The organism is Streptomyces sp. NPDC001750 (genome assembly GCF_042892615.1).
GTDB lineage: Bacteria > Actinomycetota > Actinomycetes > Streptomycetales > Streptomycetaceae > Streptomyces.
The window spans coordinates 1-56,187 of the sequence record NZ_JBIAUE010000034.1 but is presented as its reverse complement, the minus strand read 5'-3'; the positions used below and the strand labels follow the sequence as shown (position 1 = coordinate 56,187).

At 69.3% G+C, this 56,187-nt stretch carries 50 protein-coding genes and 7 pseudogenes; 32 read left to right on the top strand and 25 right to left on the bottom strand.

Annotated features, from left to right (window positions below; all coding sequences use genetic code 11):
* Positions 1–25: 25 nt before the first annotated feature.
* Positions 26–850: an alpha/beta hydrolase gene (locus ACFYY6_RS33440; protein WP_351635803.1), complete on the top strand. Its 825-nt coding sequence runs from the start codon at positions 26–28 to the stop codon at positions 848–850.
* A gap of 354 nt (positions 851–1,204) precedes the next feature.
* Here ACFYY6_RS33440 and ACFYY6_RS33435 read toward each other — a convergent pair whose 3' ends face one another.
* Positions 1,205–1,807, bottom strand: a complete 603-nt coding sequence (locus tag ACFYY6_RS33435; RefSeq protein WP_351635785.1) for a TetR/AcrR family transcriptional regulator — start codon at positions 1,805–1,807, stop codon at positions 1,205–1,207.
* 86 nt (positions 1,808–1,893) lie between these two features.
* Between ACFYY6_RS33435 and ACFYY6_RS33430 the strand changes: the two genes are divergently transcribed.
* The gene (locus ACFYY6_RS33430; protein ID WP_386610449.1) at positions 1,894–3,381 is read left to right on the top strand and encodes a carboxylesterase/lipase family protein; all 1,488 of its coding nucleotides are present in this window, start codon (positions 1,894–1,896) and stop codon (positions 3,379–3,381) included.
* A gap of 797 nt (positions 3,382–4,178) precedes the next feature.
* Here the strand turns inward: ACFYY6_RS33430 and ACFYY6_RS33425 are convergent.
* Positions 4,179–4,808, bottom strand: coding sequence for a TetR/AcrR family transcriptional regulator C-terminal domain-containing protein (locus tag ACFYY6_RS33425; protein WP_351525121.1), 630 nt, complete (start codon positions 4,806–4,808; stop codon positions 4,179–4,181).
* A gap of 67 nt (positions 4,809–4,875) precedes the next feature.
* On the opposite strand from ACFYY6_RS33425, the gene ACFYY6_RS33420 reads away from it, so the two are divergent.
* The gene (locus tag ACFYY6_RS33420) at positions 4,876–6,138 is read left to right on the top strand and encodes a beta-ketoacyl-[acyl-carrier-protein] synthase family protein (protein WP_351525128.1); all 1,263 of its coding nucleotides are present in this window, start codon (positions 4,876–4,878) and stop codon (positions 6,136–6,138) included.
* 164 nt (positions 6,139–6,302) lie between these two features.
* On the opposite strand, the gene ACFYY6_RS33415 is transcribed toward ACFYY6_RS33420, so the two are convergent.
* A complete protein-coding gene (locus ACFYY6_RS33415; protein ID WP_351525122.1) occupies positions 6,303–7,145 on the bottom strand; it encodes a hypothetical protein in 843 nt (280 codons plus the stop codon).
* Between the two features lie 229 nt (positions 7,146–7,374).
* On the opposite strand from ACFYY6_RS33415, the gene ACFYY6_RS33410 reads away from it, so the two are divergent.
* Together ACFYY6_RS33410 and ACFYY6_RS33405 are read left to right on the top strand one after the other, a co-directional pair.
* A complete protein-coding gene (locus tag ACFYY6_RS33410) occupies positions 7,375–7,875 on the top strand; it encodes a DUF6207 family protein (protein ID WP_389197093.1) in 501 nt (166 codons plus the stop codon).
* A gap of 84 nt (positions 7,876–7,959) precedes the next feature.
* Positions 7,960–9,151: pseudogene (locus ACFYY6_RS33405) on the top strand (IS110 family transposase).
* Between the two features lie 8 nt (positions 9,152–9,159).
* Here the strand turns inward: ACFYY6_RS33405 and ACFYY6_RS33400 are convergent.
* Both ACFYY6_RS33400 and ACFYY6_RS33395 read right to left on the bottom strand, forming a co-directional pair.
* Positions 9,160–10,341 carry a PP2C family protein-serine/threonine phosphatase gene (locus ACFYY6_RS33400; protein ID WP_389197091.1) on the bottom strand — a complete coding sequence of 394 codons (1,182 nt, stop codon included), beginning with the start codon at positions 10,339–10,341 and terminating at the stop codon, positions 9,160–9,162.
* A 329-nt stretch (positions 10,342–10,670) separates the two neighbouring features.
* Positions 10,671–11,228 carry a DUF3291 domain-containing protein gene (locus tag ACFYY6_RS33395; RefSeq protein WP_351633156.1) on the bottom strand — a complete coding sequence of 186 codons (558 nt, stop codon included), beginning with the start codon at positions 11,226–11,228 and terminating at the stop codon, positions 10,671–10,673.
* Positions 11,229–11,514: 286 nt separating this feature from the next.
* Here ACFYY6_RS33395 and ACFYY6_RS33390 point away from each other — a divergent pair.
* The 3 genes and pseudogenes from ACFYY6_RS33390 to ACFYY6_RS33380 form a co-directional block, all read left to right on the top strand.
* Positions 11,515–11,783 (top strand): annotated as a pseudogene (locus ACFYY6_RS33390) (phosphotyrosine protein phosphatase); the annotation flags it as partial.
* A gap of 483 nt (positions 11,784–12,266) precedes the next feature.
* Positions 12,267–13,157 (top strand): DUF6424 family protein, encoded by an 891-nt coding sequence (locus ACFYY6_RS33385; protein WP_351525118.1) that lies wholly within the window; start codon positions 12,267–12,269, stop codon positions 13,155–13,157.
* 199 nt (positions 13,158–13,356) lie between these two features.
* A complete protein-coding gene (locus ACFYY6_RS33380; protein ID WP_389197089.1) occupies positions 13,357–14,490 on the top strand; it encodes a DUF2235 domain-containing protein in 1,134 nt (377 codons plus the stop codon).
* Between the two features lie 101 nt (positions 14,491–14,591).
* On the opposite strand, the pseudogene ACFYY6_RS33375 reads toward ACFYY6_RS33380, so the two are convergent.
* The 5 genes and pseudogenes from ACFYY6_RS33375 to ACFYY6_RS33355 all read right to left on the bottom strand — a co-directional run.
* Positions 14,592–14,876: pseudogene (locus ACFYY6_RS33375) on the bottom strand (M23 family metallopeptidase); the annotation flags it as partial.
* Between the two features lie 108 nt (positions 14,877–14,984).
* A pseudogene (locus tag ACFYY6_RS33370) lies at positions 14,985–15,311 on the bottom strand (peptidoglycan-binding protein); the annotation flags it as partial.
* Positions 15,254–15,946, bottom strand: coding sequence for a transglycosylase SLT domain-containing protein (locus ACFYY6_RS33365; protein ID WP_389197087.1), 693 nt, complete (start codon positions 15,944–15,946; stop codon positions 15,254–15,256). The pseudogene ACFYY6_RS33370 and the gene ACFYY6_RS33365, both read right to left, overlap by 58 nt.
* A 1,533-nt stretch (positions 15,947–17,479) precedes the next feature.
* A pseudogene (locus ACFYY6_RS33360) lies at positions 17,480–18,370 on the bottom strand (NADP-dependent oxidoreductase); the annotation flags it as partial.
* Positions 18,367–18,837 (bottom strand): MarR family winged helix-turn-helix transcriptional regulator, encoded by a 471-nt coding sequence (locus ACFYY6_RS33355; RefSeq protein WP_389197085.1) that lies wholly within the window; start codon positions 18,835–18,837, stop codon positions 18,367–18,369. The pseudogene ACFYY6_RS33360 and the gene ACFYY6_RS33355, both read right to left, overlap by 4 nt.
* 151 nt (positions 18,838–18,988) lie before the next feature.
* On the opposite strand from ACFYY6_RS33355, the gene ACFYY6_RS33350 reads away from it, so the two are divergent.
* The 4 genes from ACFYY6_RS33350 to ACFYY6_RS33335 all read left to right on the top strand — a co-directional run bounded on the left by ACFYY6_RS33350 (position 18,989) and on the right by ACFYY6_RS33335 (position 21,898).
* Positions 18,989–20,200 (top strand): MFS transporter, encoded by a 1,212-nt coding sequence (locus tag ACFYY6_RS33350; RefSeq protein ID WP_389197083.1) that lies wholly within the window; start codon positions 18,989–18,991, stop codon positions 20,198–20,200.
* Positions 20,201–20,276: 76 nt separating this feature from the next.
* The gene (locus tag ACFYY6_RS33345) at positions 20,277–20,699 is read left to right on the top strand and encodes a heme-binding protein (RefSeq protein ID WP_351525113.1); all 423 of its coding nucleotides are present in this window, start codon (positions 20,277–20,279) and stop codon (positions 20,697–20,699) included.
* Positions 20,696–21,052 carry a nuclear transport factor 2 family protein gene (locus tag ACFYY6_RS33340; RefSeq protein WP_351633174.1) on the top strand — a complete coding sequence of 119 codons (357 nt, stop codon included), beginning with the start codon at positions 20,696–20,698 and terminating at the stop codon, positions 21,050–21,052. Before ACFYY6_RS33345 ends, ACFYY6_RS33340 begins: the two co-directional genes overlap by 4 nt.
* A gap of 15 nt (positions 21,053–21,067) precedes the next feature.
* A complete protein-coding gene (locus tag ACFYY6_RS33335) occupies positions 21,068–21,898 on the top strand; it encodes an aldo/keto reductase (RefSeq protein WP_388651268.1) in 831 nt (276 codons plus the stop codon).
* A 169-nt stretch (positions 21,899–22,067) separates the two neighbouring features.
* Here ACFYY6_RS33335 and ACFYY6_RS33330 read toward each other — a convergent pair whose 3' ends face one another.
* The gene (locus ACFYY6_RS33330; protein ID WP_388651270.1) at positions 22,068–22,682 is read right to left on the bottom strand and encodes a DUF6192 family protein; all 615 of its coding nucleotides are present in this window, start codon (positions 22,680–22,682) and stop codon (positions 22,068–22,070) included.
* A gap of 30 nt (positions 22,683–22,712) precedes the next feature.
* Positions 22,713–22,964 carry a hypothetical protein gene (locus ACFYY6_RS33325; RefSeq protein WP_388651271.1) on the bottom strand — a complete coding sequence of 84 codons (252 nt, stop codon included), beginning with the start codon at positions 22,962–22,964 and terminating at the stop codon, positions 22,713–22,715.
* Between the two features lie 1,039 nt (positions 22,965–24,003).
* Here ACFYY6_RS33325 and ACFYY6_RS33320 point away from each other — a divergent pair.
* From ACFYY6_RS33320 to ACFYY6_RS33310, 3 genes are all read left to right on the top strand, one after another.
* Positions 24,004–25,014 (top strand): aldo/keto reductase, encoded by a 1,011-nt coding sequence (locus ACFYY6_RS33320; RefSeq protein WP_388651273.1) that lies wholly within the window; start codon positions 24,004–24,006, stop codon positions 25,012–25,014.
* A gap of 38 nt (positions 25,015–25,052) precedes the next feature.
* The gene (locus tag ACFYY6_RS33315; RefSeq protein ID WP_389197081.1) at positions 25,053–25,472 is read left to right on the top strand and encodes an SRPBCC family protein; all 420 of its coding nucleotides are present in this window, start codon (positions 25,053–25,055) and stop codon (positions 25,470–25,472) included.
* 345 nt (positions 25,473–25,817) lie between these two features.
* Positions 25,818–26,291 carry a MarR family transcriptional regulator gene (locus tag ACFYY6_RS33310; RefSeq protein ID WP_351522716.1) on the top strand — a complete coding sequence of 158 codons (474 nt, stop codon included), beginning with the start codon at positions 25,818–25,820 and terminating at the stop codon, positions 26,289–26,291.
* A gap of 431 nt (positions 26,292–26,722) precedes the next feature.
* On the opposite strand, the gene ACFYY6_RS33305 is transcribed toward ACFYY6_RS33310, so the two are convergent.
* Entirely contained in the window at positions 26,723–27,154 is a 432-nt protein-coding gene (locus ACFYY6_RS33305) for a hypothetical protein (protein WP_386610092.1), read from the bottom strand.
* 284 nt (positions 27,155–27,438) lie between these two features.
* Between ACFYY6_RS33305 and ACFYY6_RS33300 the strand changes: the two genes are divergently transcribed.
* Positions 27,439–27,699, top strand: coding sequence for a hypothetical protein (locus ACFYY6_RS33300; RefSeq protein WP_351522720.1), 261 nt, complete (start codon positions 27,439–27,441; stop codon positions 27,697–27,699).
* 994 nt (positions 27,700–28,693) lie between these two features.
* On the opposite strand, the pseudogene ACFYY6_RS33295 reads toward ACFYY6_RS33300, so the two are convergent.
* Together ACFYY6_RS33295 and ACFYY6_RS33290 are read right to left on the bottom strand one after the other, a co-directional pair.
* Positions 28,694–29,378 (bottom strand): annotated as a pseudogene (locus ACFYY6_RS33295) (alpha/beta hydrolase).
* 319 nt (positions 29,379–29,697) lie between these two features.
* On the bottom strand, positions 29,698–30,096 hold the full coding sequence (locus tag ACFYY6_RS33290; protein ID WP_351522721.1) for a hypothetical protein: 399 nt from the start codon (positions 30,094–30,096) through the stop codon (positions 29,698–29,700).
* A gap of 192 nt (positions 30,097–30,288) precedes the next feature.
* On the opposite strand from ACFYY6_RS33290, the gene ACFYY6_RS33285 reads away from it, so the two are divergent.
* From ACFYY6_RS33285 to ACFYY6_RS33260, 6 genes are all read left to right on the top strand, one after another.
* Positions 30,289–30,627 carry a hypothetical protein gene (locus tag ACFYY6_RS33285; protein WP_388651276.1) on the top strand — a complete coding sequence of 113 codons (339 nt, stop codon included), beginning with the start codon at positions 30,289–30,291 and terminating at the stop codon, positions 30,625–30,627.
* An 85-nt stretch (positions 30,628–30,712) separates the two neighbouring features.
* Entirely contained in the window at positions 30,713–31,189 is a 477-nt protein-coding gene (locus tag ACFYY6_RS33280; protein ID WP_389197078.1) for a hypothetical protein, read from the top strand.
* A 154-nt stretch (positions 31,190–31,343) separates the two neighbouring features.
* On the top strand, positions 31,344–31,586 hold the full coding sequence (locus ACFYY6_RS33275) for a hypothetical protein (protein ID WP_351522725.1): 243 nt from the start codon (positions 31,344–31,346) through the stop codon (positions 31,584–31,586).
* Positions 31,587–32,372: 786 nt separating this feature from the next.
* Positions 32,373–33,938: a serine protease gene (locus ACFYY6_RS33270; protein WP_389197075.1), complete on the top strand. Its 1,566-nt coding sequence runs from the start codon at positions 32,373–32,375 to the stop codon at positions 33,936–33,938.
* 613 nt (positions 33,939–34,551) lie between these two features.
* Positions 34,552–35,052, top strand: coding sequence for a hypothetical protein (locus ACFYY6_RS33265; protein WP_389197073.1), 501 nt, complete (start codon positions 34,552–34,554; stop codon positions 35,050–35,052).
* A gap of 234 nt (positions 35,053–35,286) precedes the next feature.
* A complete protein-coding gene (locus ACFYY6_RS33260) occupies positions 35,287–36,306 on the top strand; it encodes a hypothetical protein (RefSeq protein ID WP_389197071.1) in 1,020 nt (339 codons plus the stop codon).
* Here ACFYY6_RS33260 and ACFYY6_RS33255 read toward each other — a convergent pair.
* The gene (locus ACFYY6_RS33255; RefSeq protein ID WP_351522732.1) at positions 36,288–36,710 is read right to left on the bottom strand and encodes an HIT domain-containing protein; all 423 of its coding nucleotides are present in this window, start codon (positions 36,708–36,710) and stop codon (positions 36,288–36,290) included. The genes ACFYY6_RS33260 and ACFYY6_RS33255 overlap by 19 nt on opposite strands.
* Before the next feature lie 218 nt (positions 36,711–36,928).
* On the opposite strand from ACFYY6_RS33255, the gene ACFYY6_RS33250 reads away from it, so the two are divergent.
* The gene (locus ACFYY6_RS33250; protein WP_351633203.1) at positions 36,929–38,995 is read left to right on the top strand and encodes a discoidin domain-containing protein; all 2,067 of its coding nucleotides are present in this window, start codon (positions 36,929–36,931) and stop codon (positions 38,993–38,995) included.
* Positions 38,996–39,170: 175 nt separating this feature from the next.
* Positions 39,171–40,291 (top strand): annotated as a pseudogene (locus ACFYY6_RS33245) (glycoside hydrolase family 36 protein).
* 211 nt (positions 40,292–40,502) lie between these two features.
* Here the strand turns inward: ACFYY6_RS33245 and ACFYY6_RS33240 are convergent.
* Complete coding sequence (locus ACFYY6_RS33240) at positions 40,503–41,138, bottom strand: TetR/AcrR family transcriptional regulator (RefSeq protein WP_351522736.1); 636 nt, start codon at positions 41,136–41,138, stop codon at positions 40,503–40,505.
* 61 nt (positions 41,139–41,199) lie between these two features.
* Here ACFYY6_RS33240 and ACFYY6_RS33235 point away from each other — a divergent pair, with 61 nt between their 5' ends.
* Positions 41,200–42,534, top strand: a complete 1,335-nt coding sequence (locus tag ACFYY6_RS33235) for a GH1 family beta-glucosidase (protein WP_389197069.1) — start codon at positions 41,200–41,202, stop codon at positions 42,532–42,534.
* On the opposite strand, the gene ACFYY6_RS33230 is transcribed toward ACFYY6_RS33235, so the two are convergent.
* Positions 42,512–42,685, bottom strand: a complete 174-nt coding sequence (locus ACFYY6_RS33230; protein WP_351522740.1) for a hypothetical protein — start codon at positions 42,683–42,685, stop codon at positions 42,512–42,514. The genes ACFYY6_RS33235 and ACFYY6_RS33230 overlap by 23 nt on opposite strands.
* Positions 42,686–43,397: 712 nt before the next feature.
* Here ACFYY6_RS33230 and ACFYY6_RS33225 point away from each other — a divergent pair.
* Positions 43,398–43,853, top strand: coding sequence for a hypothetical protein (locus tag ACFYY6_RS33225; protein ID WP_351522741.1), 456 nt, complete (start codon positions 43,398–43,400; stop codon positions 43,851–43,853).
* A gap of 147 nt (positions 43,854–44,000) precedes the next feature.
* On the opposite strand, the gene ACFYY6_RS33220 is transcribed toward ACFYY6_RS33225, so the two are convergent.
* From ACFYY6_RS33220 to ACFYY6_RS33205, 4 genes are all read right to left on the bottom strand, one after another.
* Positions 44,001–44,606 (bottom strand): kinase, encoded by a 606-nt coding sequence (locus ACFYY6_RS33220; protein WP_389197067.1) that lies wholly within the window; start codon positions 44,604–44,606, stop codon positions 44,001–44,003.
* A gap of 323 nt (positions 44,607–44,929) precedes the next feature.
* Positions 44,930–46,057 carry an MFS transporter gene (locus ACFYY6_RS33215; RefSeq protein WP_389197065.1) on the bottom strand — a complete coding sequence of 376 codons (1,128 nt, stop codon included), beginning with the start codon at positions 46,055–46,057 and terminating at the stop codon, positions 44,930–44,932.
* A 91-nt stretch (positions 46,058–46,148) separates the two neighbouring features.
* Positions 46,149–46,508: a thioredoxin gene (gene trxA, locus ACFYY6_RS33210; RefSeq protein WP_351633211.1), complete on the bottom strand. Its 360-nt coding sequence runs from the start codon at positions 46,506–46,508 to the stop codon at positions 46,149–46,151.
* Between the two features lie 58 nt (positions 46,509–46,566).
* On the bottom strand, positions 46,567–47,547 hold the full coding sequence (locus ACFYY6_RS33205) for an NAD(P)/FAD-dependent oxidoreductase (protein WP_351633214.1): 981 nt from the start codon (positions 47,545–47,547) through the stop codon (positions 46,567–46,569).
* Between the two features lie 91 nt (positions 47,548–47,638).
* Here ACFYY6_RS33205 and ACFYY6_RS33200 point away from each other — a divergent pair, with 91 nt between their 5' ends.
* Positions 47,639–48,247 carry an XRE family transcriptional regulator gene (locus ACFYY6_RS33200; protein ID WP_351522749.1) on the top strand — a complete coding sequence of 203 codons (609 nt, stop codon included), beginning with the start codon at positions 47,639–47,641 and terminating at the stop codon, positions 48,245–48,247.
* 807 nt (positions 48,248–49,054) lie between these two features.
* Here ACFYY6_RS33200 and ACFYY6_RS33195 read toward each other — a convergent pair.
* A complete protein-coding gene (locus ACFYY6_RS33195; protein ID WP_389197062.1) occupies positions 49,055–49,927 on the bottom strand; it encodes a class I SAM-dependent methyltransferase in 873 nt (290 codons plus the stop codon).
* A gap of 233 nt (positions 49,928–50,160) precedes the next feature.
* Complete coding sequence (locus ACFYY6_RS33190; protein WP_362033175.1) at positions 50,161–50,502, bottom strand: thioredoxin domain-containing protein; 342 nt, start codon at positions 50,500–50,502, stop codon at positions 50,161–50,163.
* Positions 50,503–50,529: 27 nt separating this feature from the next.
* Between ACFYY6_RS33190 and ACFYY6_RS33185 the strand changes: the two genes are divergently transcribed.
* Positions 50,530–50,661, top strand: coding sequence for a hypothetical protein (locus tag ACFYY6_RS33185; RefSeq protein WP_389197059.1), 132 nt, complete (start codon positions 50,530–50,532; stop codon positions 50,659–50,661).
* Positions 50,662–50,668: 7 nt separating this feature from the next.
* Here ACFYY6_RS33185 and ACFYY6_RS33180 read toward each other — a convergent pair whose 3' ends face one another.
* Positions 50,669–51,631 (bottom strand): NAD(P)/FAD-dependent oxidoreductase, encoded by a 963-nt coding sequence (locus ACFYY6_RS33180; RefSeq protein ID WP_389197100.1) that lies wholly within the window; start codon positions 51,629–51,631, stop codon positions 50,669–50,671.
* Between the two features lie 253 nt (positions 51,632–51,884).
* Between ACFYY6_RS33180 and ACFYY6_RS33175 the strand changes: the two genes are divergently transcribed.
* The 4 genes from ACFYY6_RS33175 to ACFYY6_RS33160 all read left to right on the top strand — a co-directional run bounded on the left by ACFYY6_RS33175 (position 51,885) and on the right by ACFYY6_RS33160 (position 55,752).
* On the top strand, positions 51,885–52,424 hold the full coding sequence (locus ACFYY6_RS33175; RefSeq protein ID WP_388651285.1) for a hypothetical protein: 540 nt from the start codon (positions 51,885–51,887) through the stop codon (positions 52,422–52,424).
* Complete coding sequence (locus ACFYY6_RS33170) at positions 52,421–52,666, top strand: hypothetical protein (protein ID WP_351633230.1); 246 nt, start codon at positions 52,421–52,423, stop codon at positions 52,664–52,666. Before ACFYY6_RS33175 ends, ACFYY6_RS33170 begins: the two co-directional genes overlap by 4 nt.
* A 170-nt stretch (positions 52,667–52,836) precedes the next feature.
* Positions 52,837–53,829, top strand: a complete 993-nt coding sequence (locus tag ACFYY6_RS33165; RefSeq protein ID WP_389197057.1) for an LLM class flavin-dependent oxidoreductase — start codon at positions 52,837–52,839, stop codon at positions 53,827–53,829.
* 591 nt (positions 53,830–54,420) lie between these two features.
* On the top strand, positions 54,421–55,752 hold the full coding sequence (locus tag ACFYY6_RS33160; RefSeq protein WP_351522763.1) for a GAF domain-containing SpoIIE family protein phosphatase: 1,332 nt from the start codon (positions 54,421–54,423) through the stop codon (positions 55,750–55,752).
* Positions 55,753–56,187 lie beyond the last annotated feature (435 nt).

Genomic DNA, 56,187 nt, shown 5'->3' with positions numbered 1-56,187 from the left:
TATGGACGATTTGGTGAACAACCCGATGGGCGGCTCAGGGGCCGACTTAGCGAAGGCCTCAGCGGGCGACGGCATACATGTGACCGTTTGGGACGAGACCGGGGGCCAAGGTCCGCGGGCAGTGTTCGCGCACGGGATCCTGACCTGGGGTGACGACGCGCACTACGGCTTCGCGGCGCAGCGCCCGCTCGCCGACCGCCACCGCCTGCTGTTGATGGACCGCCGCGGATACGGGCGCAGCCCCGATATCGCGCACAGCGACTACGAGACCGATGCCGACGACCTCATCCGGCTGCTGGGCGACGGCGGCCATCTGGTCGGACATGCGTACGGCGGGGTGAGCGCGCTGGTTGCCGCCGCGCGCCGGCCCGATCTGGTGCGGTCACTCACCCTGATCCAGCCCGGCGCCCTGCGGCCCGCGGCCGGCCACCCAGTTGTCGCGGCCGCCTTGGAACGGGCCCGCGCAGGAATGGCGGAACTGCCCGCCGAATTCTCACCCGAGGAATTTCTGCGGGCCTCCACCGAGGCGCTGGGGATGGCCGCGCCGGAACCGACCCCGCAGCGGCTGCGCGCCGCTGCCGCCTCGATGACCGAACGACCCTGCTGGGACGCCGAGATCGCGCTGGAGCCACTGGCGGCCGCGCCCTGGCCGAAGCTACTGATCTCGGGGGACTGGGCGGGCGCACCCGCACTGTACAAGGAGTACGCGGGCGAACCGCTGATCGCCTGCGCAGAGTTCCTCGCCGATAGGCTGGGCGCCGACCATCTCGTCGTGCCCGGGTACTACCCGCATACGCAACAGCCGGAGGCGGTCAACGCGGCGCTGCGAGAGCTGTGGACGCGGAGGTAAGCGCCTGGGGACGAACTCGTTCTGCAGCCCGCGGCCGACGTCGATCAACGCCCCCCTCAAGCGACCGCGCCCTGCGGCACCGTCCTGCAACCATCACTGCCCCTGGCGGGCACCGACACGAGAAGGAGCAGTCGACGCCCACGCATCCTGGACGCCGCCATCGGTCGCCGCCAGCGAATACCTTCAGGCACCCCCGTCGCAGGACGCAAAATGGGCCACCAACCTCGCCACCGCCTGCCAGTACCACGCCCGGGAAGGAAACCTGAAGGTGCTTCGCAAGCACATCGAGCACCTCGATGCCGAAGAGGAGGGGGTGTTCTGTACCGGAACGCGACCGTCGGCGATTGGGCGCGGTCAGGGCTTCGTCGTGAACAGCCGGTTGAGGTGCTGGTCGACGGCGGTCAGGGCCTCTTGGGGCTCGATCACGCTCAGTTCGATGAGCGGGATCAGGCCGGTGAGTGCCAGGAGCAGGTTGGTCTCTGTCGCGGGGTCGCGGTCGGGGTTGATGTGGCCGTCGGTGATTGCCTGGCGGACGATCTGCTCGATGAGGTCGCGGCCCTGAGCCAATCCGTCGCGTGCGCGTGTGTGGATGTTCGCGTTGTGCAGTGACTCCAGGACGTAGGCGGCGCTCATCCGGCTCGTCGCGCGTGCGTCGGGATGCAGCGGGAGCATCTCCGCAAGCATCACCCGGAGCATGTCACGGGGGTGTGGTGGCCCGCCGAGTTCTCCGACGGCTTCGGCGACGCGCAGTGATGTCTGTTCGGACGCGAAGTCCATAGCGAAAACCAACATCTCTTCCCGGGTGGTGAAGTAGTGCTGCACCGCGCCGTGGGAGATGCCCGCTTCCTGGGCCACTTCGCGGACGCTCGCGTGCGCGATGCCGCGTTGCTCCACTACGCGCCACAGTGCTCGGGCGATCGTCTCGCGGCGTTCACGGTGATCCACCTGCTTGGGCATCAGTGGCCTCCCTGTTTCAATACAGTTGACATATTACAACTGGCCGGTAAAAGCTGGGGAGTCCGTTCGCCGAGGAAGGACGTGGCATGTCCGAACAACCAGGAGCACGGACTGCGGAGGGCCTCGTTGAAGGGCGCTGGCAGGAGAACCATGCGGTGTTTCGGGGCATCCCCTATGCACAGCCGCCGGTCGGACTCCTGCGCTTCCAGGCGCCGGCGCCGGTCGAGGGGTGGGACGGGACGAAGCAGGCGGCCGAATTCGGCCCCGTGGTTCCGCAGGCGGGACCGACGGCCGAGAGCTCGCTCGGAAACGACTGGCTCACGCTCAACGTCAGCACCCCGGCCCTGGGGGCGGCCGGGCTGCCCGTGCTGGTGTGGATCCACGGTGGTGCCTACATAGCGGGGGCCTCCAGCGATCCGATGTACGATCCTGCCGCTCTGACCAACGCGGGCCTGGTCGTGGTGAGCATCAACTACCGGGTGGCAGCCGAAGGTTTCGCTCTTGTCGAGGGCGCCCCGGCCAATCGCGGGTTTCTCGACCAGATCGCGGCCTTGGAATGGGTACGGCGCAACATCGCCGCTTTCGGCGGTGACCCCGACCAGGTCACGGTAGCGGGACAGTCCGCCGGGGCAGGGTCGATCGCGGCCCTGCTGACGATGAAGCGAGCGCGCGGGCTGTTCCGCAGGGCCATCGTGCACTCGGTCCCGGGAACGCTGTGCACCCGTGCGCTGGCGGAAGAAGTCGCCGCCGCGCTCGCGAGCCGGGTCGGTGCGGCACCCGACGTCGAAGCCCTGTCCTGCATCGACTCCTTGCGACTGGCCGGCGAGCTCACTGCCCTTGGTGTCGACCTTCCCGGCCACCGCAAGAGTTGGGGGCGGCTGTCGCAGATCGGCGTCGCCGTGTGCCCGGTCCTCGACGGCGTGGTGCTCACCGAAACGCCCTGGACGGCGCTGGCCGAGGGCCGTGCAGGAGGAATCGACCTCCTCGTCGGCCACACCCGTGACGAATTCCGGCTGTTCAGCGTCATGATGGGGCGGCTGGGCACCTTCACTGAGGACGACGCCCATACGGCCCTGGACCTGTTCGCCCCGGCACCAGACGGCGCCGACGCCTATCGTGCCGCCTTCCCGCAGGCCACCCCGGAAGAATTGATCGAACTTGTGTACTCCGATGCCCTCTTCCGGATGCCCTCACTGCACCTGGCCCAGGCCAATCAAGCGGCTGGAGGCACATCGTTCCTCTTTGAGCTGCAATTGACCGCCCCGGCGTCCGGCGGAGTCCTGGGCGCCTGCCACAGCCTCGACGTCCCCCTGGCGTTCGGCACGCCGGACAGCCCCGCCGGCCGACACCTCTTCGGCGACCGACCAACGCCGGAGGTCTCGGTGGTATCCCGGGAACTGCAGCGTGCATGGGTCCGCTTCGCCACGACCGGCGACCCCGGATGGCCCGCCCACCGGCCCAGGCGACGGCTGACTCGCGTCCTTGATATCGAGTCGAAGACCTTGCCATACCCAGAAGAGGCCTCTCGCCAGATCTGGGAGCGACACGGCCCGGCCCCCTTCGACCTCACGTAAACGAGGATCCGGCTCTACCGGCCGCCGCGCACCGCGTCAGGAGTCCGTGGCGCCCTCCTCCACCGGCGCGGAAACCGCCGACCTGCCGAAAGACCTCACCGAACGCATCCCGGCGACATTTGTATACGCGGGCATCGACGTCACCACGACCGTCCTTGTTCAGCGGCGTGCGTGGCGCGCAGCCCGCCGCACGCTCGAGCCTGGTGGAACGCGGTATGTCCCCGGCGCGGCTCGGGAAACACGAGCCGTTCAAAGAACGGATCACGGCCGTGGAAACAGCACTCTCCGCGCACCACGCGGGGACCCTCCCCCGCCACGCGTCCCACCTTCACCAGCGGACCGCAGGAAGAATCGGGAGCCTGCCCCGCCTAATCCGGCAAGCAGCGGTCACCGCCATCAGTGATGGCAGGCAACGCATCACCAAAACCAGCCTCGACACGATCCGCCCGGGCCACCTCGCCGAACCCCACCACCGCCCCACCACGAACCGTTCCCGCACACCCGGCCGGTAGCTTCTCCCCCTGCCTCATCCGCGCCGTAAGTAACGCAGAAAAGGTGCTGTGAGCAGGGGAAACACCACTCGGCCCTTTACACGTCGACGCTACCTGGGGAAAACCTAGTGCCGCTCCCGGCAACGTTTGCCCCGTCGCGCCGCCTGGCACGCGCGCTCGCGGCGTTGGCCAAAAGCCCACGTGGCTCTCGACTTCGTTCGAGCAGGGCAGACCCCATCCGAGGGCTTCCGGCCGCCTTGTGATCGCACGCACCGGGCACCGCTCCTTCCGGGCACACATTGCCGGTCACGGCACTAGCCAGCCGTACTCGGGTTCGTCGTGGATGGTCAATGCTCCGGCGAGGTCGAGGTCGGCGACAGTGCCGTGTGCCCCGGCCCGGACGAGCAGCACCGCGCCGAGCGCGGTGCTCCAGAACGTCCTGACCTCCACGTCGAGCGGTCGGCGTGCCCTCCAGCCGCGACCGTTGATGAGCTGGCCCACGAAGCGCTCGGATTGCCGGAACAGCAACTGGAGGTGCCGGTCGACCACGGGGGCAAGTTCTGGCTTGGAGATCCCGGCGGCGAGTGCTCGCGCGACCGGTGGGAGCGAGGGCATGGCCAGTACAGCGCGGGCGATGTTGCGCCGAAATGTCGCCGCGTCGAGGGCTTGGCGACCGATGCGCTCAATCCGTCGGGCGTCGTGCAACAAGCCGAGAAAGGCGGCGTGCACGAGCAGCGAGTCCTTAGAGCCGAAGTAGTAGGTGACCTGATTGGGGAAGACGCCTGCCGCGTTCGCGATCTCCGCGACGCTCACCTCCGCGCCGGGCCGCTCCTTGCAGAGCCGTGCAGTGGCCTCAATCAGCCGGCGTCTCGTCGCGCGACCGCGGTCACGCGATCGAGCCGACGTTGATCGGGCTTCGGTTCGCTTCTTCTCCATTCTCAAATTGTATGTGATACAACAAGGACTCGTTAGCTTGTATCGCATACAAGAAAGGTTGAAGGGTATGCACCGGACTGAAGTCGTCGTAACCGGACTCGGCGCGATCACACCACTCGGCGGGGGCGTGGAGTCCACCTGGAAAGCCCTGCTTGCCGGTGAGTCGGGCATCCGCGGCGGCGTCCTGCGCGGCCACGAGGGTCTCGGCCTTCCCGAGACCGTCGCGGGGACGATGGCGATCGACCCCGCCGAGTCGCTGCTGCCGGTACAGGCCAGGCGGCTCGACCGCTCACAGCAGGCAGCCTTCGCCGCGGCGGCCGAAGCCTGGGCCGACGCCGGCGCCCCAGAGGTGGACCCGGACCGGCTTGCATCGGCGATCGGCACGGGCATCGGGGGCGTACGGACGCTGCTGAAGGAAGACGACGTTCTGGAAGCGGCAGGGCCCCGGCGCGTCTCCCCCCGCACGGTACCGATGCTCATGCCCAATGCGGCGGCGGCGCTGATCAGTATCGAATACGGCGCACGGGCCGGGGTCTACACGCCCGTCTCGGCGTGCTCCTCCGGTGCCGAGGCGATCGCTCTGGGGGCCAGGCTCATCCGTGCCGGCGAGGCGGACGTGGTCATCGCGGGCGGGACCGAGGCCGCGATCACTCCGATCACCGTCGCCGGCTTCGTCCAGGCACAAGCACTGTCGCGGCATACCGCCGAACCCGCTTCAGCGTCCCGGCCGTTCGCCGCGGACCGCAGCGGATTCGTCCTCAGTGAAGGCGCCGCTGTCGTGGTGCTCGAAAGCGCCGAGCACGCCAACGCCAGGAACGCGCACGTCCACGCTGTACTCGCGGGCGCCGGCATCGCCGCCGACGCTCACCACATCACGGCACCCGCTCCCGACGGCTCCGGTCAGGTCTCCGCCATGCGGAAGGCCCTTGCGCAAGCCGGTTTGACTCCCGAGCAGGTCAGCCACATCAACGCCCACGCCACCGGAACTCCGGTCGGCGACGTCGCCGAGGCACACGCAATCCAGGAGGTCTTCGGCCGCGCCACCGTGACAGCCCCCAAGGCGGCACTCGGTCATCTCTTTGGCGCGGCTGGTGCGATCGAGGCGCTCATCGCCGTCCTCAGTGTGGAGCACGGCGTCATCCCGCCGACCCGCAACCTCACCGCGGCCGGCGTCGGGCCCGACATCGATCTCGATGTCGTCGCAGAGCGACGAGACGTTCCCCAGGAGGCCGTGCTCAGCAATTCCTTCGGCTTCGGCGGACAGAATGTCTCACTCATCGTCACCGGCGCACGGCACCACGCGTCCCGTACGGCCCCGACGACACCATGACACACGCGAACGCACCCTTGTCCGTGGAGGCTCGCCGCCGATTGCCCGGGGGGCGGCTCCGGGCAATCGCGCGCTCTCCTCACCCAACTGCAGCACTCACAGGCCAGTCCCACGCTCAGTACAGACACGAAGGGGTGAAATCGCTCCCCTCCCGCTGAGACACCTCACTCAGCAATCCGACCGATGCCCACACCGTGACGCCGTCGCCGCTCCTGAGACATCAGAGCCTCTGAGACAGCCCAACTGTTCCTGAGCTGCGCACGGTGGAGAAACGCCGACGCTCCCCGCTCGTATTGCTGCGCCCGGCGCCGGCACCCGCCTGAGCACCTCCGGGCGCTCGTACAGCGGTAGAACAGCCCTCTCCCGCCCGCCGCGTCCCAGCCGCCCAGAAAGGTGGCCAGGACGCGGCGCCGTTCTTCCTCGCGGGCGATCTGCCGGGCGAGTACGGCAGAGTCGACGTACGGGGCGACGGCGGAGAGGACCGGACGCTGGAGCTCGTCCGGTTCCAGGGCCTCAAGCTCCCACTGCACGGGTTGTGCGGAGTCAAGCCCGTAGCGGTCGGCGAAGGCCGGCCATCTCGGGTCGCAGTGTTTGCCCTCAGCCGAGGGCAGTTCGTACTCGATGGTCTGCTCGCGGGTCAGGAGCACCCGGCGGACCTCTTCCCAGCAGCCTTCGGTGCGCCGGGCCCAGTCTCGTTCGATGTCCGCTCCGCTCGCGTCGAAGTCGCCGCACCAGAGCAGGGTGGCATGGCCGAGTTGGATGGTGCGGCGGCGTAGGACTGGGGGCGAAGCCGCGGACGGCCAGGGCCGGGATGCCGTACTCGGCCAGCCAGCCGGTGAGGAGCTGTAGGAGGGGGGGTCCCTCTCCGCCGCGACGTACGCCGGCCGCCGGCCCTCGGTGCGGTCGAGGGCGAACCAGGTGGCGGCCTCGCGCGGGAACGCGCCCGCGACCAGCCAGGCCAGCGCCCGGTCCACGACGACCGGCCACCGGATCCGTTCACGTGCCATACGGGACCCGTGCCCGCCCCCGCCTCGGCGGTCGCAGGGCCGCACGGAGGGTGCGGCCCTGCGGAGGCCTACCGGTCCCTGGCCGCTCGCTGAGCCATTGGCATGGCTCACGGCGACGGTGCAGCCGGCCCGGTCCTGTCGGCGGGCGCGGCTGCCTTCATGTCTACGGGCCGGGCACGGGTCGTGCGACCGGTGCCGTGCGAGTCTGTGACCGAGTTCCCTCGTGCGGATGCTCTCTGTCCGGTCGGCGAACTGCGGGTCGCACAGGGGCGTCGGTGAGGGCGTGCAGATCGACGAGCAGCACATCTCCGAGCCCGGGCTCGTAGTCATGGACATCACCGCCGCGGACGAGGACACCCTCTGTGCGGTGATGGACGGCCTCCAGCGGCAGTGGGGCAACCTCCGGGATCAACCGGGTGCGGCGCCTCCCGGGCGCGGCCGGTGCCCGGGCACGGTGCATGCCGACGTGCTCCGCCCCGGCTCGGCTTACTGGCTACGCCACCGCCTACCTCACGTGATTGCCCCTGCCGCGCGGGGGTGTCCGCCTTCGCTGACAGCACTGCCCATACGCGTTTCCCCCTCAGTCCTCCCTACCTTGTTGTTCGGGATGAGCGAGCCATTCGTAGGGTTGGCCCACCCAGGTGGTCCGGGTGTGGCTTTCAGTCCTCTGCCGTCCGTGGCTGGTGCCGATTCGCCGCCCGGCCCCCACGACGACTCGGCTGCTCATTAGGAATTGCGGCACTGATCGCTCAGTAGGGACTCGACAGCGAGGTCGTCCGTGGTACCCGTACGAACACGACCTGCGGAGAAGCGAGTGACAGCGATCTGGGCCGGTATTGACGCCGGGAAGACCCATCACCACTGTGTGGTGATCGACGACACCGGCAAGCGGCTGCTGTCCCGCCGTGTGGCCAAGGAGGAAACCGAACTGCTGAGGCTCCTGGGCAACGTGCTGGACCTGGGCGAGGTGACGGCCTGGGGCATCGACCTGGCCGACGGCGGGGCCGGCCTCGTGATCGCGGTCCTGCTCAACCACGGCCAGCCCCCTGCTCTACATCCCCGGCCGGGCCGTCAACCGGGCCTCGGAGGGCTACCGGGGCGACGGCAAGACCGACGCCAAGGACGCCGCGATCATCGCCGACCAGGCCCGCGTCCGCCGGGACCTGATGCCCCTGCGGTCCGGTGACGAACTGGTCACCGAGCTGAAGGTCCTCACCGGCCGCCGCCGCGACCTCGCCGACGACCGCACGAGAGCCATCAACCGGCTGCGCGGCCACCTGACCGGGATCTTCCCCGGCCTGGAGCGTGAACTCGACCTCGGAAACGTCGGCCCCCTGGTGCTGCTGACGGGCTACCGGACACCGGCCGCCATCCGCCGCACGGGCGTCAAGCGGCTGGCGACCTGGCTGCGTAACCGCAAGGTCCGCGGCGCCGACCAGCTCGCCACCGCGGCTGTCCAGGCCGCCGAAGGCCAGCACACCGTCGTTCCCGGCGAGAAGATCACCGCGCAGGTCGTGCACTCCCTTGCCAGGGAGGTGATGGCCCTGAACGAGAAGATCGCCGAGACCGACAAGCTCATCGAGGGCCGGTTTCGCCAGCACCGGCAAGCCGAAGTGATCACCAGCCTGCCCGGCATCGGGCCCCTGCTGGGCGCCAAGTTCATCGCGGCCACCGGTGGCAACATGGACGCCTTCGACAGCGCCGACCGGCTCGCGGGGTTCGCCGGCGTCGCTCCGGCCTCCCGCGACTCGGGCAAGATCAGCGGCAACCTGCACCGGCCCAAGCTATACAGCCGGCGTCTCCAACGCGTCTTCTACACCTCCGCGCTGATCAGCATCCGCTGCTGCGACGAGTCCCGCCGCTTCTACGACCGCAAGCGCGCCGAAGGCAAACGACACGTCCAAGCCGTGCTCGCACTCGCCCGCCGACGGGTCAACGTCTTGTGGGCCCTCCTGCGTGACGGACGGTGCTACGAACCCATACCGCCCGTCACGTCCGGCGCTTGACAACTCCATTAGGAATCGGCCCTTCGCCTGGCCGCCCCTGCTGTGGGCCGAGGCAGGGGCGCGCGCTCGGCCGCCTTGGTAGGCGCCGGCTGACGGCTGCGCTGGACAGCAATCACAGCGGCGTCGTCCGCCAGGTGTCCGCCGGCATGTGCGATGAGATCGGCGCCCAGATGGTGGACCAGCGCAGAAGGGCTGTGGTGGACCCAGGAAGCGGCGCGTTCGGACAGCGGGTAGAAGACGCCCCGTGCGTCCCGGGCCTCTATCACCCCGTCGGTGTGCAGCAGCAACATGTCTCCGGGGCCGAACGGGAAGGTGTCGACGTGGTAGCGGTGGCCGGCCAGTTCACCAAGGCCCAGCGGCGGGGCGGGGCAGGTGGCATGCAAGGTGGAAACCTTCTGGCCGTGTAGCAGCAAGGCGGGCGGATGCCCACAGGTGACCATGTCCACCTGCGGCAGCGCGTCAGGGATGTCGAGGACGGTGGCGGTGATGAAGCACTCGCCGGCCTTCTCCGCCTCAGTGGGGTCGGCGAGGTTCCAGCACACGCTGTGGTCCAGGTAGGCCGCGAGGTCGGGCAGGGTGGCCTGGCGGTGCGCGCCCTCCCGGAAGGCGCCCAGCAGCAGGGCGGCGTCGCCGATCGCGGTCAGGCCCTTGCCCATCACATCACCGATGATCAGCCGGGTGCCCGTGGAGGTGCGGACGGTCGCGTACAGGTCACCGCCGAGCAGGGCCTGCTCCTGCGCCGCCAGATACACCGACCCCACCCGAAGGGGACCGATCCGGCGCGGCAGCGGCCGCAGCACCACCCGCTGTGCGGCCTCCGAAACCGTCCGTACCAGCGCCAGCTCACGGGCACGCCGCTCCCGCAGATAGCCGAAGGCCGTCACGATCACCGACACCACCAGCAGGGCAATGAGCTGCGAGTCGAAGTCCCTGATCAGGTGACCGTTTTGAAGGCCGATGACAAGCATGCCCGCCGCCGCCAAGGCAGCGATCGCCCCGGTGATGAGTGGGGAGGCGAAAGACGCGGTGAGCGCGGGTGCCACGATCAGCAGCGACGGGCCCATCGGCAAACTGGGGGTCAACACGTCGGCCAGTACGATCGCCGCGATCAAACCCAGCGGGAACACCAGCAGCGCGCTATCGGCCTGCCGTGAGCGAGGGCGGTGTGCAAACCGCTGCCACAGGCGCATATTCCCTGCTTACACCCTCCCGGGCAGCACCGCAGGTGCAGGAACACGACAGGAGGACGGACCGGCTTATGTCAACGCGAGCAGCAGCACAGCCGACGGCGCTCACGCCCCCTCCGCTGTCCGACACCACGCGCTGACGCCCACGGATCCCCGGCCCGTGGGCGTCAGCGCGTGGTGTCGGACAGCTCTGCTCCATGGCGGGCTGCTGGCCACAGCGGTGCGGCGAGCCGCGGCCACCCGCCACGCGGGCAAGCCGCCTCCCGGAGTCGTTGTTCGCCGTCATTCAATCGAGGCGTTTGACAGCGAATCCAGTCGTCCAGGCTTCCTTGTCAGCGAACCTGGTCGCTCTTCGGCCCGTTGCCTTTGATCCTGGTGGGAGTTCCGTCCGGGGCGAACGAGTGGTGGAAGGTGAAGGCGTGCGGCGCGGAGCCGTGGTCGTGGAGTTGCTCCAGCCTGGAAACCCCGTCCTGCCAGGTGGGTATCACGTCGTCGGAGACCCACCAGAACACGTAACTCGGGTGTTCTGTCCTCTCGAACCAGTCGTAACGCCTGTTCAGCGCCTCACGGTGCAGGCCGGTGTAGATGGCGTCGAAGGCCGGGCGCAGGTCGGTCCAGAGTGAGAGGGTCGCGGCCAGGGCGGTGGTTTCCACCCTGCGGCCCTTGCCGTACCAGGTCGGTACGGCGAACTCTCCCCATGCACCCCAGTCCAAGTCGAAGTGTGAGCCCCGGTTGCCGTCTGCCGCTACAGCACGAGCGAGGTATCCGGGGTGCTGGGCGATCTTCCGGTAGATGGCCTCAGCGCTGTCGTGGAACTGGCGCGTGAGAGGTGCGGGATCGGCGAGAGGTGACTTCAGGACGCCGAATGTGTACAGAGCAAGATGGGGCATGCGTCTCTCCCTGGTTGGGGCTACCTGGTGTGGACCCGGTTCGGTGGTTTACGGATGGGGCGAGGATTCGTGCGGTGTGACCAACTCGTCCCGTCGCGGGTGGCTTACCTGAAGGAACCCCTGTGCGACCGTGGGTGACCGCCGAAGTCCAGGTGAAGGTAGCTGCCTGTGCGGGCCATGTCGAAGTTGCGTTTTCCCTGCCCGAGTGGCCTCTTGCACAGGTCCTTGCGGGGCCGGGACGGTGGCGCTGCCTGCCGCCGTTCACTGTCGAAGGACAGTCGTCGACATCTGCTGCCGGAACTCGGGTTCTGGCTCGCCTTCCCTGAAGGCCGCCGCCTGGCTGGCCCACCTGGCCGGAGCCCGCTCGAGGTCCGCTCCGCAGGCTCCGACCCCGGCGACCAGGTCAACCCGGCCGCCGTCGAGGCCATGGCCGAGGTCGGCATCGACATCTCCGAGGAGACGCCGAAGATCCTCACCGTCGACGCGGTCCGCGAGTCGGACGTGTGCATCACCATGGGCTGCGGCGACACCTGCCCCGCCTTCTCCGGCAAGCGAAGCGGGGCGACCACGGCCAGACTGCGCTCTCCGGGCAGCGTGGTGCGGCGGCGCCGACGCGCTGGGTGGGCACCGCACCATGCCGTCCGGACGGTACTGCTCGGGTGGCTGCGTCCGGTTCGACGACGTCGGTCTTACTGATGTGCTGTCAGGTCTGTCAGGAGACAGGGAGAAGCGGGGCCGACGTGCTCAATCCCCGCCTGGCCCCGGCCGTTCGCGCCGTCCGTGGCCCAGCTGGAGCGTTGGGTCACGCGCAACGCCACTGGCGGGCATGGCCGACGATGCCTCCGCGCGCAGCACTCCAGGAACTGATCGACACGGTCGGCAGCGGCAGACCTCTTGATCTGCCCTGCTTGGACCGACAACCCTCCGTTCATCGGCTGCTCGGGTTGGCGTACCTCCGAGCCCGGGCGGACGATGAAGACAGGGGGACTCGGCACCGTGGGCCGAACACGGACCGCGGTCGGCACGTGGAGGTGGGACATGCCCCGATCCGGATCCGTTGCATCGTCCCCGATTCCCGACTCGCTCAAGCCCGGCGGGATCGAGTCGGAGAACCACCCCTGGAAGATTCGGCTGGTCGAGCACCCCGAGCGCTTCGAGTCGTCGTTCTTCCGCGCCGCGAAGAAGACGGCGCACAAGATTCTCGACGAGATGAGTGACGCGGATCTGCCGTACGGTTCCCGGCCCGCCGGCTCCGAGCACTGGGAGATGCACCACGGTGGCAGCCTCTGGGTCAGGGGAGCGGGCGGCTGGCGGATGTACCGGGCCCGGGTGGGCATCGAGTGGAGCATGCAGTTCTGCGCTGAGCCGGTGAAGGTCGACCGGCTCAGGCAGGAGGCGGCCGAACTCATCGATGCTTTCCCACTGACCCTGCCGGCGCTCGCCGAGCTGGGATACGAGGAGGCCGACGCACTGCTGCGCACCCCGATCAAGGACGCGGACGGTGTGGAGGCGTGGACCGACTCGTTGTTCAACGCGTGCGTGCCCATGAGCCACGGCAACCACCAGGGGATTCTGCCCAAGGTGCCCGGTGAGCACCACTATCCCTGGCCCGTCAAGGGGGCGGACTTCGTCCGGTACGACGACTTCCAGCTGTGGGTGACCCTGCCCGACGGTACCCATGGCGCCGTTTCCCCGGTGGACCGGCGGGGTTCCGGAGACGGACACGTCCGCCTGGTGCACGTCCCTGAGGGCAGCAGGGCGGCGGAGGCGGTGGCCGAGGCGCAGGAGCAGGGGCTGATGGCGGTCCTGCCGCCGAACAGTTCCGCCGCGCTCCAGGCGTTCGCCGGGCAGATCGCCCCCGGACGACGCACCGCGGCCGGCCACCTGGCTACGGGCCGGGCGCGCGGGAACGGCCGAGGCTCCCGCTAGGGCGTGTTGCGAAAGTCCCGTCCGGCCCGCGACGCCTGGCACGGCGCCTAGCCACGTCGTCGGGTCCGTCCACGTACGCCCCGTACGAGAACGACCCTCCGCCTCGCGACGCACCCCATCGGAGGCCGCAGGACCCGCCCTTCGGGCGGACGACGCCACTTTCGAAACACGCCCTGGGCCCGCGGGACGAGGAGCCGATATGCCACGCAGGATCGTCATCTGCCTTGACGGGACGAGCAATCAGGTCGGCGCCTGCCACCCCACCAATGTGGTGCGGCTGTTTGAAATGCTGGAGGCGGACGACCCCTCGCGCCAGCTCCTGTATTACGACCCCGGCGTCGGCACCATGTCGTCGGCCGCCGCCCGCGGTCCGGTCGACCGCTGGCTGTCCCGTGGGTGCGGTCTCGCCTTCGGCACCGGGCTGAGGACCAACCTGGCAGAGGCGTACACGTGCTTGATGCGGAACTGGGAGCCCGGTGATCTCGTGTATGTCTTCGGATTCAGCCGCGGCGCCTATACCGCCCGCGCGCTGGTCGGGATGCTCAACAAGCCCGGACTCATGCGGGCCGGCTCGGAGAATCTCGTCCCCTACGCGGTGGCCAAGTACGCTTTCAACCAGGACATCGACAAGAGCGAGCGGGAAGTGGCCCGGTTCTCGCACGCCTTCTGTCAGCGCACCGACCGCGAGCCGCTGTGGGCGGCGGTCAAACGCAACAATCCGCGGCAGGTCTCCCACTACGCGCTGCCGGTCGCCTATCTCGGTGTCTGGGACACAGTGAAGGCGGCGGGGATCCTCCGCCTGGGCAATCTGCAGTGGCCCTACACCCACGAACTCCCCAATGCCGCCCGCATCCGCCACGCCGTTTCCCTCGACGAGAAGCGGCGCCCCTTCCGCGAGTTCCTGGTCAAAAGCCGGCCGGAGCCGCTGCACGACACGGCGCAGGAGGTCTGGTTCGCCGGTGTCCACTCCGATGTCGGCGGCACCTTCGCCCATGAGAAGGGCGATGCCCTGCTCTCGACGATCACCCTCAAGTGGATCACCGATGAAGTCTGCCAGGATCTGGTCTTCCGCCCCGGCGCATACGCCGAGGCATGTGCGGTGACCGAGGAGTTCGCCGACGCGGCCATCCACCCCAATGGTCCGTTCTGGATCCTGGTCGGCCGACGCTCGCGCCGCGTACCCGATCAGGCCGTACTGCACACAAGCGTCCGGCTCCGCCTGGAGCGAGACCCCAAGTACCGTAAGAGCCGTACGGACCTGCCCGATCCGGCCGAGCCACACCGCTGGGTCGACCCGGATTGGACCAAGCCCGCCCAGCAGCAGGACGGCTGACGACGCCGGACGTCACCAACCGGGAGTCACGACCTGGGAGTCACGACACGACCTGAGAGTCACGACGTCACCAACTGCACGACGTGACCAACTGCACGACGTCACCAACTGGGAGTCACGTCGGACCCGAAACGACCACCGGCCGGGCGCTTTTCGAAGTGCAGGTGGGGTCCGGTGGCGTTCCCGGTCGAGCCCACTTCAGCGACCCGTTGCCCGGCCCGAACGGAACCACGGGTGACGTCCCGATGGGAGAGGTGGCAATACCAGTAGTCGAATCCGTCTGACCTCAGCACCAGGTAGTTACCGAAGCTGCGGTCCTGCCCGACGCGAACGGAGCCGCTGCGGACGGCGACACAGGACGTCCCCTCCGGGGCGGCGTAGTCCGCACCCGTGTGGTAGCCGAGACTCCAGTGGGGTCCCCGCTTGTGGTAGGCGGTTGTCACTGTGTGTCCTGGCACGGGAGAGGAAACGTGCTCGCCCGCACCACTCGTCGCCGGGACGCGGAGCCGGTCCCAGGACTCCCGGTCGGGTATGCCGTCGGCGTCACCCCCCGAGAGGTGGATCTTGCGCTGCCAGGCGGCGTAGGACTGGCGGTCGATGTCGGTCCACTCGGGGCCTGGACCCGTCGTGTACTTCCCGCACCCTTCCGCGACGAGGCGTTTCCCCATGGCAGTGATGATCGGACTGCGGCGGCCTATACGGAAGAATGCAGCTCCAGGGAAAGGCTCTTGCGCAGGCATGGCTCTCTCCTCCTCAATAGGGCTCAATAGGGATGGGGCGGGAGGTGCGGATTTGCCTGCTGGACCCGCGAGATATCTCCGTATCTCCGCCAGATATAGTTGATGGCAGCTGCGACGTTCGCAACCGGGTCATAGATCCGGTTCGCCGTACCTGCCTGATGATTTTCGGCGAAAGTGCCAGGAATCACCTGCGCATACCCGCGGGAGCAGTTGAGTCTTGCTCCGTCCACCTGCCGCGGCCCCGTGGCGTTCACGTCTTCCTGATTCACCGCGTTGGCATCGAAACCCGACTCCCGCTGTATGAGGGTGAGCAGATTCGCGCCATTACCGACCCCGGTGACCCATTCCGTCGGGGCGCCCGTTCGCTCGCACGCCTCCAACGCAAACGTGCGGGCGGTGCCCCTGTCCTTACTGATCCCGGAATTCTTTGTGCACAGAACGGAACTCTTGGCGATAGACCCAGCATGCCGACAATCCACACCGAACCCAGCTGTGGCACCGAGTTTCCTCAGGGAGGAGCATCCGGGGAATCCGTCCGCATCCAAGCCACTGAGGCCGATCGACCGCTGCCATGCAGCGTAGGCGGATTTCGTCTGCGGGCCGAACAAGCCTGTGGCTCCTGAAGGGATACTGAAACCGGCTTCGATCAGTGCGCTCTGCAATGCCTTTACGTCGTTGTTGGTCTTGCCGAACCGCACGTTCGAAAGTGAGACCATGGTGCTCCTCCTCGACTTGGAGCCGGTCCCGGTCATGCTTCGCACAGCCCCGGTCATGCAACCCGGGTCAGGCTTCGCACAGCGCCCACGCACGGGGACTCCGCGCGATATTTTCCTTCTCCGCGATGCTGTTACGCTCCAACTCCAGCGTGCGCCGACTGGTCCTTTTCACGCAAACGGATCGACGCACCGAGTGCGCCGCGGGGCCCTGGAGACTGCCGTCAGATGTTGGGGACGCGCAGCCTGTCCCAGCTCGCGTTGCCAGGGATGCCGTTGGCGGCACTGCCGGAGCAGCCCGGCTTCTTCTGCCAGGCGGTGCAGGACCTTGCGTCACCCGCCCCCCGATACACAGCGATGCTGCAACCGGTACTGGTCGCAGCCCTCGGCCACGAGCCGACGGTGCATCGCGGCGGTGATCGGCGATCTCTGTCCGGCTCGGAAGAAGGACGCACCGGGACACGGCTCGAACTCCGGGCGGTCAGCGGGTCCCCCGCCCCGGGTTCGCCCAGCCGCTCCTGCACGAACGCGGGCCAGGATCCGAGGTAGACGTGGTGGTTCTCCGGGACACGGGCGTGCGCGGACCAGTCGCCCCGGGAAGAGAGCTTCGATCTGGAGCCCGCGAATTACACATGTGCGGGAACACGGTCCGGCGATGCGCCCGCGCTGCACCCCTGGAGCAGTTGCGTGGCGGCCGACGGCAACCACGTCCCAGCCAGCTCGACCCTTACAAGTCCCACCTGGACAAACGCTGGGCGGAAGGATTCACCAACGCGATCCAGCTCTACTCCGAGCTCCAGGCCCTCGGCTACCGCGGCAGCTATCAGATCATCAGCAACTACCTGCGGCCACGACGCCGACGCCGCATCCGCATCGTCGGGCCCGCGCCGCCAGGGGCCGGCAAGTCACTGGATGGATCATGCGTCATCCCGACCGACTCTCGAAAAGGTGAGGGTAAGCAGCCGCCGAAGTCTTCACCGCTGCCCGGAACTCACGGCAGCCCACCGTCTCGTCCGCAGCTTCGCCGAGATCCTCTCCACCCGCACCGGCCAACATGTGAAGGACTGGGTCGCCAGCGTGCAAGCCGAGGAGCTTCCCGGCCTCACCTCTTACGCCACCGGCCTGGAGAAGGACTGGGTCGCCGTCGTCCAGGGCCTGACCGGTCAATGGACTCCGGCCCCGTCGAAGGCCGGGTCAGCCACATCAAGATGGTCAAGCGCCAAATGTTCGCCCGCACCAAACTCCCTCTCCTCCGCAAACGGGTACTTCTCACCGCCGCCCGCTGACGGGCCTGCTCAGGCGGGACGAAGCAGTCGAAGTACATGCTCCGACGGCCAGCAGAGGGCACGAACAACCGCGTTGGTGACGACGAAATACTCCGGGCTCACCCAACCGTCCTCTTTGCTCACGAGCCCTGGACCGTCCTCGCGGCAGTAGCGACGCAGCAGGCGGCGGCGCAACGGAGCCCCAGCCACCAACAGCACTGGAGCGACGGCGCCTGCACCGACCGTCACGGCGAGCCGGACTGCATGGAGCCTGACCACACGCGTTCAGGCGCCAGGCTTCCGCCGCTTCGGCGAGCGGAAGCACCCGTTCGACGTGCACAGCCAACTTCCCCGTGTCGGCCAGGTCGGCAAGCGCCGCGAGGTCGGCCGAGTCCGGGCGGACCCATACGTAGTGGCCGCCCTGCGCAGCCGCCTCGGGGGCGATGATGGATGCGAGCCGGTCAGGTCGTCCGAGCAGGCGCAGTGACGTGTCCACGGCGTCCGCGCCGACGAAGTCGAGGGCCGCGTCGATGCCTTCGGGCGCCAGCCGTGCGACACGGTCGTCGAGTCCGGGGCCGTAGGCCACGGGCTCCGCGCCCAACTTCCGTACAAAGTCGTGGTTGTGGTCGGTCGCCGTGCCGATCACACGTGCACCGAACGCCACAGCGATCTGCACGCCGAACGAGCCAACTCCGCCCGCGGCCGCATGCACCAGGACGGTCTCACCGGCGCGGACCCCCACGCGTTTGATGGCCTGATAGGCCGTAAGGCCGGCGAGCGGCACACCCGCGGCCTGCTCCCAGGAGAGCGCGGCGGGCTTGCGGGCCACCATGCGGACATGCGCGGAGACGAGTTCGGCGTAGGCGCCGAACTGGACGGTGTCCTTGCGGATGTAGCCGAAGACCTCGTCGCCCGGCGCGAACTCCTCGACGTCGAAGCCGACCCGCTCGACCACGCCGGCCACGTCCCAGCCGGGGACCAGGGGGAAGTGCGTCTCCATGACCGCGTCGAGACGGCCTCCGGCGAGCTTCCAGCCGACCGGGTTGACCCCTGCGGCTCTCACCCGGATCAGCACCTCACCGGGGGCCACCTTCGGGTCCGGGAGGTCGGTCAGCCGCAGCGCCTCGGGTCCGCCGTATCCGTTGAGAGCGATCGCCTTCACGCGGCGATCACCGCTGGCGTCCGCGCGGTTTCGACGATGCGCACCAGCGGTTCCAGCCGAGGGTCCTCGGCGGCTTCCTCCAGTGCCGCACGCAGGGCCGCCTCGTTCGTCGGGCGAGCTTCGCCGAACAGCTCGAGACCGGCCTCGGTCACGTCGGTGTAGATCCCGCGCCGGTCGGTGGGGCACAGGTAGCGCTCCAGGAGTCCGCGGTCCTCGAGGCGGGTGACCAGGCGGGTGGTCGCGCTCTGGCTGAGCACGACGGAGTCGGCGACCTGCTTCATCTTCAGGTGTCCGCCCTCCCCGTCGTGCTGGCGGCCGAGGACGTCGAGGAGCGAGTATTCGCGCACGCTCAGGCCGTGACCGGCCTGCAGTGCGTGTTCGAGGTGGGACTCGATCTTTCCGTGCAGCAGAGAAAGCGCGCACCAGCCCTGAGCCAGGGCGGTGAGCGCGGGGGCGGCAGCAGTCAACGGGGGCCTCCTTCTTCGGACCGTCCCCTCAATAGTTGCACACGGCGGTAGATGCACACCCCCTCTGCGCACACTTGCATTATCCAGCGTATGCAATTATTGTCGCGTGGCGTAAGCGCCTCACGCAAGCACTTGGAAGGTAGCTCTCCCCATGCCTCTCGCGCTCCTGGCTCTCGCCATCGGGGCCTTCGGGATCGGTACCACCGAATTCGTGATCATGGGCGTCCTGCCCCAGGTCGCAGGCGACTTCGGCGTGACCATCCCGGCCGCCGGCTGGCTGGTCTCCGGCTACGCCCTGGGCGTCGTGTTCGGCGCGCCGCTCCTGACCGTTCTCGGCACCAAGGTGTCCCGCAAGAAAATGCTGATGTTCCTGATGGCGCTGTTCGTCATCGGCAACGCGCTGTCCGCCTTCGCACCGAGCTTCGGTGTCATGCTCATCGGCCGGGTCGTGGCCTCCCTGGCGCACGGCGCGTTCTTCGGCATCGGCTCCGTGGTCGCGGCCGACCTGGTCGCTCCGGAGAAGAAGGCCTCGGCCATCTCTCTGATGTTCATGGGCCTGACCGTGGCCAACATCGTCGGTGTCCCCGCCGGTACGTACGTCGGCCAGGCCGCCGGCTGGCGCGTCACGTTCGTGATCGTCGCCGCACTCGGTGTCATCGGCTTCCTCGGCGTCGCCAAGCTGGTGCCCGAGACGGGCCGGCCCGATTCAGTGACCGTACGCACCGAGTTCGCCGCATTCCGCAACGTACAGGTGTGGCTGGCCATGGCCATGACTGTCCTCGGCTACGGCGGTGTCTTCGCCGCGATCACCTACATCACCCCGATGATGACCGAGGTGGCCGGCTACACCGAGGGCGCCGTGACCTGGCTGCTCGTCCTCTTCGGTATCGGAATGTTCCTGGGCAACCTCCTCGGCGGCAAGTTCGCCGACCGCAGGCTCATGCCGATGCTCCTCACCACCCTCGCGGCCCTCACCGCCGCGCTGCTGCTGTTCACCGCGACCGCCCACAACAAGGTGCTGGCCGCGATCACCCTCACCCTGATCGGCGCCCTCGGCTTCGCGACCGTCCCGCCGCTGCAGAAGTGGGTGCTCGACCAGGCCTCAGCCGCCCCGACCCTGGCCTCCGCCGCCAACATCGGCGCCTTCAACCTCGGCAACGCCCTGGCGGCCTGGCTCGGCGGTGTCGTGATCGCCGCCGGCCTCGGCTACACCTCCCCCAACTGGGTCGGCGCCCTCCTCTCGGGCACAGCCCTGCTGCTCGCACTCCTCGCCGCCCACCTCTACCGCCGCACCCATGCCGCCGACAGCGTCGGCGCAGGGTCCGCCGCGCGCCGGAGCACGCCGGAGGCCGTCCGGCACTGAACAGGGCGCGCCACCGCAGCCCGATCCGTCCCTCCCTCATCCCCAATCCCCAAACCCATCTGTGAAGGAATCCGTCATGAGCACCACCGTCCCCGTGACGCTGGCCACCGCCGACGCCGAGACTTTGGTCGCGGCCGCCCGGGCCGCCGCGGACGCGGCAGGGGTCCCGGTCAGCGTCACCGTCTTGGACGCGGGCGGGCACCTGCTCGCCTTCCGCCGCGACGACCGGGCCGTGCTGATCTCCGGCGAGACCAGCACGCGCAAGGCCTACACCGCCCTGCAACTCGACGCTCCGACCGCCGACCTGGTCGACCTCGTCAAGCCTGACGGGCCGTTCCACTCCCTGCCCACCGCGCTCGACAAGCCGCTGCTGTTCGTCGCCGGCGGCGTCCCCCTCCACCGCGACGGCCGCCTGATCGGCGCCATCGGCGTCGGCGGAGGCGCCCCCGAGCAGGACCACTCCTTCGCCACCACGGCCGTCGAGGAACTCCCCCAGTGACCCGCACCCCGCAGGAGGTCTTCGCCGACCACGGAAAGCGGCTCGGCACCGGGGACCTCGACGTGATCGCCGGGAACTACACCGAGGACGCCGTCTTCGTCACCCCCGAGGGCGCCCTGACGGGACGTCAGGGCGTACGGGAGGGAATCGGCCGTCTCCTGTCCGATCTCCCCGACGCCGACTGGCAGTTGACCCCACAGTTCGCCGGGAACGTGCTGTTCCTGCAATGGACCGCCACCACCGCCACCCACGTGGTCACCGACGGCGTCGACACGTTCGTTTTCCGCGACGGCCGCATCAGCGCCCAGACCGTCCACTACACACTCACCCCCCGCACGACCCGTACCGCCTGAAAGGCCACACGCACCATGGCTCCGTCCGCCATCCCCACCATCACCCTCAACAACGGCGTCGAGATCCCCCAGCTCGGCTTCGGCGTCTTCCAGGTCCCCGACGCCGAGACCACCGCCGCGGTCAGCTCCGCCCTGGAGGCCGGCTACCGCAGCATCGACACCGCCGCGATCTACGGCAACGAGACCGGCGTCGGCCGCGCCCTCGCCAGCTCCGGGATCGCCCGCGAGAAGCTGTTCGTCACCACGAAGCTGTGGAACGCCGACCAGGGCTACGACGCCACCCTGCGCGCCTTCGACACCAGCCTCGACAAGCTCGGCCTGGACCACATCGACCTCTACCTGATCCACTGGCCCACCCCTGCCCGCGACCTCTACCGCGAGTCCTGGAAGGCCATCGAGAAGCTCGTCGCCGAAGGGCGGATCCGCGCCGCCGGCGTCTCCAACTTCCAGCCCGCGCACCTCGAGCAGCTCATCGCCGACTCCGAACTGGTCCCGGCGGTCAACCAGATCGAACTGCACCCCGGCCTGCAGCAGGCCGAGTTGCGCGCCTTCCACGCCCAGCACGGCATCGCCACCGAAGCGTGGAGCCCGCTGGCGCAGGGCGCCGTCCTCAAGGAGGAGGCGATCACCACGATCGCCGCTCGCCACGGCAAGTCGGCCGCCCAGGTCGTCCTGCGCTGGCACCTCCAGCTCGGCAACGTCGTCATCCCCAAGTCGGTGACACCCGCCCGCATCCGCGAGAACCTCGACGTCTTCAACTTCACTCTCACCGACGACGAGATGGCTGCCATCGCCGCCCTCGACCGCGACCTGCGCACCGGCCCCCACCCGAACCAGTTCAACTGACCCTTCCGACCGGCCCGGCGGGGCGGCACTCCGCGCCGTACCGCCGGGTTGCTCCGGCTCGCGCGGGCGTGGACGGCAGGTCCCCGCCCGCGCGAGCCGGTACTCGGACTTGCACTCCGTACCGCCGCGTCGCCCCGCGTCGTCGCCGCTCTCCCGAAAGTTGTGTCCGTCATATCTGTCGCCCCCACCGCCCTGGACCGGCTTCTGAACGCCGCGAGCCTGCCGACTCCGGGGCTCGAACTCCCCCTCGAAAACGACTGGCGCGACCCAGCCGCGCGCCGACCGGGCCGCGGGCCGCCCCTTCGGTGCCCCGGACCTGACCCGCCATGTCGGACTCGCTCGTCTGGCGGATGGGCTGGGCTTCGCCGGTCTCTGAGTGCGGGAGGTCCTGCGATCCCGAGCAATTCGGCGACGCCGGTTCGATCCAGGCAACGACGGCGGGCCGCCGCAGGAAGTCCGGTACGACCGCGGCCGCGACCTGGTCCTCCCGGGTCGGTTCCGCGACCACCCGGATCTTGCCCTCGTCACTGACTCGCGCAACCACCGCCGGACGCCTGAACAGGTCACCGGTCACCGTCGCCGCGACCTTCTCGTCCTGGGCGAGTGAGTGAATCGCGCTGACCTTCTCCTGCGGGGCGACCGGCTTCACGACGCGTCGGCCGATCCGGCGGTTCGCCTCGTCCGGCGCCCAACGGGCCCTTCCCTCTGGTGGGGTGAGGATCACGGCGAACCGTTCCTCGTCGTCGGTGATGGACGCGAGGATCTTGTGAACGGTGAAGGACACCCCCGACGCACGGCGGTCCTTCGGCCACTTCTACGCGGCCCAGCGGGCATCCTTCACCACCGAGTACGACATCCCGATGTCCTCGGCCAGGCGGAACAGCGAGTCCTTGACCGTGAACAGCTCATCGCCCCGCTCGTGAACGCCGGCCTCGCGCATGGGCTCGACCTCGAGCGCGTAGTCACCGATCGTGAACTGGATCCGGCCGGCCGTCTCAACGAGCTTCCGCGGCTCGGCCACGATCTCCGCATAGCGGTTCGTACTGACGCTGCCAACCTTGTCCACGGTCCCGATCTCCTCGGGTACGACATTCACCACCCACCGCGGTCCGGGGCAGGACCCCGCGGCCGCGGCGAGACCCGGCCCGCTTCACCGACCGAGCCTCGGACCGCAAATCCGATGATCACAGCGAACGACCGGAAGTAGCCGGGATCCGATCAAAAGTGCGATTCGGATGCGTTCGCGATGCGGCCGCTGTGCCCCTTCGCCGAACGTTTCCTTCCGGGCCCTCCAGGCCTTCACGGCGCACCGCCGCGAGCAGTGGACTGCGTTCGAACGCCGGTCCACTCCCGCCACCCGGGCGGCCCCGCACTCGGGGCACTCGGCGACGCCGGCACCGCGCAACTCCCATCCACCCGCTTGAGCAGCCGACAGTCCCGGCGCCACCCCGGGGGTGGCAGGACGCACGATGGATGGCCGGCCTCGGCGCCGCCGCTGTCTCGTCGGGTCGACCCGAGGCGCACCCGCCCGCAGCCGACTCGGCGCGGCGTGGACGCCGCACCACACCCGGATCCAGCACCGCGGAGCCGACCGCCCACTCCGACCGCCGCGCTCCCGGAGTCCGGGAGGAGACGCATGGCGATCGGCTCGTCCGGCACGGCAAGGACCGCACGCTCGAAGGCCATGCGTGCCGCCGGGCGGGCCTTGTGCAGGAACGTCCCGTCACCGCCCAGCCGTCATCGGCGCAGGCGGGCAGGCCGCCGTGCGGACGCCTTCGGCTTGCCAGCCCGCACGGATCGCAGTGAGGTTGACGACGGTGCGCCTGCGCCTCACGGGCCTGGCGGCCGACCCCGGATCGCCCGTCCCGCGCAACGGCAGCCACACCACTTGCATTATCCGGCGTCTGCAATTATTGTTTTTAACTGTAAGGCGCTTACGCATCTATTAGCGCCGTACGTCCGGCTCTGACCAGACGCACCGTGCATCCGCTGTCACGGCCCCGCCGATAGAGCCGCCAACCACAGAGGCATCCATCAACTCATGCCTCACGTCCGTGCAGGGGATGCCCTCGCACCTCGGCACCACTGATCGAAAAGGCACCAGCATGTCCCTCAAGGAAATCCTTCCCGGCAAGCTCGGCTTCGGTACCGCTCCCCTCGGCAACATGTTCCGGGCAATCCCCGACGAGGAGGCCCGCGCCACTGTCGAGGCCGCCTGGGACCAGGGCATCCGCTACTACGACACCGCCCCCTTCTACGGCGCCGGCCTCTCCGAGTCCCGCCTGGGCGAGGTCCTGTCCACCAAGTCCCGTGACGCCTACGTCCTGTCGACCAAGGTCGGCCGGGTCATCCTCGACGAGTTGGAGGAGGGCGCCCGCGACCTCGGCGAGAAGGGCGGGATCTTCGAGCACGGCAACCCCAACAAGATCGTTCACGAGTGGACCGCCGAGGCCACCGAGCGCTCCATCGAGGGCAGCCTCAAGCGCCTCGGTGTCGACCGCCTCGATATCGTCTGGGTCCATGACATCGCCCAGGACTTCCACGGCGACCTGTGGCTGCAGAAGTTCGAGGAGGCCCGCACGGGAGCCTTCCGGGTGCTGTCCCGGCTGCGGGACGAGGGCGTCATCAAGGCCTGGGGCCTGGGCGTCAACCGCACCGAGCCCATCGAACTGACCCTCGCCCTCGACGAGCCGCAGCCGGACGGGTTCCTCCTCGCCGGCCGCTACACCCTCCTCGACCACGAGCACGCCCTGCAGCGCCTGCTGCCCATGGCCCAGGAACAGAACGTCGGCATGGTCGTCGGTGGCCCGTACAGCTCCGGCATCCTCGCCGGCGGCGCCCACTTCGAGTACCAGCAGGCCCCGCCGGAGATCGTCGAGAAGGTCTCCCGCCTGAAGGCCCTGACTCAGAAGCACGGCGTCTCTATCAAGGCCGCCGCCCTCCAGTTCTCCCTCGCCCACCCGGTCGCCGCCGCGGTCGTCCCCGGCGCCACCCGCCCCAGCCGCATCGCCGAGGACGTCGCCGCCCTCGACGAGACCGTGCCGGCCGCGTTCTGGCACGACCTGCGCGCCGCCAACCTCGTCAGCCCCGCCGCCCCCCTCCCCAACAGCGCCTGACCCCACCCCCCGAAACCCTCACCAGAAGGAGAAGGACCATGGCCTCCACCTCCGTCAGCCGCATAGTGCCCGCCTCCCCCGACAAGGTCTGGAGCCTCATCGGCGGCTTCGACGCCCTGCCCGACTGGCTCCCCTACATCCCCGAGAGCACCCCGCTCGAAGGCGGCCGGGTCCGCCGACTGAAGAACCCCGAGGGCGAAGTCATCATCGAGCGCCTCGTGGACTTCAACGAGACCGAACGCCACTACAGCTATGCCATCCTCCAGGCCCCGTTCCCGGTCAACGGCTACGTCTCCACCATCCGGGTCCACACCGTCCCCGGCCGCGACGACATCGCCGAGGTCCAGTGGTCCGGCCGCTTCAACCCCGACAACGCCACCGAGCAGGAGCTCGCCGACCTCTTCACCGGCATCTATCGCGACGGCCTCGACGCCCTCCACAGGACCCTCGCGGCCTGACACCGGGGCCCGTCCATCGCGGGGCCCCGCCGCACAGCCCGGGTACGCACCCCGCATACCCGGGCTGCGGTGCGCCTGGGAAGTCACAAGGCCGGCCACCGCGACAGCTGGCACGTCCGGCACATGACGCGGGAGCAAATCGCCCGGCTGCCGGAGGACCGCCGGGCGATCACCACCCGCGCCCTGATGCCGCAGAGGGAGGACGGCGGCGCACCGTCCACCGTGGTCCGCGGACCACGACCGACATCACAGATGATTGCGTCAGCCCTATATCGGCCATAGCCAATAATTCACTCCATGGCTTATCCTGTATTCCAGCCATACCCGGAAGGAGACCTGGACCCCGTGACCGCCACAGACCCAGCGCTCACCGCCCTCGCCAGCGGATGGGGCGCCCTCTCCCTCCTGCACGGCAGAATCGAGACACATATCGAGCGCGCCCTGCAGTCCAAGCACGGCCTGAGCGTCCGGGAGTACTCGCTGCTCGACGTACTCAGCCGCCAGCACGACGGCGTGGGCGGACATCTCCAGATGAAGCAAGTCGCCGACGCGGTCGTACTCAGCCAGAGCGCCACGACCCGCCTGGTCACCCGTCTGGAAGACCGCAATCTGCTCTCCCGGTACCTGTGCCCGACCGACCGCCGCGGCATCTACACCAACGTCACCGAGGCCGGCCTGAAGCTCCTGGAGGAAGCCCGGCCGACCAACGAGGCCTCACTCCGGGAGGCGCTCGACGAGGCCGCCAAGAACCCCGAACTGTCCTCGCTGGTCGAGGCAGTGGAAGCGGTGGACACTCCGTCGCAGCGCCCGCGACCATGAGGTGAACCGGACGGTCAACCCCGGCGACCGGGTCATGGACCATGTCGAGCAGGGCACCATCATGCAAGAGGTCTGTTGGACTCCGAACATCTGGTACCGGGTGCCCGTCAACCCCACGCCTGCCCGCCTGGGCGGCGTACAGAACTGCTTTTCCTAAGGGCTGTCCCGTAATCCGTGACGGATCAGCGCGCGGCGTCAGATGTGGTGCATCGCAAGACGGAGGGACGCCCGCATACGGGACATATGCGGACGTTCCGACAACGCGGCGAGGTGCCGCAGCTGACGTCGGGCGCCCATCAAGGATTACGGGACAGCCCTTAGGTCTGTTGCCGGAGTACGGCACGTGCGTGCCGTACTCCGGCAACAGACCACGTGCGCGCCTGACCTCAGCCTTATTTCGCACGAAACGAAGTCAAGCAACACGGTTGCGATCACGAGCCTTCGGGCAGACACCAGACTGTTCGCCAGCGCGGGGGCTCGACGTCGGGAACGTCCGGGGAAGCGAAGTGGAACGGCACCCCGAGGGAGTAGGCCAAGGCCTGGCCCGCCTCTGCGGCAGCAGTGCCCGGCGGGGGTCCGCCAGGGCTGTGGTAGTCGGTCGCCAAGCGGCCTTCCCCGGCCGGGTCGTCCAGGACCACGAACCAGTCATTGACGGTGTCGCCGTCCCACAGAGCCTCGACGGCTCCCACCTGGCCCGGGAGTACCGCGGCGCGGGATGCAAGTGAGGGGATGTCGAGCGGATCGGGCGGCCTGTGTTGCACGCGGCCACCGAGGACCTCGTAGCGCGCGTGGACCACCTGCTCCGCCTCGCGCAGGCCCAATCCCAGGGGGCGCAGCGCCTCCCACACGGCCTTGACCGCCATCACCAGTCCTTCTCGGCCGAGACGAGACCGGCTGGGCTCGGATCGGTTCGGTTCGGTTCGGTTCGGTTCGGGCAAGCCTATGCGGCGGCAGTGACGGTGACCGTTCTCCCTGCCACAGGGGTGGCCGCCCGGATTGCGGGGCTAAGGTGAAGTGAATTCAGCAGCGGGGCCGGTGGAGGTGATCGAGCAGGAGACGCTGGCGATGTACGAGGGGTGCGGCGAGCCGCTGCCTCCGCCGAAGCCGGGCCGCGCGGCCACGGGAGTTCCACAGCGGGAAGTGCCGGATGCGGGTCCACCGCAAGAAGCGTCAGCCTGGCCCCGACGCCCTACGGGCCGAGGCCCTGGCAATCCTCGCCGACCTCCACCTACCGGCCCTGGGTGATCGCGAGTTGGACCAGCTCGACGCCGAGACACTGCCCGAGGTGGTCCGACAGGCTCAGGCCGCCCGCGCCGCTCTCGCCCGCCTCGCCGAACTCATCCCTGCCACCAGCGTGCCGCCCAGCTGGCCCAGCTGGAGCCATCCGTCATCATCGACGAGCCCGTGACGCAGACCCCGGCGCCAGTCGTCGCCGCGCCGTCGGCCCCGGCCCTTGAGGTTCGGGTACGCGAGGTGGCCGGCTTCGGGTTCGCGCCTGGTGGCGTTCCTGCGCAGCAGGCGGCAGCCCTGCCACGATGACGGATGACCGGCGTGCGGTTGTAACGCTGCTGCGCGAGGCCGAAACGGCGCTCTCGCGTGCCGACACAACCGGCGGCACGCGGTCGGCGGTTATGACAACCGCCGACCGCGCTGGAATGGGGTATGAGGGCAAGACCCCGGTCTCCGTGATGGCGGGTATGCAGTAACGGCCGGGACCGCCCCGGCCCCTGCAGTGACGGCTCTCTGTCCACAGGCAAGTGCCCGCAGAGCGCTGAGCCATGACGACTCACAACCCGGACACCCCCGGAAAACCAAGCGCAAAGCGAACGCACGCTGCACCGTCCACTGATCCCACCCCACCCGGACCAGCAGCAAGAGCTGATCACCCAATACCCCTACGGTCCCGGGCCCAGATCCGACTCCTCCTGGGCCACTACGGCGGCGACGTCTCCCGCGCCGCTTCCCTGCTCCACACGCACCGGTGGGCGGTCCACTGGCTGCGGCTGGGTGCTCCCGATCGCACCCGCTCCGCGAGGCTTTGTTCACCGAGAACCGAAAGCACCTGTACACGAGTCTGGACTCTGGCACGACTTTTGTGACGGCGGCCCGTCGATCGCTACGTCGGCTCGGTAGGCCGGCGGTAACAGCAGGCCAGCGGGTTGCCCCGGCGCGAGAACGCGTAGAGGCGGTGCGGCATCACAAAAGTCGTGCCAGACCCCGATTTCGGACAGCACTCGAATGCTCTGCAGAAATCGAACAGTTCATGGCTTCGGCAGCGCGGGCCCCTGCCGAGTTGGCGGGTCCCTTGGTGTAAAGAGCTGAGGAGAGTCGGGGGCTGTTCCCGCTGAGCGGCGTCCTGGCCGACACCGCTTACCGTCTGCTGCTGGCCTGGCGGCCCGGTTTCACTTCAGGTGCCGGCCGAGGAACCGGGCCCCGTCCTCCACCTCGAACCACGGGGTGCCGGTGTGCCCGTCCATATTGGCGTGCAGCGTCTTCTCCTTGGTGCCGAAGGCGTCGAACAGGTTCAGGGCGCGTCGCCGGGGATCCCCTTCATCGTCCCACTGCAGCAGGAATTGCAGTGGAATGGTGACCTCCCCGGGCCTCCTCGCGCCGGGCTCGGGGCACGTAGCCTCCGGCGAAGAAACCGGCGGCCGCGATGCGCGGCTCGAGGACCGCCAGCCGAATGCCGACGGCGGTCCACCCCGAGTACCCGACCGGGCCGCCGATCTCAGGCAGCGAAAGGACGGTGTCCAGGGTGGTCCACCATTCCGGGACCGCCGTTTCGACCAGCGGGCCGACGAAGGACCCGAAGATCTCATCGACCGGCTCACCGGCCTGCATCGCCCGGCGGAGGTCGGCGCGGGCCTGCTCATCGGCGGCGGAACGTGGCCCGTCATCGCACCCGGGGACATCGATGGCGGCCACCGCGTAGCCGTACGCCGCGGACTGCCGGGCCCGGGCCACCAGCCGGGATTCCGCCTTGGGCAGGCCGTTGTTGTGGACCATCAGGATCAGCGGAGCCGGTGCGGATCCAGCCGTCCACAGGGTGCCGGGGATCTCGTCGAGGGTGAGAATGCCAAGGGTCATCGCTCTCAGGCGACGTGACAACCCGGCAGATCAGCAGCTCCCTGTCTGCCAGATGCACTGCGACAGGAAGGTTGGCCCGGCTGGTCGGACTTGTGCGGCGGCCTGCCCAGCCCGACGGCCAGCCGCCCTGGCAGGTAGCCGGCCGTCCCGAGTCGCAGCAGCGGCAGTGCCGTCATTCCCCTTCCGTCACGAGTCGTTTGATCACCAACTGCCTCCGGAAACCTCCGGCGAACGCTGCCCTGAGAATCAACGAAGCCAGCGATAGCGTGGCGATCTTGATACAGGGCTCGGGCGAGGAATGAGCGCAGCGAGGCTCGGCTCAATGCCGCGTCACCGGTGCTGCGGGTGCCAAGAGCGAGACGGCCCGCACAGCCAGCACGCCCAGCCGCCCCGCACCGTCGACCAGAGGCATCCAGACGATCACGCCGTCGTCGGCGTCGGCCACTCGCGGAGAGACGGTGCGGTACGCCCAGCCGGCCAACGAGCCGGCCACCAGCAGCGGCTCCAATGCCTCGTCGAGTGGGATGAGCAGCCGTTGTTGGAGGTCCACGAGGTAGATCAGCACCGTGTCCAGGCCGAGGGCCGAAGCGCACCGGTTCGCCAGGGCAGACAGTTCGAACGGCAGCGCCGTCTGCGCCTCGGTGATCAGTTCTTCCAGCTGACTCTCGTCAACGGCGGTGTCGGGACCGGCGGACGCGTGCCGCGGTGGGTCTGACACGGGGAGCACCCCTTCCGCGCCCAGTCTCACACCGATCCCGACCTCTCTCACGTCAACCACGATCGCGGTGGGTGCGGCCGCGGCGACGCCCGGCACGGCTCACTGGTCCGGGCCCTGCGCGAGCGACGGCAGACCGCCCGCGCGCTCGCCCGGTGCACGCGTGCGGCCGACCTGCTGGAGGCGGAGCCCAATGTGGACGCCCTGTCCTGCTACCCGCACCTGCCGGCCTGGGAGCTCGCCCAGCTCCCGCCCGCCCGGCGGGTCGTGCCGGTCGTCCTGCTGGACGCGTTCGAGGACACTGGCGACCGTACCCACCACGACCTGGAGCGCCTCCTGCAACGCGTGGTGTGGCTCATGCCGAACGCGTTCTTCGTCATCACCGACCGCTCCCGGTTCCAGCGGGCCGACGAAGGACCTCAGGGACAGCTCGACCGGACCGGCCGGGTGGCCTGGCCCGGCCGCCCACGACGTCCCCCCGCCACGCACCGCCTCGGCACCGGCGAGGCGGGGGCGGCAGATCCTGATCGGTGAATTCAGCCCCGCGGAATGCGAGGACCGCCTCGCCCGCCGTCTGACCCGCGACGGCCGCCCTCCGATCAGCGAAGCCGTACGCGTTGTGATCAACGACCGCTCCCACGGCCTGCCGCTCCACCTCGGCCTGGCGGTGATGCGGTTCCTCCGCACCGCCGACGACCGCTGGTCACCGAACGACTGCCAACAGGCCGCCCGGCGCGCCTTCGCAGCCCTGGGCGAGCAGTGGGCCTGCGCACCGAGCCGGGGGCGCACGCTGCTGGCCGGGTGCCTGCGCCAGGGCCTGGCCGTCGCACGCGACTTCCGCCTCGGCCTCGGCTCGCTCGCCGACGCGGCCCGGGCCTACGTCGGTGACGATCGCCGATGTCGACTCTCCAATCACTGGCCTGGTTGTCGAGCAGCGTCGCTCGGCCTACGGGCGAGCTGCGCGACTGCAGGAAGCAGCACCATCGCTCCACGAGTGGTCCACACCCTCTTCGGGCACGTTCTCGTCCGGATCCGGTGGTGGGACGGCCCTGCGCCGAGACCCTTCGGGAACCGAGCGTTGGCGCGAGGTCGCTGAGTGAGTGATTCCGCCAGAACGGTCGGGCAGCGGTGCACGCGTTGCCGAAGGATCGGTGCGCTCTTCCGCTAGTCTCCTGGGCACCGCGCCTTCGCCGGCGAGCGAACGTGCAGGTGCCCCAGCTCATCCATTCCGGCAGTAAGGGATACCGTCCATGGCCGTGTGCGAGGTCTGCCACAACGACTACGAGCTGGCGTTCGAGGTGCGTGCCGCGGGAGGAGCGGTCCACGTCTTCGACAGCATCGAATGCGCCGCCCAGAAGATCGCCCCGACCTGTGTCAACTGCCAGTGCCGCATCCTCGGCCACGGTATGCAGGCCGACGGGCAGTTCTTCTGCTGCGCACACTGTGCGCGCGAGGTGGGCTTTTCCCAATCCCAGCTCGTGGATCACGCCTGAACCTCGGTCCGGTCGCCGGAGCAGGCCGCGGCGCACCCTTCTATGTGGTGTGGCGATGGTGGTGCGGGCTTTGAGGCGGGTCCGCCGTGGTGGTCCCGACTCCGCAGGTGAGCAAGGCTTTATGCACGCCTCGTACTGGCGCTCCGCACACGGGACGGTTGGTCCGGGTACGGGCTCAGTCCCCGCGGCGCGCGGCTGGTCCCCACCCGTCAGATGGCCCGGGAGCCGCTGGCCTACGCCGGTCCCCGCACTGGCCGATTGAGAGCGAAACTCTTCGGATGCTTGCGGGGCGCGGAACCTCCCGGGCAGATGATGCACTCTCCGTACGGTAGGCAGGTCCGGTCGTGGGCGAGCCCCGCCCCGCCGGACGACGTCCCTGTGTCGTGACCAGCGCTGTAGGCAGGGGGCGCGGCCCGTGCACTCCTCCAGTGGTTCCCGGAGCTCCGGATGGCTGGGCCGGCCTGAGAGGGCCGGCTCGATCGGGCTGACCGTTCCGCCGTTTCTGTCCGGGTCCGGGTACGCCGGGTGCGCCTTGCACGCACTGGGGGACGCCCTGCGGCGAGGTGCTGTGGGCGACACGTGGCGCGTTCGCATGTGCTTGCGGGCCGAGCCGTCCCCGGTGCCGAGCTGCGCAATCTTCTCCGGCCACCGCTCCCCCGCCAACCCGCTGCAGCCCACACCGTGGAAGGCCTCCCGGTCGCGGCAGTTGTCCCAGCGTCGACGGGCGCGGACCGGGATGTGTCCCAGCTCACGGGAACTCCGGTGCCGGACCGAGCAGTACAGGGCATGACCACTCCTTCCGTACCACGCCGGAACGTCCTCCGGACCCTGGCCGTCGCCGTCGCCCTGATCGGCAGCACGACGCCTGCCTGGGGCAGCGCGGCCTTCGCCACAGAGCCGCAGACGTACACCCTCACGATCAAGCACCTGGACCGCACCGGTCACGCGACAGGGAAGTACACCACCAACGTCACCGGAATCTCCGGAGCCGGCGCCGACGAGTCGCTCCGGCCGTACGACGCCTCCGGCACCACCACCATGCGGTTGCCCAAGGGCCGGTACATGCTGGACAGCTCCCTGACCACCGGTAAGGAGACGGACGGCACGGACTGGGTCGTCCAGCCACGCCTCGACCTCGACCACGACACCACCGTCACCGTCGACGCGCGGACCACCGCCCCCGTCGACGTACGACCCCCCGACAGCTCAGCGAACTTCCTGCACAGCGGGATGTTCGTCGAGGTCAGGCACGACGGTGCCACGCGGATGGCCAACATCATCAACTCCGCGCCGAATCTGCGCGTGGGCCACATGGGCCCCGAGGCCGAAGCCGGGTCGGTGAAGCAGTGGTTCGACGCCTACTGGAAGACAGACACCGTCGGCTACGCGCTCGGCCAGACCTTCACCGGCACCCGCGCCCTGACAGGACTCACCCGGCAGTATTCCGCGCAGGAGCTGGCCACCCTGCAGATCCGTGGCGCGGCCCGGCCAGGCGCCACAGGCACCGCGTTCTTCGATCTGCAGCCGACTGTCGGACCGACCGTCGGTGCCTCGCAGACCATGGCGGCCCCCAGTACCACCACCTTCCTCGTCACACCCCAGCGCGGTACCTGGGACATCGGCTTCACGGCCCCCAGTGCCGCCGGTGCGGCACCGAACCGCTACTTCGCCAACCGCGTCGCCGTGCGGGCCGGGACCACGACCACGCAGACTTTTGACAACGCGGTCTTCGGCCCCGCACTCACCGATCGTCCCGCCGTCGAACGCGACGGCGACACGATCACCGCGAACATCCCGCTGCTCGCCGACGGGGACGGCCACGTGCCGTCGTCACCGTCGTACGACACGGCCTACACCACGCTGCACCGCAACGGCGTACTGGCCGACACCCAGTCCGGCATGCCCGGACGCGCCGAGTTCACCGTGCCCCCGGCGCAGGCGTCGTACCGCATGACGAGCACGGTGAACCGCAGGGGCGCGACCGGAGCCACCACCCACGTGACCGCGTCGTGGACCTTCACCTCCGGCACGACGGCCGGCCCGGCCCCGGTGCCGGTGAGCGTCGTACGCTTCTCGCCCGAGCTCAGCCCGACCGGTACCGCGGCGGCCAGGAGTCAGCTTCGGGTCCCAGTCGCCGTGCAGGGCGCTGCTGCGGACGGCCGCACCCGCTCGCTGACGGTCTCGGTGTCCACCGACGGCGGCGCCTCATGGACCCGGGTCCCGGTCGACCGCGGCGCTGCCACAATCCAGAACCCGGCGTCGGGTACCGGCGTCTCCCTGCGGGCGGAGCTGACCGATGTCCACGGCAACACCCTCGACCAGACCATCATCGACGCCTACCGCACCCAATGACCCCGGCAGCCGACTGAAGACGGCTCCGGTCCGTTGAGCAACCTCCCGCCCGGGCACGCCGTAGGACGAGGTGGCCGCTGCGTCGGCTGCGGTCGGCGCTTCGAGCTCTCGCCCGCCGGCACCGCCGGTGCCGGCCTCCTCCGTCAAGCGGGCGGCCCGCGGCGGGTCCCGCCGCCGTTCGCAGCCGTCGGCGGGACGGCTGGTGGCTGAGATGGCGGCCGGCCCCAGCGGCGCCGCCCGGAATCTGGCCGTCTCCCTGGCCGGCGAAGAGCGCTCGGCCTGGTCCGGGGCCCGCGCGTTCGGTGCCGCTGCCGTTGCGCTCACCGCCTGGGGCGGAATCGCCCGTCCGCCTGTACCAGCGCCACCGGGTGCTGCGAGCGCACCTGCCGGGCAAGGAGTACACCGCTCACCCGGTGGAGTGCCCTTCCACGGGCCGCCGCCTCCGGCACGGCCCGGCCGGGAACGATGAAGGCGCCGTAGACCCCGTGGGCGGCGGCATCCCACGCCGCGCACCGCCGGGAGGAAGAAGGCAGGTATGCGGAAGGAGACCGGTGGCCTTCGGCCGGAGGCTGACAGACCAGCGACGCGCGGGCCGGCCGTTGCGGTCCTCGGAGTGTCCGGCGCCGGGAAGTCCTCGCTGGCGGCCGAGCTGGGCAGGCGGGGCCTGCACGCGGTCGACGCCGACGAGGTACTGGCCCGGTGGGTGGACGGCGCCGGTAATCCCGCCGAGTGCCCATACGAGCCGGCCGGGCGGTGGCGGGTGAGCCACTTCTGGCACTGGGACCCCGACAGACTCCACGCTCTCCTGGCCGACGCCACCGACACGCTGTTCGTCTGCGGCAACACCGAGAACATCGAGGAGTTCGTCCCCTGGTTCGACCTGGTGATCCTGCTGGAGATCGACGTTTCCACGATGCGCCGACGGCTGGACGAGCCCACCCGCGACATCGACTGGGGCCGTTCCGGCGACGCCCAAAAGGCGCTAACCGACTGGGCTCCTGGATTCCAGGCCAGGATGCGGCAGATCGGAGCCACGGTCGTGGACGGCCGGCTCCCCCTGGCAACCGTCGCCGACGAAGTCGTCCGCCTGGCGCAGAACGTGCCGCAGTACTGAGAGCCACCCGCCGGCGCGCCCACCCGGGTAGCGCCCCGACCAGGACGGGAGCAGGCTCACGGCCGGCAGTACCGCACGGCCGAGGCCACCCAAAAACCGGGCCTGCCGCTGGGGCTGCTGAGGAATGGGCGCCTCCCCCATCCGGTACACCGAAGCGGAAGTTGTGAAAGGCGTGACGGTCTGAGGCGGCCTCACGATGATGTACGCCCAAGGGCGATGTTCGAGGGGGAGCACATGGACGTTTCGCAGTTGGCGGCTGCTGCCGTTGGCGATCTGGTGTCAGGAACAGCGGCGGCGCTCGGAGAGAGCGGAGGATCGGCTCTTGCCGAGACCGTCCGCGCTCGCCTGGGTGGAAGCTCACGCGGTCGGGCGGCGCTCAGCGCGCTCGATGCGGACGTCGGCGATACGGCCGCGCAGGAGGAAGCGCGGGACGTCCTGCGCGAGGAGTTGGAAGGCGATCCTGCGCTACGACGAGAACTGCTGGTGCACTTCTCCAGCTCACGGGTCGACAACCGCGAGTCGGTCGTCATCACGGGAAGCCGTGTGTCCCGGAGTCACATATCGGTCGGGCCGCTCACCATCAACAACACCCCTGGTGCACGGATCCTGATCGCCGCACTCGTGCTGCTGACCTGTGCGCTGATCGCGCTCGCCGTGTATGGCGGGTGGCGTCTCGTGATTGCTGACAGTCCCGACCGGGGCTCGTCACAGCCGGCGGAACGACGGTCCACGGCTGATCAGGGTTCCGGCAGTCTGCCCGGATCACAGATGCTCTCCGCCGAGGACACCGACCGGGCGCTGCCGACCGAGGACAGCATGCCCAAGGGCTGGTACCTGTTCGATGATGACGTCTTCGATCCGGAGGACCGACCTGAGGGCTGCCGGCCTGACGGCGTCACGTTCGAGCAGTGGACATCCGAAGGAATGGAACGGGTGTCCACCTTCACTGTCTATGCCTGCCCGTCGGCTGACGCAGCCGCGTCCGTCTTCCGCCAGGCCGCGCCGCGGCTGGCCGAGGAACGCGGATTCGGTCCTGCCACATCACTGGCCGTTCCCCGCCTCGGTGATGAGAGTGCGGCTGTCTGGCACAAGTGGTCGCGCACTGAAGGGGACGCCGTCGCGACGACCCGCGTCGGGAACGTCGTCCTTCGACTGTGGGCCCAGGCGTATTCGGAAAAGGACAGTGCTGTCCTGTCCGACCTGATCCGGAGAGCGGTCGAACGGATTCAGACAGTTCAGTCAGGAAAGCTGTGACAGCGGGTGACTACGAACTTGCCTGCGTAACCACTGCCGCGCTTCCTGCTCCGCAGCTCCGCCATGTCCACGAACGCGGTGCCGTCGTAGCCGAAGGCGACCAGTTCGTCGACCGCGGGAGCAGAGGCGAGGCGGGCCTGCCATGCCTGGACGGCGTCATACAGCACGGTGAGGGAGTACAGGTACGTGCGCTCGGATCCGCAGACGCCCTCGACGGCCAGGGCGAGCTCGCGGACGACCTGTATGAGACGAAGGCAGGCCACTTCGTCCAGGTCGCGGACCACGTGCTCGATGTGCGCCTTCGGCGCGACGAGCACCTTCCCCCGCACGTTGGGCCACCGGTCGAGGAACGCCACATGGTTCTGGGCTCTCGGTGTGAAGCCGCTCCTCGCCCGCCACGGCACCGTGCGCGGCTCCGGCCTGGGTGCCCAACGCCGGGACGTGGAGCGCACGTTCGCCTGACCGTGCTGGTTCCGCTGTGACGCCGACGCGACAGCGGCTGTCTGCGGTGAGGTCTCCCCGTTTCCCGGCGACAGCCCTTGCCGAGGGGTTGGCGTTGCGGGCTCGGGTGCCTAACGTATGAGCGGAACATGAGCCCAACTCACATTTAAGGATTCATGTGATGCCCACGGTTCAACCTCCGCGCCACAGACTCAGATCCCTCACGGTGGTGTTACTGCTCCTCACCGCGATGTCCCTGGCACTCGGTCCGATACCCAGCTCCGCGGCGGAGCCCGGCTGGTGGAATCCGGCCGCGCGGCCCGCGCCCGACTCGCAGATCAACGTCACGGGCGAACCCTTCAAGGGCACCGATGCCCAGGGGCGGGTCAGGGGCTTCGTCGACGTCCACGACCACATCATGTCCAACGAGGGCTTCGGCGGCCGGCTGATCTGCGGCAAGCCGTTTTCGGAGCAGGGCGTCGCCGACGCGCTCAAGGACTGCCCCGAGCACTACCCGGACGGTACGCTCGCCGTCTTCGACTTCATCACCAAGGGCGGCGACGGCAAGCACGATCCGAACGGGTGGCCCACGTTCAAGGACTGGCCCGCCCACGACTCGCTGACCCACCAGCAGAACTACTACGCCTGGATCGAGCGGGCGTGGCGCGGTGGCCAGCGGGTGCTGGTCAACGACCTGGTCACCAACGGCGTGATCTGCTCGGTCTACTTCTTCAAGGACCGCGGCTGCGACGAGATGACCGCCATCCGTCTCGAGGCGCAGAAGTCCTACGACATGCAGGCCTTCATCGACAAGATGTACGGCGGCCCGGGCAAGGGCTGGTTCCGGATCGTCACCGACAGCACGCAGGCCCGCGAGGTCGTCGAGCAGGGCAAGCTGGCCGTCGTCCTGGGGGTCGAGACTTCCGAGCCGTTCGGCTGCAAGCAGATCCTGGACGTCGCGCAGTGCGGCAAGGAGGACATCGACCGCGGCCTGGACGAGCTGTATGAATTGGGCGTGCGCAGCATGTTCCTGTGCCACAAGTTCGACAACGCCCTGTGCGGGGTGCGCTACGACTCCGGCGCCCTCGGTACGGCCATCAACGCGGGCCAGTTCCTGTCGACCGGCACCTTCTGGCAGACGGAGACCTGCCGCGGCCCGCAGCACGACAACCCCATCGGCAACGCGAAGGCGCCCGAGGCGGAGAAGCGGCTGCCGGCGGGGGTGTCCGTCCCCACGTATGCCTCGGACGCGCAGTGCAACACCCGTGGACTGACCGACCTGGGTGAGTACGCGGTGCGCGGCATGATGAAACGCAACATGATGCTGGAGATCGACCACATGAGTGTCAAGGCCGCGGGTCGGGCCTTGGACATCCTGGAATCCGAGTCGTACCCGGGCGTCATCTCCTCGCACAGCTGGATGGACATGGGCTGGACCGAGCGGCTCTACAAGCTCGGCGGATTCGCAGGCCAGTACATGAGTGGCTCCGAGGCGTTCAGTGCGGAGGCCAGACGCACGGACGCACTGCGCGAGAAGTACGGCGTCGGCTACGGCTACGGCACCGACATGAACGGTGTCGGCGGCTGGCCGGCCCCACGGGGCGGGGACACCCCGAACCCGGTGAAATACCCCTTCCGCAGCACGGACGGCGGCTCGTTGATCGACAAGCAGACCACCGGCGAGCGCACATGGGACTTCAACACCACTGGCGCCACGCACTACGGCATGGTCCCGGACTGGATCGAGGACATCCGGATCGTCGGCGGCCAGGAGGTCGTGGACGACCTCTTCGCGGGGGCCGAGTCCTACCTCCGTACCTGGGGAAACTCCGAGAAGCACAAGTCCGGGGGGAACCTGGCCTCGGGCGCGGCAGCCTCGGCGTCCTCGTCGGAGTGGTGGAACCCGTTCGTCAGCTTCGCGCCCGGCCGGGCCGTGGACGGCGACACGGGCACCCGCTGGGCCAGCGAGTGGAACGACGACCAGTGGCTGCGGATCGACCTCGGATCCACGAACGCGGTCAAGCGCGTCACGCTCGACTGGGAGGCGGCGTACGCGAAGTCGTACCGTGTCGAGCTGTCGGAAGACGGCACGAACTGGAAGACGGTGTGGTCCACGGCCACCGGTGACGGCGGCCTGGACACGGCGCGGTTCGCCGGAACTCGCGCGCGCCATGTACGGATCCAAGGGCTGGAGCGCGGCACCCAGTGGGGCTACTCGCTCCGAGAGGTCGGCGTCTACAGCGATTGACGGCACCAGTGCGGCAGCGCCCAGGAGACTGGGGCCGGCCGGATCGGCTCTCCCGATCCGGCCGGCCCCGGTCGGCTTCCCGGCGCGTTCGCCGCCCGCGCCCGCCCAGAGCGCAGGGAATCACGCACGGCTTCGGCGGCCCAACCGCCGCTGACACGCCTACGTCGAAGGCCAGGTGCTGCCTGCCGGGCCGGCCGAACGCCCACTGATCTTCAACTCGTGGGAGGCGACCGAGTTCGACATCACCGAGCAGCAGCAGACCGAGCTGGCTGCGGGGCTCGGCGTCGAGGTCTTCGTCGAGGTCTTCGTCGTGGACGACGCCTGGTTCGGTACCCGCACCAGCGACATGGCCGGGCTCGGCGAGTGGTGGCCCAACCCCGACCGCTTCCCGGACGGCCTGGGCCCGCTCGCCGACCATGTGCGCGCGCTGGGCACGGGATTCGGCCTGTGGGTCGAGCCCGAGGCGGTCAACCCCGACAGCGACGTCTTCCGTGCGCACCCTGACTGGAACCTCTGCCAGGACGGCCGTACCCGCACGCAGCGTCGCAGCCAGCACGTGCTCGACTTCGCCCGCCGCGACGTCCGCGAATGGGCGGTCGAATGGCTGGTAAGGACCGTCACCGAGCTGGACGTCGTCTTCCTCACATGGGACATGAACCGGCCCTTCAGTGAGGCAGGGCAGCCTGGGGCGGCCGATCCTGACCCGGTCTGGATCGGGCATACGCGAGGCGCCTACGAGGTGATGGACCAGCCGCGCGCCGCGTGTCCCGGCCTGTACGTGGAGTCGTGCGCGGGCGGCGGCAGTCGGGCCGACCTCGGCGTACTGGCCTACGCGGACCAGGTCTGGACGTCCGACATCGACGCCGCGGACCGGGTCGCGATCCAGCACGGACACTGCCACCGCTGCCCGCCCGGACCATGGGTGCCTGGGTCACCGACAGCCCGAACAGCTTCACGGCCCGCCCGACCTCGGTCCGGTACCGCTTCCACGTCTCGATGACCGGGGCGATGGGCATCGGCGACCTGCGGAACTGGAGCGAGGAGGAGCTGGCGTGGTCCCGGATGCTGGTCGAGCAGTACAAGCGGATCCGGCCCGTGGTGCACGGCGGCATCCAGTACCGCTTGGAGCACCACGCCGTGCGATACCCCACCGAGGATGAGGTCGTCGTCTTCCGGTTCCAGCCGTCCGCGCCGGCCCGCACGGCCGCCCGTACCCGACTGAAGGGCTCGACACACCGACGCCCGCCACCGGGACGAGGCCGCCGGGCGTTCCGACCATGCGGCGAGATGCCGTAGCCGGCGTCGTGCGCCTGCCGGGGATCGCGGGACAGCTCGGGACAGCCCTTACGACCTCGTCCACGATTGGCAGCGGCGTCGCGGCGTCTGGGACCTCCGCCTCCGGCGTTGTCGTCAGTCCCCGACGCTCCGCGTCGACTCCCTCCTCCGCCTTGGATTAGAAGGCCCCAGACACCGCTCCTTCCTCCACTGCCAATCGTGGACGAGGTCGTTAGTCGCCAGGGGGCCGGATTCGATCGTTCAGATAGCTGTTGAGAACTCGTTTACACTCGGCGATCAGCTGGGAATCGCCCTGCGGATCGGTACGGAAGGCCAGTTTCAGCACGCTGTCCGCGCACTCCAGGGCCACCCGCGCAGCGATCTCAAGTTCGGCGTCGCCCTGGGCCCCGGTCAGGGTGGCGGTCAGTGCGCGCAGCCGTTCGGCGACCGCGGTGTTGTTGTCCAGGACCGGCTCCAAGATGTGGTCCTGTCCCGCCGCGCCGAAGTCGACCACGCCGAAACCGGTGATCGTCCGGCGCATGGCGACGAACTCGTCGACGGTCACATCCACGACGCCCGAGATGTCACCGGGCTTCTCGTGCTCAAGCCTGGCCGCGACCCGCTCCAAGAAGGTCTCCAGATTGCGGGCGGCGAGCGCGCCGATCAGCCCCTCCCTGTCGGAGAAGAACTGGTAGAGGGTGCCGATGGGCACCTCGGCTCTGCGGGCCACCTCCTTGGTGGTCAGCGCGGCATAGCCGACCTCGTCCAGGAGTTCGGCGCAGGCGTCCAGCAGCCGTTCGAAGCGTTCGGCGCTGCGCTTCTGGACCGGCAGCCGGCGCAGCGTCCCTGCGGTGCGATCTTGATTCACGCTTCCATCATCCCAGAGGACGGATTAACATGAGCACTACTCATGTTTCAGGAGGTTGGGCGTGACACTGGACCATCTGCCCGCGGACTTCATCTGGGGCGCCTCGACGGCGTCTTATCAGATCGAGGGCGCCACCAAGGAGGACGGCCGCGGACCGTCGGTATGGGACACCTTCACCGCCCGCCCCGGTGCGGTCCGCGACGGGCACACCGGTGACGTGGCCTGCGACCACTACCACCGGTACGAGGAGGACCTCGCGCTGATGGCCGAGGCGGGCCTCACCGGCTATCGCTTCTCCATCGCCTGGCCCCGGATCCGGCCGACCGGTAAAGGTGGGGTCAGTCCCCGGGGCCTGGACTTCTATGACCGGCTGGTCGACGGCCTGCTCGCACGCGGCGTCGAACCTGTCCCGACCCTGTTCCACTGGGACCTCCCACAGGGCCTCGAGGACGGCGGCGGCTGGCTGAACCGCGACACCACGCATCGCTTCGCCGAGTACGCCGCCATCATGGCCGACAAGCTGGGCGACCGCGTCCAGAAGTGGATCACACTCAACGAGCCGTTCATCCACATGGTCTGGGGCTACGGCCTCGGCACCCACGCGCCGGGCCGCACCCTGTTCCTGGACTGCCTGCCGGTCGCCCACCACCAGCTGCTCGGCCACGGCCTGGCTCTGAGAGAGCTGCGGGCACGCGGCCTCCAGGTGATGATCGCCAACAACTGCACCCCGGTCTGGCCCGCCTCCGACGCTCCCGCCGACCGCGCCGCCGCGCGGGCCTATGACAACCTGCACAACCGCCTGTTCAACGACCCGATCCTCACGGGCACCTACCCCGACCTGTCGGCCTTCGGCGCGGACACCACCCTCGGCGGCTCCGTCCGGGACGGCGATCTCGAACTGATCTCGGCCCCGCTGGACGCGCTCGGCATCAACTACTACAACCCGACCCGGATCCAGGCGCCGACGTCCGAGGGGCTGCCGTTCGCAGAGGCCCCCATCGAGGGCTACCGCCGCACCGCCTTCGACTGGCCCGTCGTCCCCGACGGTCTACGGGAACTGCTCGTCGGCCTCAAGGAGCGCTACCCGGCACTCCCGCCGGTCTACATCACCGAGAACGGCTGCTCGGTCGAGGACGTCATCACCTCGGACGGCACCGTTCCCGACCTCGACCGCATCGACTACTTGGCCACCCACCTCCAGGCCGTCGACGACGCCGTGGCCCAGGGCGTGGACGTGCGCGGCTACTTCACCTGGACCCTGATGGACAACTTCGAATGGGCCGAGGGCTTCCACCAACGCTTCGGTCTCGTCTACGTCGACCACGACACCCAGGTCCGCACCCCGAAGGCGTCCTTCGCGTGGTACCGCGACCTCATCCGCGCTCAGCGCGGTTGAGCCGCCCGCCGAACTGGCACGCATTCCGTACGCGCTCCGGCGTATCCCGGATGCCGAACTCGCACCCGAGCCGGATCAGCAGGAACGCCACGTCCATCTGCGGCAAGGCGACGATGAGGCCGAAGTCGTCAGCCGGGACCGGGGCCGCCATGTATGTGAGTGGGCGGCGTTGTGGCAGGGCTGGTCGGCAGTCGGGTTGATCTCTCATGGAGGAATTGGCCTCGGTGGTACAGCAGGTAGTGGTGACCTTGGGGACTGTCATGGAGTGACTGTCGACTGACGTGGAGTGCCTCAGGGCCGTTCCGTAATCCCTGGCTGGCGCACGACGGCAGCTGCGGCACCTGGCCGCGTTGTCGGAACGCCCGAACACACCCGGTTTGCGGGCGCCCCTCCTCCTTGCGATGCACCGCATCCGACACCGCGCGCTGATTTCCACCGGGGATTACGGGACAGACCTTGGCCTCGCCGTTTCGGTGGGGCTGGTCCGGATGCCGGCCGGATACGCGAAGTGGCAACGCTCTCCGCCCGCCCCCCCACCGCCCCGTCGACACCCAACAGCACCGCTGGTCCCCTACCCGACCGTCCCTCAGCCCCCGGCAGCAGTCGGGGACTTCGCCGTGCTGCCCGGAGGAGTCCGCCGTGCCCACCTTCGCGACCTGACCGCACTTCACCGCCGGCCACCACCGCCTCGCCCCGCCCGGCGCCGCCGCTTCCGCTGCGCCTCGCGGCGGGCCGCGTGGCGGGATCCCGTTCAGGGTGCGGCGCAGCCAATGTGCTGCCGGAACCACGTGCGAGGAAGGGGCAGCCGCGCTGAAGGAGCCCCGCTGACGAATTCGGCAGCCCGTCGCACTATCTTGGGCCAGATGTACCCGCAGCAGCCGCACGCCGCCCCTGTACCGGAACCCTCTCCCGCGTTGCCCCCGAAGTCCCGAAGCCGTACCACAGTCGTGGTCGTCTCCTTGCTGCTGGGGCTTGCGCTCGGCGGCGGGGCAGTGGCGGTCGTGTGGGCCCTCAGTGACACCGGCAGCAGTTCCGCAAAGGGGGCTGGTCCGCACGGTGACGCCAGTGCCGCCTGCCGGGCACTCGACGGATTCGACGAGTCGAAGTACACGGCGAAGGGCTCGGCCGGCGAGATCGCCATAAATCGGTATGCCGCGGCGGGAGCACTCTCCGCTTCGGCCGCTGCGGGGGATGCCGCGTACCGGCCGCTCGCCCAGGCCATCCGCCGCTCTCAGAACCGTCATGCCCAGGTCTTCGACTTCGACGAGAAGGTGAAGAAGGACCTGGACGAGGCCCGCAGTATCTGCAAGGGCCTGTAGCCCGGGGCCCCGCCAGGGGCTTCACGCCCCGGGAGGAGAACCCGCCGTGCTGCTCGGGGTCGCGCGACCGGCATCGGGCGAGTCGGCGGCCGGGCTCCCTCGTACGGATGCTTCATCCCTTGTCGACGAACCACGGGCCGGGGGGTGTCAGTGGTCGAGGGCCGGGAGGCCGTCCAGGCCGGTGTCACGCATGATGCGCTCGACGCTCGCGGCGAGCGTGCTGTCCGCGCCGATGACGGTCTCGACTCCGCCGGGCAGCAGATCGCGCGGCCGGTACCACTCCCTCAGCTGCGTCTCGCTGACATCGTCGGCGATCGGCTTCGTGGCGTGCCGGGCCACGGTTTCCTCGAGCGGCACGTCCAGGTAGTAGCGGTGGGTCGGGCCGCGGTGATCGGCACGCAGCCGGGCCAGCATGTCCCCGTAGTGGTCGGTGCGGCTCCGCGGCACCCACACCATGAGACGCGCTTCTGCGAGCGCTGCGGGCCGGGGGCGGCGTCCGGCCACGCGACCGCCCCCGCGATCAGCAACCCCTCGTGCGCAGCCGGCCAGGCCCCGCTGTACCCTGCCGCCGCCGGTCGGGCGCCGTGTCGGCGCGAGGGCGAACCACCGCACCAGCGCACTGCCACCCAGCGCGAATCCGAGCCGGTCGGGCGTGGATCCGCGGAACTGGCCGTACAGCAGCAGCATCAGGAAACCGAGCAAGGCGAGCACGCTGAGCATGGCGAACCGACGGAGCAACGTCGTTTTGACCACGGCGACGGCCTCCTGCCGCGATCGCACACCTGACACTGGAACGACAACCCCGTTGCCATTTTCGGGACGGGAGAGGTGGAATGGATATGGACGAGCAATCACCACGAGCAATCACCGATCGCCGCCACTCTGGCCTTCGCGCGCAGGTTGCGCGAGGCCCTCAACGACGCCGGCTGACGGTCGTCCCTCTCGTCGAAAGCCTGGCTGTCACCAAGTCCAAGACGATCGTGGTGACGCCACCGCAGGCAGCGACAGTTCCACCTGCCCGGTGATCCGGTCCTCCTGATCGGTGATCCGGCATGATGCCGGCGCTTGATCCGGCATCATGCCGGCGCCGGACCCGGCTGCACGCTGCGACGTGTCATCGCTCGGTCGAGAAGGATGGCCGACATGGTGACCACGGCCAGGCCGGCACCGATCCAGATGACCGAGGTGATACCGGCACCAGTGCCGAGGGCGGTCCCGGCCAGTACGGGGACGAGGCCGATGCCGAACTGGAACGCGGAGGTGGAGGTGGCCCCGGCGAGTGTCGGCGCGTCCCACGCGACGGTGAAAACGCGCCCGTAGATGGCTGGGTTCAGCACGAATCCAGCTACCCCGAGGAACAGGACCAGGGGGACGACAGCCAGCGCGTACTGGGCAAGGAGCGCCAGCAGGACGGAACAGACCAGGATTCCGACCGCCCCGGCCATCAGAGCCTGCCAGGGCCGCCTGTCGGCGATCCGACCTCCAATGGACAGGCCGATGAAAGCGCCGACGCCGAACAGCGCCAGTATCACGGGAACCCAGACTTCGCGGATGCCGGTGACGTCGGTCAGGAATGCCGCGAGGTAGTTGAACGAGATCATGTAGGCGGCGGTGCTCAGGATGGTGACGGCGTAGACGATCCACAGCTGCGGTCGTCCGATGGTACTGAGTTCACGCCGCACACTCGGTTCCGCGCTCGTGCTCGTTACCGGCAGCGCGAAGGGGACGGAGAGCGCGCCGAGGACCGTGAGGACGACCACTACCCAGAATCCGCCCCGCCATCCCGTGAAGTGGCTGATCAGCGCGCCGGCCGGTCCACCCGCGGTCATCGCGCGGCTGAGCCCGCTGACGACGACACCGGAGGCACGGGCGGTGCGGTCGGGTGTGACCAGGCTGATCGCGGTGACCGTCGAAACCGCGAAGAATCCGGCATAGGCGAGACCGCAGAGGAAGCGGGTGACAATCAGCACCGTGTAGCTGTCGGTGAGAAGACCGACTGCCACGGATACGGCGAAGACGGCCTGGGTGGCAATGAGTGTGGTTCGACGCGGCCAGTGCAGGGTCAGAATGGCCAGCGGAGGCCCGCCTATGACGACGCCGATGGCGAACGCCGAGATCAGGGCACCGGCGGATGACAAGGTGATGTGCAGGTCGTCCGCGATTGCCGGCAGCACCCCGGCGACCAGGAACTCCGCGCTGCCCATCGCGAACAGACAGAAGGCGAGCAGATAGACACCGAACGGCAGTCCCCGCGAGTGGCCTGTATCTGCTGTGTGGCCTGTTCGGGTTCAGCGCTCACTGACTGTTGCTCCCGCTCCGCAGGATCGAGGTGAGCTGCTTCTCCAGGACGTGCTTGGGCGCCGCGCCGACCCATCCGCCCACGGGCCGGCCGCTGGTGTAGACGACGAAGGCGGGAACAGAGGTGATGCCGAGCCGGGCGGCCAGCCCGGGTTCCGCGTCCAGATCGACCTTGACCACGTCCAAGTCGCCGGACTGTTCGGCGGCCAACTGCTCCACGATGGGGGTGACCATCCGGCACGGGTGGCACCAGGTGGCCCAGAACTGGATCAGGACGGGTCGCTCCGCCTGGAGAACGCGCTCGGTGAACGTCTGCTCGGTGACGCTGTCAACCGGGCGTGAGGAACGTGCGGGCATGCGTGGTCTTCCTGTCTTGTACGGGTGGGAAAGAGGTGTGGCGTTGCCGCGCAGGTCGCTACCGGATGGCAGCAGCTGCGTGGCGGTGCTCTTCGACGGCGCGGTCGACGTCCTCGTCCAGGAGGTCGGTGTTGATGGCGAAGGCGGCGGTGGACCCCATGCCGGCCGCGGCCACGACCTGCGCACGCGGGTCGGCGACGTTACCGACGGCCCAGACACCCGGGACGCTCGTGCGGCCGGTGCGGTCGGTGACGACCCAGCCGGCGTCGTCCTTGGCGCAGCCCAGCCGGGTCAACAGTTCGTCGTGCGGAACGGGGCGGGGGAAGAGGAAGGCAGCTGTGCGGAGAACGACCCGGCCGTCCGCGAGTTCGATTCCGCGGAGCCGGTCATCGTCGACGACGAGCTGCTTGATCTCGCCCTCGATCAGGTACAGGCCGCGCACCTCCAGCTGTTCCCGCTCCTGTGGGGAGAGTTCGAGGGTGTGAGAGAGGAGGACGACGTCGTCGCTCCACTGACGCAGGAGCAGCGCCTGGTGGACCGCTCCCGGGTGGGTGCCGAGGACGGCGAGGGGCTGGTCGCGGACTTCGTAGGCGTGGCAGTACGGGCAGTGCAGGACGTCCTTCCCCCATCGTTCGCGGACGCCGGGGATGTCGGGGAGTTCGTCGCGCAGTCCGGTCGCGATCAGCACGCGGCGTGCCTTGAGCACCACCCCGCCCGCCATGCGGACGTAGTAGCCGTGGTCGATCTGTTCCACCCGGCCGCGCAGGAGCTGGACACCGTAGCGGTCGATCTCGGCGCGCCCGAGGTCGAGCAGGGTCGCGGGAGGCAGGCCGTCGCGGGACAGGAAGCCGTGCATGTGCGCGGCGGGCGCGTTGCGCGGCTCGCCGGCGTCGATCACCACCACCTTGCGGCGAGCGCGGCCGAGGAGCAGTGCGGCGCTGAGGCCGGCCGCTCCGGCGCCGACCACCACCACGTCGTGGACCTCGTCCGCGTCGCCGTACTGCGCCCTGGTGTTCTTGTCGTTCGTCGTTTTGATCATGTGAACAACCTCCTGCCGCGATCGTGCGCGCTTGGCGCTGGAACGACAACTCCTGTTGCCATTTCCGGGACGCGCGAGGTGGAATGGGGGTATGGACGAGCAATCACCGATCGCCGCCACGCTGGCCCAGGTCGGCTCCCGCCTCAGGCGCATCCGCGCGCAGCGCGGCGTGTCCCTGTCGGCGTTGGCCGAGGCCACTGGCATCTCCAAGAGCACCCTTTCGAGGCTGGAGTCGGGGCAGCGCCGGCCGAGTCTGGAGCTGCTGCTGCCCATCGCACAGGCCCACCAGGTGCCCCTGGACGAACTCGTCGGGGCGCCGGAGGTCGGCGACCCGCGGGTCCGTTGCAAACCCCGCGTTCACCGCGGTCGTACGGTGATTCCGCTGTCGACGCAGCCGGGGCGCCTGCAAGCCTGGAAGTCGATCATCCCCGCAGAGCACAACCAGCCCGAACCGGTCACGCACGAAGGGTACGAGTGGCTGTACGTCCTGTCCGGACGCCTCCGGCTCATCCTGGCCGACCACGACCTGATCCTGGGGCCGGGTGAGGCGGCCGAGTTCGATACCCGCCTGCCACACTGGTTCGGCCCCGCAGGCGAGTCCCCCGTGGAGGTGCTCAACCTGTTCGGCCCCCAGGGGGAACGCGTGCACGTCCGGGCCAAGCCCACTCGTCTCCGCCAGGGCCAAGAACCCGCCAGCTGAAACGACCTGCCAGGGCGCTACAACCAGCCTCGGTGCCGGGCATCGGCCAGGCGCGGATGAAGGGGCCGAGCCTGCCCTCCGGCCCGGCACCACCACTGCGGCGGTGCCGGGCCACAGAGTACCCCCCGACCGGCGTGCTGGTGTCGGCCGCCGGGCGTATCACGATGGCATGGGTCCGGCCGGATCGTCGAGCGGCGCGGCTGGGCGTGCCCCCGGAGATGCTTCGTGTGCGGGGCCGGCGGGCACGCCCGCCAGCATGCCTGCTGCACGCGGTGCCGTGAGGGAGCGCCGGGGCGTGCACCCCCGAACGCGGTGTCACGCAGGCCGGGACCACAGGCGGCCTTCCGTCGCAGATCGCGGCGCGGCTCCCGTACCGGTCGGATCCCAATGCATGCAGACGCTGCAGGACGGCTGTCTCTGTCAGGGCCTGCGATGGCGTGCTCGGCCTCTCCGCCCGATTCTCGACGGGCGCAGGTCCGCGGACATCGAGCCCGGAAACAGGATGTCCCGGCGGGACGTGCACGCAGGGATCGGCTCCCGCCAGGTCTCCCGTCTCCCGGATCCGGCCGGGCCGACTGCTCGCCCCCGCTCTCTCTGGGCGCCGTGCCGGGCGTCGCGGGCCGGACGGGATTTCCGCAACACGCCCTCAGGGATCCCGTAACCCCCGGCGGGCGCGCGACGGCGGCTACGGCCCCTCGCTGCGTTGTCGGAACATCCGAATACGTCCAGCATGCGAACGTCCCTCCGCCTTGCGATGCACCGCATCCGACGCCGCGCGCCGATCCACCAGGGATTACGGGACAGCCCTTAGGCGGCGCGGGAGCGGGCGGTGTGGACGGTGGTGGCGGTGAGGTAGAAGGCGTCGGGGCGCCAGAGGATGCCGGTGGCGGCGTCGGCGTCCAGGAGAGCGTCCAGAGCCGCGCGGTCCTGGTCGTCCAGGTGCTCGCCGAACTGGTCGCGCTGCCGGGCGAGACGGGTGTGCAGGTACTCGCGTGCCGGGAGTCCGAGTGGGGCCGGCAGGTCGGTGAGGAAGGTGCGCGTGCCGGTGGGGACGAGTCCGGCCTGGGCCAGCATGGCGGGCCAGTCCTCGACCTCGTCCACGGAGCCTGGGAGTTCGGCACGCATGGTGGCGAAGCCTTCCTCGTTGCCGGCGTCCAGGCGGGCTTGGAGTCCCGGGCGGCCCAGGCCTATGTCACGAGGGAGGAAACGTACGGGCAGGCCGCATTCGGCCACGGCGAGCAGTCCGCCGGGGCGCAGGGAGGCGGCGAGCGCGGCCAATGCCGCCTGCTGGTCGCCGAGATGGTGGACGGCGTTGGCGGACCAGATCAGATCGGCCATGCCGAGCTTGCCGAACTCGGCGGGGAGGTCGGCCTGTTGGGTGGCGATACGGCCGGACGAGCGTGTGCGGGCGTGCTCCAGCAGGGCAGGCGACTGGTCGACGGCGACAACCTCGGCGTCCGGGAAGGCGTCGGCGAGCAGGCCGGCGACTATGCCCGGCCCACTGCCGACGTCGAGTACACGCCTCGCGTCGACGCCGGTCAGCAGATCGCGCAGCCAGTTCGTGGCCTGGGTGAGCGCGGGGGCGTGCAGTTCGGCCTCGCGTTCCAGATGGGAGCAGAGTGCGTCCCAGTCGATGTCGTGGGCGTGTTCCTGGGGGTGGCGGTGAACGTGGTGGTGCATGAGGTACTCCGATCCGGAGGAGGTGGCTGGGGTCTGTCCGGCGGATCGAGACGCACGAAACCAGAGGTCGGATGTCAGCCGAGATGAGCGGGTCCGGCACGCCCGTCCGCGGCATCGTCGTCCATTGCCGACGCTCCGCCTGTGCCATGGCCTGCCGGACGGGGGCTTGGCCAGAGGTGCGCACGGCGGGCATGACGTGTCCCGCGCGCGGAATCCGTGATGCCCGCCGGAGCTCAGCGGAGGAAGGGACCGAGGTGTCGTTCCAGAATCGGTTTGGGCGCGGCCCCTGTCCATGCCTTCGCGGGGGCGCCGTCGGCATAGACCACGAAAGCGGGGATCGAGGAGACCGTGTGCCGGTCCGCCAGTCCGGGCTCCTCGTCGACGTTGATCTTGACGACGTCCAGGACGCCCGCACGCTCGGCGGCCAGCTCCTCGATGATGGGGGTGACCCTGATGCACGGCCCGCACCAGGGGGCCCAGAACTGGATCAGGACGGGCCGCTTCGCTTGCAGTACGCGGACGGGAAACGTCTGCTCGGTGACGCTGTCCACGGGACCGCCGCGCTTTGCTGCCATGGTGAGACTCTCCTTGTCGATGTGTTCGTGAGCGAGTACCCCGACGCCAGGGGCGATCCGACCGCGCAGATCACCGAGCGCCCCGGGGCGGGCCTGCTCGGCCGCCCCGATCTCTGGCAGGGCAACGCGGGCTGCCACGACAACTCCCCCGTGGCCTGAGCAGCGATCAGGTCTGCGCAGCCGTGGCACGATGGCGCGCGGTGGCGTGCTCCACGTCCTCGTGGAGCAGGTCGGTGTTGATGGCGAAGCCGACGGTGGACCCCATGCCGGCCGCGGCCATGACCTGCGCTCGCGGGTCGGCGACGTTGCCGACGGCCCAGACACCCGCGACGCCCGTGCGGCCGGTGCGGTCGGTGACGACCCAGCCCTGCTCGTCCTTGGCACAGCCGAGCAGCGCCAGAAGGTCGTCGCGCGGGGCGGGCCGGGGGAAGAGGAAGACCGCGGTCCGGGGGATGACCCGGCCGTCGGTGAGCTCGATGCCGCGCAGGCGGTCGTCGTCGACGACGAGCCGCACGGCCTGGCCCTCCGCGATGCTCACGCCGAACGCCTCCAGCTGTTCCCGCTCCTGCTCGGAGAGTTCGAGAGCGTGCGTGAGAAAGACGATGTCCTCGCTCCACTGGCGCAGAAGCAGGGCCTGGTGCACGGCCCCCGGGTGGGTGCCGAGGACGGCGAGGGGCTGGTCACGGACCTCGTAGCCATGGCAGTACGGGCAGTGCAGAAGGTCCTTGCCCCAGCGCTCCCGGACACCGGGGATGTCGGGCAGTTCGTCGCGCAGCCCGGTGGCGACCAGGAGACGGCGGGCCCTGAGCACGGGTCCGCCCTCCAGGCGCACGCCGTAGCCGGGCTCGACATGTTCCACCCGGCCCCGGATGACGTCGACCCCATAGTGGGCGATCTCGGCCCGCCCCAGGTCGAGCAGGGTGGCCGGGGGCAGGCCGTCACGGGAGAGGAAGCCGTGCATGTGCGCGGCAGGCGCGTTACGTGGTTCACCGGCATCGATCACCACCACCCTGCGACGGGCCCGTCCGAGCAGCAGCGCGGCACTCAGGCCGGCTGCTCCGGCACCGATCACCGCCACGTCGTAGACCTCGTCACCAGTCGGCGCCGCGCCGCCGCGCGTATTCACCATCGTCTTGATCACTGCGATCACCTCCGGCACCCAAGGTGCTCCAGCACCACACCACGAGCAAATCCTGTTGCCATTTCCGGGACAACCGGATTGATGGGGTCCGGGACAGCCCGTGTGATGGGCCGAGCAGTCCCGTGTCGCCGCCACGCTCGCCCAGACCGTCACATGGCTCCGCCATGTGTGAACCCTGCCCGCGCTCGCCGGGACGAAATGGAGAAGGGGCTCGTGGACGGTGGATCGTAGAGTCTCACGCATGCGTGCAGAACGTTCTCCCGAGCCCCGTGCCCTCCTGATCAACGGCACTGTCGGCGTCGGCAAGACATCGGTGGCCGAAAGCGTGGGCGACCTTCTCACCCATGCGGGCATACCCAACGCCGTCATCGACCTCGACTGGCTGAGGCAGTCTTGGCCAACGCCGTCGGAAGACCGCTTCAACTTCGGCATGATGCTGCGAAACCTGCGCAGCATCGCGGGTAACTACCTCGCTGCGGGAGCAGATCGGCTGGTCCTCGCCGGTGTGATCGAGAATCAGGAGGACCGGAAGCTGTGCGGCGACGCGGTCGGTGCCGAGCTTTCGGTGTGCCGGCTCCGGGCCGAACTGCCCGTCATCCACCAGCGGCTTACGCGGCGCCACGATGGTGAGCCCGAGGTATTGCGATGGCACCTGGCCAGGGCCGGCGAGCTGGCCGGGATCCTCGAACGAGCAGCGGCCGACGACTTCACCGTCGACGCCACCACGCGCCCGGTCGGTGAGGTCGCCGCCGAGGTGACCGCGAAGGCGGGCTGGCTGTGACGCACCTTTCATGCCTGCGTCGGATCAAGGGCAAAGCACCTGCAGTGGGCGGCCCGGACACGCGGCCGCGTTCGGCTGTTCAGCGCAGCCGGGCACGCCTGCCCGTCGCCGCAGGCACCACAGTCCCCCTCGCCGCCGAACTCGGCTCTGTCGGCATGCTCGCCCGCCCCGCCCACAGCGGCCGGATGACCCGCCTCATGGCGTTCGACCACGCCTTCCCGTTGCTGCCCCCCTCTCCGTGACCGCGACCGCGACAATCCTGCGTGCCGGAGCCGACCCGCCCGCACGAGACGGCGCAGAGCCGCTGAACGCCCGGGCGCCACCGCCCCGACACCGTGCCCCCACCCACTCACCCGGCCGACTGCCGACCGGGTACAAGGACAAGTCCGCCACTCTGCACAAGGAACCCGCCATGCCCGAATCAGACCGCAACCCCACCCGCGGCCGCATCGGCGTAATGCTCCCCCGCGAACTACCCGTCCAGGACATACTGCCGTTCGCCCGGCGAGCAGAAGAACTGGGATTCGACCAGATGTGGGTGGTCGAAGACCTCGGCTGGCGCGGTGGACTCGCACAAGCCGGCCCCGCTCTCGCCAGCACCACCCGCATCACCGTCGGCATCGGCATCATGCCCGCCGGTGCCCGCAACGTGTGCTTCGCCGCGATGGAACTGGCCACCCTCGCCCAGCTCTACCCCGGTCGGCTGATCGCCGGCATCGGACACGGCATGCCCGACTGGATGCGCCAGGCCGGAGCCTGGCCAGCCAGTCCCCTGACCCTGATCAGGGAATACACGACTGCGCTGCGCCTGCTCATACGCGGTGAGCCCGGCCCTGCCGACGGCCGCTACGTGCGCTGCGAGGGCGTCGTCCTCACCGAGACCCCCGACATCGTCCCCCCGGTCATCCTGGGCGTACGCGGTCCCAAGTCGCAGGCAGCCGCAGGCGAGGTGGCCGACGGGCTCCTCCTGGCCGAGCCCGCGGCCCCCGCCTACATCTCCTCCTCCCTGCAGCACATGAACGGCGCTCCTCACACGAGCAGCCCCGAAGTCGTCACCTACGACGCCGCCGCCGTCGACGACGACGAGGACACCGCTCTCGCCCGCGTCCGCGACGGCCTGACCGCCATCGGCGAGCCGGCCTGGGCCGCACACATCGACCCCCTTCCCTTCGCCGCACAGTTGCGTGCACACCGCGCCGCATGCCCCGACGCCCAGACATTCGCGCGGACCATGCCTGCCGACTGGGTCCGCCAGCTGAGCATCGCCGGAACCCCCGCCCAGGCGCGCGAAGCGATCAAGGCCCGCCACGCAGCCGGCGCGACCAGCGTCGTCCTCACTCCCACCGGCCCCGACCCCCTGGCCTCCCTCGACTCGCTCGCCCGTGCCCTGGACCCCCGCCCCTGAGCTGAAAGGACGCCACGATCCCGCAGAACCTCATACCCACCGACTGACAGATCGCGCTGTTCGACCTCTTCAAGGTCATCGCCCTCTGCCAGGACCCAGGGCGCCCTGGCAGAGGGCAGGGCCGATCGGGACAAGCCACTACGGGCCTTGCCCCCTGGGAGAGCCTCAGCAACACCGACGGATGGCAGCCCACCCGGAGCGGTAGCGGAATGGACTGCGCCGGACCTGAAATGCCGCCGTTGAACCGTCGGCCTGCATAAAGCCGCTTCCCCGGGGCGAGGCCGCTGACCGGTGCAGCGAGAAGCGGTGCCAGCACGGGGTGGACGAGGTGCCGAGGCTATCGAGATCACCCAAGCCCGAAGACCCCACCGGCGATGGGGCGGGTAGGTCTTCCCCCGCCTCACCGCACCGGAGGGTGCCGACTGGGGGCATGCTGCCGCGGGAGTAATGGCCGGGGTGGACCGCCTCGTCGTGTCACGCTGGGGCCTTGTCCGATGACTGTGGGGTCAGGAGGCCGGGCGTGTATCGCTGGCGTGAGTGGCTGTGTGAGTCGATGCGTGACCGCGGTGCGGATGCAGTGGCCGGGCGGTCATGATGGCGGGCGGGCAGGAGGAACCCGAGCAGCCGCACACTGAACTGAGGCTGCGGCTGGATCGCCAGCTGGACCGGATCGCCGCGCAACTGCGGGACCTGACCACCGCCAAGGACCGGCTGCAGGGGCTGCTGAACGCGGTGCTGGCGATCAGTCAGGAGACGGATCTGCCCGCGGTCCTGCGCCGCATCGTGACCACCGCCAAGGACCTGATCGGTGCCCGCTACGGCGCGCTGGGCGTACTGGACGAGTCCGGCGAGCAACTGGGGCAGTTCATCACGGCGGGCCTGTCGGAGTCCGAGCGCAACAGCCTGGCCGGGATCGAGTTCCCCCGTGGCCGCGGTGTTCTCGGACATCTGATCCACCACCCCGAGCCCCTGCGCGTCGATGACATCCGTTCCCATCCCGCCTCGGCCGGGTTCCCGCCCGGCCACCCGGGCATGCGCACCCTCCTGGGCGTCGCCATCAGCGTCCGCGGCACCATCTACGGCGACCTCTACCTGTCCGAACGCCGTGACGGGCAGCCCTTCGACCGCGACGACGAGGACATCGTCGTCGCCCTGGCCGGCGCCGCCGGCATCGCCATCGAGAACGTCAGCCTGTTCGAGCAGGTCCGCACCAGCGCCGAACACTTCCAGCGCCTTCTGCTGCCCACCCTGCCCGACCTGCACCCTTTCACCAGTGCCGCCATCTACCGCCCAGCTCCCAGTCCCGGCCATCTCGGCGGAGACTGGTACGACGCCCTGTGGCTGCCCGACAACACGTGCGCCGTCGTGATCGGCGATGTCGTCGGCCACGACCTGCGCGCAGCCGCCGCCATGGCCCAGACCCGCAGCATGCTGCGGGCCCTGCTCTACGACCGCCTCACCCCGCCCAGTTCTGTCCTCACCCAGCTCGACCGCACCCTGCACGACATCACCGACCTGCCCGTCACCACCGCCTGCCTGGCCCGTATCGAGCCTGCAGAAGACGGCTGGCGGCTGCACTGGAGCACGGCCGGCCACCTCCCCCCGCTCCTGATCAGCCCCGACGGGCACACGGAGTATCTCCACGCCGAGCCAGGCCTGCCGCTCGCGGTCAACACCGACCAGTACCGTCCCGACCACACCCACCCCGTGCCCGCCGGGGCCACCGTGGTCTTCTTCACCGACGGGCTCGTCGAACACCCCCGCCACCCCATCGACCACGGCCTGGCCCGACTCGCCGCACTCGCCGCCGACCATGTCCGCCTGCCGCTCGACGACTTCGTGCACTTCCTCGCCGACCGCCACCCCAGCGACGGCCACGACGACCTGGCCATCCTCGCGCTGCGCACCCCACCCGCCATCTGACGAGCGCAGGCCGGCACGAACAGCCGAACCGTTTGACGGCGGTGAATCAATCGGATCGGACCGGCCGTTCCCGCAACAACACCCGCGCCACCGAGCACCACCCCGCCGCACCTGGGATGGTGCGGATGGCGAGGGTGACGCCGCTGGTGATCTGACGGCGACCGATGGCGACGCCGAAGCCGATGCCGATGTTGCTGCCGGCCTGGGTGTCGTCGCCGATGGCTGCCGCGAACTGGGTCGTTCCACAGCGACAGAGACCGAGGCCGGTGCGGATGATGACCTAAGGGCTGTCCCGTAATCCCTGACGGGCGCCCGACGACAGCCGCGGCACCTCGCCGCATTGTCGGAACGCCCACATACGTCCCGTATGCGGGCGCCCCTCCGCCTTGCGATGCACCACATCTGACGCCGCGCGCCGATCCGCCACGGATTACG

What these genes read in the sequence shown, in the direction of transcription:
- ACFYY6_RS33420 (WP_351525128.1), top strand. Translation starts at nt 4,876, where the DNA reads ATGCACCGGACTGAAGTCGTCGTAACCGGACTCGGCGCGATCACACCA.
- ACFYY6_RS33230 (WP_351522740.1), bottom strand. Translation starts at nt 42,685, where the DNA reads ATGGCGGCCCCGGTCCCGGCTGACGACTTCGGCCTCATCGTCGCCTTG.
- ACFYY6_RS33165 (WP_389197057.1), top strand. Translation starts at nt 52,837, where the DNA reads ATGCCCGAATCAGACCGCAACCCCACCCGCGGCCGCATCGGCGTAATG.
- ACFYY6_RS33440 (WP_351635803.1), top strand. Translation starts at nt 26, where the DNA reads ATGGGCGGCTCAGGGGCCGACTTAGCGAAGGCCTCAGCGGGCGACGGC.
- ACFYY6_RS33410 (WP_389197093.1), top strand. Translation starts at nt 7,375, where the DNA reads ATGCTCTCTGTCCGGTCGGCGAACTGCGGGTCGCACAGGGGCGTCGGT.
- ACFYY6_RS33365 (WP_389197087.1), bottom strand. Translation starts at nt 15,946, where the DNA reads ATGGTCTCACTTTCGAACGTGCGGTTCGGCAAGACCAACAACGACGTA.
- ACFYY6_RS33180 (WP_389197100.1), bottom strand. Translation starts at nt 51,631, where the DNA reads ATGGTGAATACGCGCGGCGGCGCGGCGCCGACTGGTGACGAGGTCTAC.
- ACFYY6_RS33395 (WP_351633156.1), bottom strand. Translation starts at nt 11,228, where the DNA reads ATGCCCCATCTTGCTCTGTACACATTCGGCGTCCTGAAGTCACCTCTC.
- ACFYY6_RS33385 (WP_351525118.1), top strand. Translation starts at nt 12,267, where the DNA reads ATGCCCCGATCCGGATCCGTTGCATCGTCCCCGATTCCCGACTCGCTC.
- ACFYY6_RS33305 (WP_386610092.1), bottom strand. Translation starts at nt 27,154, where the DNA reads ATGGCGGTCAAGGCCGTGTGGGAGGCGCTGCGCCCCCTGGGATTGGGC.
- ACFYY6_RS33350 (WP_389197083.1), top strand. Translation starts at nt 18,989, where the DNA reads ATGCCTCTCGCGCTCCTGGCTCTCGCCATCGGGGCCTTCGGGATCGGT.
- ACFYY6_RS33300 (WP_351522720.1), top strand. Translation starts at nt 27,439, where the DNA reads ATGCGGGTCCACCGCAAGAAGCGTCAGCCTGGCCCCGACGCCCTACGG.
- ACFYY6_RS33345 (WP_351525113.1), top strand. Translation starts at nt 20,277, where the DNA reads ATGAGCACCACCGTCCCCGTGACGCTGGCCACCGCCGACGCCGAGACT.
- ACFYY6_RS33250 (WP_351633203.1), top strand. Translation starts at nt 36,929, where the DNA reads ATGCCCACGGTTCAACCTCCGCGCCACAGACTCAGATCCCTCACGGTG.
- ACFYY6_RS33275 (WP_351522725.1), top strand. Translation starts at nt 31,344, where the DNA reads ATGGCCGTGTGCGAGGTCTGCCACAACGACTACGAGCTGGCGTTCGAG.
- ACFYY6_RS33200 (WP_351522749.1), top strand. Translation starts at nt 47,639, where the DNA reads ATGGACGAGCAATCACCGATCGCCGCCACGCTGGCCCAGGTCGGCTCC.
- ACFYY6_RS33320 (WP_388651273.1), top strand. Translation starts at nt 24,004, where the DNA reads ATGTCCCTCAAGGAAATCCTTCCCGGCAAGCTCGGCTTCGGTACCGCT.
- ACFYY6_RS33205 (WP_351633214.1), bottom strand. Translation starts at nt 47,547, where the DNA reads ATGATCAAAACGACGAACGACAAGAACACCAGGGCGCAGTACGGCGAC.
- ACFYY6_RS33160 (WP_351522763.1), top strand. Translation starts at nt 54,421, where the DNA reads ATGATGGCGGGCGGGCAGGAGGAACCCGAGCAGCCGCACACTGAACTG.
- ACFYY6_RS33195 (WP_389197062.1), bottom strand. Translation starts at nt 49,927, where the DNA reads ATGCACCACCACGTTCACCGCCACCCCCAGGAACACGCCCACGACATC.
- ACFYY6_RS33380 (WP_389197089.1), top strand. Translation starts at nt 13,357, where the DNA reads ATGCCACGCAGGATCGTCATCTGCCTTGACGGGACGAGCAATCAGGTC.
- ACFYY6_RS33430 (WP_386610449.1), top strand. Translation starts at nt 1,894, where the DNA reads ATGTCCGAACAACCAGGAGCACGGACTGCGGAGGGCCTCGTTGAAGGG.
- ACFYY6_RS33225 (WP_351522741.1), top strand. Translation starts at nt 43,398, where the DNA reads ATGTACCCGCAGCAGCCGCACGCCGCCCCTGTACCGGAACCCTCTCCC.
- ACFYY6_RS33215 (WP_389197065.1), bottom strand. Translation starts at nt 46,057, where the DNA reads ATGGGCAGCGCGGAGTTCCTGGTCGCCGGGGTGCTGCCGGCAATCGCG.
- ACFYY6_RS33435 (WP_351635785.1), bottom strand. Translation starts at nt 1,807, where the DNA reads ATGCCCAAGCAGGTGGATCACCGTGAACGCCGCGAGACGATCGCCCGA.
- ACFYY6_RS33335 (WP_388651268.1), top strand. Translation starts at nt 21,068, where the DNA reads ATGGCTCCGTCCGCCATCCCCACCATCACCCTCAACAACGGCGTCGAG.
- trxA (WP_351633211.1), bottom strand. Translation starts at nt 46,508, where the DNA reads ATGCCCGCACGTTCCTCACGCCCGGTTGACAGCGTCACCGAGCAGACG.
- ACFYY6_RS33400 (WP_389197091.1), bottom strand. Translation starts at nt 10,341, where the DNA reads ATGCGCCTGTGGCAGCGGTTTGCACACCGCCCTCGCTCACGGCAGGCC.
- ACFYY6_RS33260 (WP_389197071.1), top strand. Translation starts at nt 35,287, where the DNA reads ATGGACGTTTCGCAGTTGGCGGCTGCTGCCGTTGGCGATCTGGTGTCA.
- ACFYY6_RS33425 (WP_351525121.1), bottom strand. Translation starts at nt 4,808, where the DNA reads ATGGAGAAGAAGCGAACCGAAGCCCGATCAACGTCGGCTCGATCGCGT.
- ACFYY6_RS33175 (WP_388651285.1), top strand. Translation starts at nt 51,885, where the DNA reads ATGCGTGCAGAACGTTCTCCCGAGCCCCGTGCCCTCCTGATCAACGGC.
- ACFYY6_RS33315 (WP_389197081.1), top strand. Translation starts at nt 25,053, where the DNA reads ATGGCCTCCACCTCCGTCAGCCGCATAGTGCCCGCCTCCCCCGACAAG.
- ACFYY6_RS33415 (WP_351525122.1), bottom strand. Translation starts at nt 7,145, where the DNA reads ATGGCACGTGAACGGATCCGGTGGCCGGTCGTCGTGGACCGGGCGCTG.
- ACFYY6_RS33190 (WP_362033175.1), bottom strand. Translation starts at nt 50,502, where the DNA reads ATGGCAGCAAAGCGCGGCGGTCCCGTGGACAGCGTCACCGAGCAGACG.
- ACFYY6_RS33270 (WP_389197075.1), top strand. Translation starts at nt 32,373, where the DNA reads ATGACCACTCCTTCCGTACCACGCCGGAACGTCCTCCGGACCCTGGCC.